The sequence below is a fragment of the Streptomyces sp. NPDC087420 genome, assembly GCF_044744165.1.
Taxonomy (GTDB): Bacteria; Actinomycetota; Actinomycetes; order Streptomycetales; family Streptomycetaceae; genus Streptomyces.
Window position 1 is genome coordinate 283134 of record NZ_JBIUXU010000008.1, and the last position, 57671, is coordinate 340804.

General features: G+C 71.5%; 48 protein-coding genes and 1 pseudogene (1 of these 49 only partly in view). 24 read left to right on the top strand and 25 right to left on the bottom strand.

The genetic code is table 11. The annotated features are described in order from the left end of the window. The 3 genes from ACIO1C_RS18765 to groL all read left to right on the top strand — a co-directional run. A protein-coding gene (locus tag ACIO1C_RS18765) for a polysaccharide deacetylase family protein (RefSeq protein WP_401864705.1) crosses the window boundary here: on the top strand, positions 1 to 154 show its 3' portion. 803 nt of this gene lie to the left of the window's left edge; 154 of the gene's 957 nt are visible here — the last part of the coding sequence; the start codon falls outside the window, past its left edge; it ends in the stop codon at positions 152 to 154. A 324-nt stretch (positions 155 to 478) separates the two neighbouring features. Next, positions 479 to 787, top strand: coding sequence for a co-chaperone GroES (gene groES / locus ACIO1C_RS18770; protein WP_023539274.1), 309 nt, complete (start codon positions 479 to 481; stop codon positions 785 to 787). 98 nt (positions 788 to 885) lie between these two features. Next, on the top strand, positions 886 to 2508 hold the full coding sequence (gene groL / locus ACIO1C_RS18775; protein ID WP_401864708.1) for a chaperonin GroEL: 1623 nt from the start codon (positions 886 to 888) through the stop codon (positions 2506 to 2508). A 72-nt stretch (positions 2509 to 2580) separates the two neighbouring features. Here groL and ACIO1C_RS18780 read toward each other — a convergent pair whose 3' ends face one another. The 8 genes from ACIO1C_RS18780 to ACIO1C_RS18815 form a co-directional block, all read right to left on the bottom strand. Next, on the bottom strand, positions 2581 to 3609 hold the full coding sequence (locus ACIO1C_RS18780) for a hydroxyacid dehydrogenase (protein ID WP_401864711.1): 1029 nt from the start codon (positions 3607 to 3609) through the stop codon (positions 2581 to 2583). Between the two features lie 90 nt (positions 3610 to 3699). After that, positions 3700 to 4653 (bottom strand): carbohydrate ABC transporter permease, encoded by a 954-nt coding sequence (locus tag ACIO1C_RS18785; protein ID WP_401864713.1) that lies wholly within the window; start codon positions 4651 to 4653, stop codon positions 3700 to 3702. Continuing rightward, the gene (locus tag ACIO1C_RS18790; protein ID WP_401864715.1) at positions 4650 to 5606 is read right to left on the bottom strand and encodes a carbohydrate ABC transporter permease; all 957 of its coding nucleotides are present in this window, start codon (positions 5604 to 5606) and stop codon (positions 4650 to 4652) included. The genes ACIO1C_RS18785 and ACIO1C_RS18790 overlap by 4 nt, the downstream gene beginning before the upstream one ends. Continuing rightward, positions 5603 to 6946, bottom strand: coding sequence for an ABC transporter substrate-binding protein (locus ACIO1C_RS18795; RefSeq protein WP_401864718.1), 1344 nt, complete (start codon positions 6944 to 6946; stop codon positions 5603 to 5605). The genes ACIO1C_RS18790 and ACIO1C_RS18795 overlap by 4 nt, the downstream gene beginning before the upstream one ends. Positions 6947 to 7085: 139 nt before the next feature. Continuing rightward, positions 7086 to 8162: a substrate-binding domain-containing protein gene (locus ACIO1C_RS18800; protein WP_401864719.1), complete on the bottom strand. Its 1077-nt coding sequence runs from the start codon at positions 8160 to 8162 to the stop codon at positions 7086 to 7088. Positions 8163 to 8312: 150 nt separating this feature from the next. Then, on the bottom strand, positions 8313 to 9086 hold the full coding sequence (locus ACIO1C_RS18805; protein WP_401864722.1) for an SDR family NAD(P)-dependent oxidoreductase: 774 nt from the start codon (positions 9084 to 9086) through the stop codon (positions 8313 to 8315). Between the two features lie 22 nt (positions 9087 to 9108). Beyond that, entirely contained in the window at positions 9109 to 10623 is a 1515-nt protein-coding gene (locus ACIO1C_RS18810) for a multicopper oxidase family protein (protein WP_401864725.1), read from the bottom strand. A gap of 138 nt (positions 10624 to 10761) precedes the next feature. Further along, on the bottom strand, positions 10762 to 11529 hold the full coding sequence (locus ACIO1C_RS18815) for an MOSC domain-containing protein (RefSeq protein ID WP_401864728.1): 768 nt from the start codon (positions 11527 to 11529) through the stop codon (positions 10762 to 10764). Positions 11530 to 11609: 80 nt separating this feature from the next. On the opposite strand from ACIO1C_RS18815, the gene ACIO1C_RS18820 reads away from it, so the two are divergent. Continuing rightward, positions 11610 to 12500, top strand: coding sequence for a LysR family transcriptional regulator (locus ACIO1C_RS18820; protein ID WP_401864730.1), 891 nt, complete (start codon positions 11610 to 11612; stop codon positions 12498 to 12500). A gap of 95 nt (positions 12501 to 12595) precedes the next feature. Here ACIO1C_RS18820 and ACIO1C_RS18825 read toward each other — a convergent pair whose 3' ends face one another. After that, positions 12596 to 12985 (bottom strand): WhiB family transcriptional regulator, encoded by a 390-nt coding sequence (locus tag ACIO1C_RS18825; protein ID WP_401864733.1) that lies wholly within the window; start codon positions 12983 to 12985, stop codon positions 12596 to 12598. Between the two features lie 395 nt (positions 12986 to 13380). On the opposite strand from ACIO1C_RS18825, the gene ACIO1C_RS18830 reads away from it, so the two are divergent. The 4 genes from ACIO1C_RS18830 to ACIO1C_RS18845 all read left to right on the top strand — a co-directional run bounded on the left by ACIO1C_RS18830 (position 13381) and on the right by ACIO1C_RS18845 (position 17725). Further along, positions 13381 to 13992, top strand: a complete 612-nt coding sequence (locus tag ACIO1C_RS18830; protein ID WP_003948568.1) for a response regulator transcription factor — start codon at positions 13381 to 13383, stop codon at positions 13990 to 13992. Between the two features lie 294 nt (positions 13993 to 14286). Beyond that, the gene (locus tag ACIO1C_RS18835; RefSeq protein ID WP_161307647.1) at positions 14287 to 14862 is read left to right on the top strand and encodes a sigma-70 family RNA polymerase sigma factor; all 576 of its coding nucleotides are present in this window, start codon (positions 14287 to 14289) and stop codon (positions 14860 to 14862) included. A gap of 132 nt (positions 14863 to 14994) precedes the next feature. Further along, the gene (gene guaB, locus ACIO1C_RS18840) at positions 14995 to 16497 is read left to right on the top strand and encodes an IMP dehydrogenase (RefSeq protein ID WP_327234929.1); all 1503 of its coding nucleotides are present in this window, start codon (positions 14995 to 14997) and stop codon (positions 16495 to 16497) included. Positions 16498 to 16600: 103 nt separating this feature from the next. Beyond that, positions 16601 to 17725 (top strand): GuaB3 family IMP dehydrogenase-related protein, encoded by a 1125-nt coding sequence (locus ACIO1C_RS18845; protein ID WP_327234928.1) that lies wholly within the window; start codon positions 16601 to 16603, stop codon positions 17723 to 17725. Positions 17726 to 17820: 95 nt separating this feature from the next. On the opposite strand, the gene ACIO1C_RS18850 is transcribed toward ACIO1C_RS18845, so the two are convergent. The 4 genes from ACIO1C_RS18850 to ACIO1C_RS18865 form a co-directional block, all read right to left on the bottom strand. Further along, entirely contained in the window at positions 17821 to 18306 is a 486-nt protein-coding gene (locus tag ACIO1C_RS18850; RefSeq protein ID WP_401864736.1) for a hypothetical protein, read from the bottom strand. Positions 18307 to 18428: 122 nt separating this feature from the next. Further along, complete coding sequence (locus ACIO1C_RS18855; RefSeq protein WP_401864739.1) at positions 18429 to 18746, bottom strand: type II toxin-antitoxin system PemK/MazF family toxin; 318 nt, start codon at positions 18744 to 18746, stop codon at positions 18429 to 18431. Further along, the gene (locus ACIO1C_RS18860) at positions 18743 to 18940 is read right to left on the bottom strand and encodes a hypothetical protein (protein WP_401864741.1); all 198 of its coding nucleotides are present in this window, start codon (positions 18938 to 18940) and stop codon (positions 18743 to 18745) included. The genes ACIO1C_RS18855 and ACIO1C_RS18860 overlap by 4 nt, the downstream gene beginning before the upstream one ends. Positions 18941 to 19012: 72 nt before the next feature. Beyond that, positions 19013 to 20275 carry a nucleotide sugar dehydrogenase gene (locus tag ACIO1C_RS18865; RefSeq protein WP_401864743.1) on the bottom strand — a complete coding sequence of 421 codons (1263 nt, stop codon included), beginning with the start codon at positions 20273 to 20275 and terminating at the stop codon, positions 19013 to 19015. A gap of 273 nt (positions 20276 to 20548) precedes the next feature. Here ACIO1C_RS18865 and ACIO1C_RS18870 point away from each other — a divergent pair, with 273 nt between their 5' ends. From ACIO1C_RS18870 to ACIO1C_RS18905, 8 genes are all read left to right on the top strand, one after another. After that, positions 20549 to 22255: a glycerol-3-phosphate dehydrogenase/oxidase gene (locus ACIO1C_RS18870; RefSeq protein ID WP_401864746.1), complete on the top strand. Its 1707-nt coding sequence runs from the start codon at positions 20549 to 20551 to the stop codon at positions 22253 to 22255. 272 nt (positions 22256 to 22527) lie between these two features. Continuing rightward, positions 22528 to 24555: a serine/threonine-protein kinase gene (locus ACIO1C_RS18875; RefSeq protein WP_401864747.1), complete on the top strand. Its 2028-nt coding sequence runs from the start codon at positions 22528 to 22530 to the stop codon at positions 24553 to 24555. A 263-nt stretch (positions 24556 to 24818) separates the two neighbouring features. Next, positions 24819 to 28049, top strand: coding sequence for a protein kinase (locus ACIO1C_RS18880; RefSeq protein ID WP_401864750.1), 3231 nt, complete (start codon positions 24819 to 24821; stop codon positions 28047 to 28049). A 243-nt stretch (positions 28050 to 28292) separates the two neighbouring features. Further along, complete coding sequence (locus ACIO1C_RS18885; protein ID WP_401864752.1) at positions 28293 to 30062, top strand: serine/threonine-protein kinase; 1770 nt, start codon at positions 28293 to 28295, stop codon at positions 30060 to 30062. An 80-nt stretch (positions 30063 to 30142) separates the two neighbouring features. Beyond that, complete coding sequence (locus ACIO1C_RS18890) at positions 30143 to 31804, top strand: serine/threonine-protein kinase (protein ID WP_401864755.1); 1662 nt, start codon at positions 30143 to 30145, stop codon at positions 31802 to 31804. Between the two features lie 32 nt (positions 31805 to 31836). Then, positions 31837 to 32451 (top strand): TlpA family protein disulfide reductase, encoded by a 615-nt coding sequence (locus tag ACIO1C_RS18895; protein ID WP_401864757.1) that lies wholly within the window; start codon positions 31837 to 31839, stop codon positions 32449 to 32451. A gap of 97 nt (positions 32452 to 32548) precedes the next feature. Then, on the top strand, positions 32549 to 34162 hold the full coding sequence (locus ACIO1C_RS18900) for a succinic semialdehyde dehydrogenase (RefSeq protein WP_401864759.1): 1614 nt from the start codon (positions 32549 to 32551) through the stop codon (positions 34160 to 34162). Between the two features lie 22 nt (positions 34163 to 34184). Next, the gene (locus tag ACIO1C_RS18905; RefSeq protein WP_401864761.1) at positions 34185 to 35978 is read left to right on the top strand and encodes a GMC oxidoreductase; all 1794 of its coding nucleotides are present in this window, start codon (positions 34185 to 34187) and stop codon (positions 35976 to 35978) included. A gap of 547 nt (positions 35979 to 36525) precedes the next feature. Here ACIO1C_RS18905 and ACIO1C_RS18910 read toward each other — a convergent pair. Further along, on the bottom strand, positions 36526 to 36858 hold the full coding sequence (locus tag ACIO1C_RS18910; RefSeq protein WP_401864764.1) for a chorismate mutase: 333 nt from the start codon (positions 36856 to 36858) through the stop codon (positions 36526 to 36528). 346 nt (positions 36859 to 37204) lie between these two features. On the opposite strand from ACIO1C_RS18910, the gene guaA reads away from it, so the two are divergent. Next, complete coding sequence (gene guaA, locus ACIO1C_RS18915) at positions 37205 to 38791, top strand: glutamine-hydrolyzing GMP synthase (protein WP_401864767.1); 1587 nt, start codon at positions 37205 to 37207, stop codon at positions 38789 to 38791. Between the two features lie 91 nt (positions 38792 to 38882). Continuing rightward, positions 38883 to 39299: a nitroreductase/quinone reductase family protein gene (locus tag ACIO1C_RS18920; RefSeq protein WP_401864768.1), complete on the top strand. Its 417-nt coding sequence runs from the start codon at positions 38883 to 38885 to the stop codon at positions 39297 to 39299. 106 nt (positions 39300 to 39405) lie between these two features. Here the strand turns inward: ACIO1C_RS18920 and ACIO1C_RS18925 are convergent, their stop codons facing one another. Then, positions 39406 to 39864, bottom strand: a complete 459-nt coding sequence (locus tag ACIO1C_RS18925) for a cupin domain-containing protein (protein WP_401864770.1) — start codon at positions 39862 to 39864, stop codon at positions 39406 to 39408. A gap of 173 nt (positions 39865 to 40037) precedes the next feature. On the opposite strand from ACIO1C_RS18925, the gene ACIO1C_RS18930 reads away from it, so the two are divergent. Next, positions 40038 to 41303, top strand: coding sequence for a hypothetical protein (locus ACIO1C_RS18930; protein ID WP_401864773.1), 1266 nt, complete (start codon positions 40038 to 40040; stop codon positions 41301 to 41303). A gap of 124 nt (positions 41304 to 41427) precedes the next feature. After that, the gene (locus tag ACIO1C_RS18935) at positions 41428 to 41970 is read left to right on the top strand and encodes a DoxX family protein (RefSeq protein ID WP_202532199.1); all 543 of its coding nucleotides are present in this window, start codon (positions 41428 to 41430) and stop codon (positions 41968 to 41970) included. On the opposite strand, the gene ACIO1C_RS18940 is transcribed toward ACIO1C_RS18935, so the two are convergent. Further along, positions 41877 to 42164 carry a hypothetical protein gene (locus ACIO1C_RS18940; protein ID WP_401864776.1) on the bottom strand — a complete coding sequence of 96 codons (288 nt, stop codon included), beginning with the start codon at positions 42162 to 42164 and terminating at the stop codon, positions 41877 to 41879. The two genes, ACIO1C_RS18935 and ACIO1C_RS18940, sit on opposite strands and share 94 nt — an antisense overlap. After that, positions 42151 to 43539 (bottom strand): PspC domain-containing protein, encoded by a 1389-nt coding sequence (locus ACIO1C_RS18945; protein ID WP_401864779.1) that lies wholly within the window; start codon positions 43537 to 43539, stop codon positions 42151 to 42153. The genes ACIO1C_RS18940 and ACIO1C_RS18945 overlap by 14 nt, the downstream gene beginning before the upstream one ends. Positions 43540 to 43726: 187 nt before the next feature. Here ACIO1C_RS18945 and ACIO1C_RS18950 point away from each other — a divergent pair, with 187 nt between their 5' ends. Together ACIO1C_RS18950 and ACIO1C_RS18955 are read left to right on the top strand one after the other, a co-directional pair. Beyond that, a complete protein-coding gene (locus tag ACIO1C_RS18950; RefSeq protein WP_401865095.1) occupies positions 43727 to 45025 on the top strand; it encodes a PspC domain-containing protein in 1299 nt (432 codons plus the stop codon). A gap of 80 nt (positions 45026 to 45105) precedes the next feature. Further along, positions 45106 to 45837 (top strand): LuxR C-terminal-related transcriptional regulator, encoded by a 732-nt coding sequence (locus ACIO1C_RS18955; protein ID WP_401864782.1) that lies wholly within the window; start codon positions 45106 to 45108, stop codon positions 45835 to 45837. A gap of 34 nt (positions 45838 to 45871) precedes the next feature. On the opposite strand, the gene ACIO1C_RS18960 is transcribed toward ACIO1C_RS18955, so the two are convergent. The 4 genes and pseudogenes from ACIO1C_RS18960 to ACIO1C_RS18975 all read right to left on the bottom strand — a co-directional run. After that, positions 45872 to 46237, bottom strand: a complete 366-nt coding sequence (locus ACIO1C_RS18960) for a hypothetical protein (RefSeq protein ID WP_401864784.1) — start codon at positions 46235 to 46237, stop codon at positions 45872 to 45874. 214 nt (positions 46238 to 46451) lie between these two features. Further along, positions 46452 to 47567 (bottom strand): NlpC/P60 family protein, encoded by a 1116-nt coding sequence (locus ACIO1C_RS18965; protein ID WP_401864787.1) that lies wholly within the window; start codon positions 47565 to 47567, stop codon positions 46452 to 46454. 320 nt (positions 47568 to 47887) lie between these two features. Then, the gene (locus ACIO1C_RS18970; protein ID WP_401864789.1) at positions 47888 to 48646 is read right to left on the bottom strand and encodes a MerR family transcriptional regulator; all 759 of its coding nucleotides are present in this window, start codon (positions 48644 to 48646) and stop codon (positions 47888 to 47890) included. 91 nt (positions 48647 to 48737) lie between these two features. Next, positions 48738 to 49211: pseudogene (locus ACIO1C_RS18975) on the bottom strand (ABC transporter permease); the annotation flags it as partial. Here ACIO1C_RS18975 and ACIO1C_RS18980 point away from each other — a divergent pair. Continuing rightward, positions 49171 to 49293, top strand: coding sequence for a hypothetical protein (locus ACIO1C_RS18980; RefSeq protein ID WP_401864792.1), 123 nt, complete (start codon positions 49171 to 49173; stop codon positions 49291 to 49293). The pseudogene ACIO1C_RS18975 and the gene ACIO1C_RS18980 sit on opposite strands and share 41 nt — an antisense overlap. Here ACIO1C_RS18980 and ACIO1C_RS18985 read toward each other — a convergent pair. Next, the gene (locus ACIO1C_RS18985; protein WP_401864795.1) at positions 49290 to 50135 is read right to left on the bottom strand and encodes an ABC transporter ATP-binding protein; all 846 of its coding nucleotides are present in this window, start codon (positions 50133 to 50135) and stop codon (positions 49290 to 49292) included. The genes ACIO1C_RS18980 and ACIO1C_RS18985 overlap by 4 nt on opposite strands. Positions 50136 to 50257: 122 nt before the next feature. Continuing rightward, positions 50258 to 51745: an NlpC/P60 family protein gene (locus tag ACIO1C_RS18990; RefSeq protein WP_401864798.1), complete on the bottom strand. Its 1488-nt coding sequence runs from the start codon at positions 51743 to 51745 to the stop codon at positions 50258 to 50260. Between the two features lie 318 nt (positions 51746 to 52063). Here ACIO1C_RS18990 and ACIO1C_RS18995 point away from each other — a divergent pair, with 318 nt between their 5' ends. Then, complete coding sequence (locus ACIO1C_RS18995) at positions 52064 to 54619, top strand: ATP-dependent DNA helicase (RefSeq protein ID WP_401864800.1); 2556 nt, start codon at positions 52064 to 52066, stop codon at positions 54617 to 54619. Positions 54620 to 54742: 123 nt separating this feature from the next. Here the strand turns inward: ACIO1C_RS18995 and ACIO1C_RS19000 are convergent, their stop codons facing one another. Both ACIO1C_RS19000 and ACIO1C_RS19005 read right to left on the bottom strand, forming a co-directional pair. Further along, on the bottom strand, positions 54743 to 56389 hold the full coding sequence (locus ACIO1C_RS19000) for a peptidoglycan DD-metalloendopeptidase family protein (protein ID WP_401864803.1): 1647 nt from the start codon (positions 56387 to 56389) through the stop codon (positions 54743 to 54745). Between the two features lie 298 nt (positions 56390 to 56687). Continuing rightward, complete coding sequence (locus tag ACIO1C_RS19005; protein ID WP_401864805.1) at positions 56688 to 57578, bottom strand: esterase/lipase family protein; 891 nt, start codon at positions 57576 to 57578, stop codon at positions 56688 to 56690. Positions 57579 to 57671 lie beyond the last annotated feature (93 nt).

The window sequence follows — 57671 nt, forward strand, 5'->3', positions numbered from 1 at the left end:
GTGGGACCGGGACCTGCACCCCGGCGACATCGTCCTCACCCACTTCCGGGGGCGTGAGGACTGGAAGGGTTTCATGCCCGACATGATCCGGCGTGTGATGAAGACCATCACGGACAAGGGGTACGCCGTGGCCAGGCTGGAGGACTACGTCTGAGGACCACGCCCGAGGACCACGCCTGAGGACCACGCCTTAAGGGCTGCGTCCGACGGGCCCCCGGCCGCGCGCCCGGCGCTCGCACGCCCGTACGAGACAGCTCCTCGTACGGGCGTTTTCGCGTGCCGGCCGCCCCGCCACGCGCAAGCTCATTGGCACTCCGCTTGACCGAGTGCTAATCGCGGTCATAGTCTCGGGTCTGGCACTCCCCACTGGAGAGTGCCAAAGCGCGACTGGCAGATCCGGCACCCGCGACGACGGATCCACCTGGTCGCCACCCAAGACAGTTCACCCCGTGAGATCTCCGAAGGGGGAGGTCGGATCGTGACGACCGCCAGCACCAAGGTTGCCATCAAGCCGCTCGAGGACCGCATTGTGGTCCAGCCGCTCGACGCCGAGCAGACCACGGCCTCTGGCCTGGTCATCCCGGACACCGCCAAGGAGAAGCCCCAGGAGGGCGTCGTCCTGGCCGTGGGCCCGGGCCGTTTCGAGAACGGCGAGCGGCTCCCGCTCGACGTTTCCGTCGGCGATGTCGTTCTGTACAGCAAGTACGGCGGCACCGAAGTGAAGTACAGCGGCGAGGAATACCTCGTCCTCTCGGCTCGCGACGTACTCGCGATCATCGAGAAGTAATTCACCGAAAGTTTTGCTTTTGAGCTGCGCCCTCGGCCACCCTGCGATTGCCGGGCGGACGGGGGCGCAGTTCGTTCGAGAGGACTAGAGAAGCTCCCATGGCGAAGATCCTGAAGTTCGACGAGGACGCCCGTCGCGCCCTCGAGCGCGGCGTCAACAAGCTGGCCGACACGGTGAAGGTGACGATCGGCCCCAAGGGCCGCAACGTCGTCATCGACAAGAAGTTCGGCGCCCCGACCATCACCAACGACGGCGTCACGATCGCCCGCGAGGTCGAGCTCGACGACCCGTACGAGAACCTCGGTGCCCAGCTGGTGAAGGAGGTGGCGACCAAGACCAACGACATCGCGGGTGACGGCACCACCACCGCCACCGTCCTGGCCCAGGCGCTGGTCCGCGAGGGCCTGCGCAACGTCGCCGCCGGCGCGTCGCCCGCTTCCCTGAAGAAGGGCATCGACGCCGCGGTCAAGGCCGTGTCCGAGGAACTCCTCGCGACCGCCCGCCCCATCGAGGACAAGTCCGACATCGCCGCCGTGGCCGCGCTCTCCGCGCAGGACCAGCAGGTCGGTGACCTCATCGCCGAGGCGATGGACAAGGTCGGCAAGGACGGTGTCATCACCGTCGAGGAGTCCAACACCTTCGGCCTGGAGCTCGACTTCACCGAGGGCATGGCCTTCGACAAGGGCTACCTGTCCCCGTACATGGTGACCGACCAGGAGCGTATGGAGGCCGTCCTCGACGACCCGTACATCCTGATCAACCAGGGCAAGATCGCCTCCATCCAGGACATGCTCCCCCTGCTGGAGAAGGTCATCGCCGCGGGTGGCTCCAAGCCGCTGCTGATCATCGCCGAGGACGTCGAGGGCGAGGCGCTCTCCACGCTCGTCGTCAACAAGATCCGCGGCACCTTCAACGCGGTCGCGGTGAAGGCTCCCGGCTTCGGTGACCGCCGCAAGGCCATGCTCGGCGACATCGCCACCCTCACGGGCGCGACCGTCATCGCCGAGGAGGTCGGCCTCAAGCTCGACCAGGCCGGTCTGGACGTGCTGGGCTCCGCCCGCCGCGTCACCATCACCAAGGACGACACCACGATCGTCGACGGTGGCGGCGACCACAGCGAGGTTGTCGGCCGCATCAACCAGATCAAGGCCGAGATCGAGTCCACGGACTCCGACTGGGACCGCGAGAAGCTCCAGGAGCGCCTCGCGAAGCTGGCCGGCGGCGTGTGCGTGATCAAGGTCGGCGCCGCCACCGAGGTGGAGCTCAAGGAGAAGAAGCACCGTCTGGAGGACGCCATCTCCGCGACCCGCGCCGCGGTCGAGGAGGGCATCGTCTCCGGTGGTGGCTCCGCCCTGGTGCACGCCGCCAAGGTCCTTGAGGGCAACCTCGGCAAGACGGGCGACGAGGCCACCGGTGTCGCGGTCGTCCGCCGCGCCGTGGTCGAGCCGCTGCGCTGGATCGCCGAGAACGCCGGCCTTGAGGGCTACGTCATCACCGCGAAGGTCGCCGACCTCGACAAGGGCCACGGCTTCAACGCCGCGACCGGCGAGTACGTCGACCTGGTGAAGGCCGGCGTCATCGACCCGGTCAAGGTCACGCGTTCCGCGCTGGAGAACGCCGCGTCCATCGCCTCCCTGCTGCTCACGACCGAGACCCTGGTCGTCGAGAAGCCGGCCGAGGAAGAGTCCGAGGCCGGTCACGGCCACGGTCACAGCCACTGAGGTCGTGTGCGACAGCCGAAGGCCCGGCACCCCGGAAGGGGCGCCGGGCCTTCGCGCGTCTTCTTGGAGCCGTTACGCCGAGAGGTGCAGCGTTGTCGGGTGTACGGGGTCGGCGAACGGCACGCCCTTCGTCCAGCGCTCCACCTCGTCCAGCGCCTGGTCCGCCATCCGGTGGATCTCACCGCCGAGGGACCCCGCGACATGCGGGGTGAGCAGGACGTTCGGCAGGTCGTACAGCGGCGAGTCGACGGGCGGCAGTTCGGGCTCCGTCACGTCCAGTACGGCGTGGAGGCGCCCCGCCACCAGCTCCGGCAGCAGCGCGTCCTCGTCGACGAGCGACCCGCGTGAGGTGTTGATCAGCGTCGAACCGTCCGCCATCGCGGCCAGCTGCGCGGCGCCGATCATGTGGTCCGTGGCGGGGAGCTGCGGGGCGTGGACCGACACGACGTGGCTGCGCGCGCACAGTTCGTCCAGCGTGACGAGGACCGCGCCGAGCGCGGCGGCCTCGGAGGACTCGACGTACGGGTCGTACAGCAGGACGTCCAGGTCGAAGGGGCGCAGCAGCTCGATGACGCGGCGGCCGATGCGGGAGGCGCCGACGATGCCGACCGTACGGCGGTAGTTGCCCGCGCTGTCCAGCTCCTCCCGCCAGTCGTGGTGGGTGCGCAGGTTCCGGTAGCGCTGGGCGGAGCCGAGGACGTTCTTGCCCGCGAAGAGGATCGCGGCGAGCGTGTACTCGGCGACCGGGCGGGCGTTCGCGGCGGCGGCCGAGGTGACGGCGATGCCGCGCTCCCAGCAGGCGTCGGTGATGTGGTGCTTGACCGAGCCCGCCGCGTGGACGACGGCCCGCAGGCGCGGCGCGGCGTCGAGGACGCCGGCGGTGAGCGGGGGCGCGCCCCAGCAGGTGACGAGCAGTTCGGCGTCGGCGAGGGCGGTGGCCACGGCGGGCGCCGGGTCGGACAGCTGATGGGCGATCAGGGTGGGATCCGTACGGACGAGGCCGGTCAGCCGGGTCCTGTGGTCGTCGGTGAACAGTCGCTCGGCGATGCCGGGGCCCATGGAGAGCAGGGCCGCGGGGCGATTGTCAGTGGTGGCTGGCATGGTGGAACTCAAGCTCCTCGGGTGTCGCTCGGACTCACTCGGGTCTCGTTCGGTCTCACTCGGGTCTCGTTCGGTCTCACGCGGGGCGGGTCATTTGACGCTGCCGGCGGTGAGGCCGGCCTTCCAGTGCCTTTGGAGGGTGACGAACGCAATGATCAGCGGAGTGACGGCGAGGAGCGAGCCGGTGACGACCATCGGGTAGAAGTCCGGGGTCGCGTTCGCGTTGCTGTGCCAGTTGTAGAGGCCCAGGCTCAGCGGATAGAGGTTTTTGTCCGAGAGCATCACGAGGGGGAGGAAGAAGTTGTTCCACACGGCGGTGAACTGGAAGAGGAACACGGTCACGAAGCCCGGCATGATCATGCGCAGGCCGATCGACCAGAAGGCGCGCAGCTCGCTCGCGCCGTCGATCCTGGCCGCCTCCAGCGCCTCGTTCGGGATATAGCCGGCGCTGAAGATCCGGGACAGGTAGACGCCGAACGGATTGACGAGCACGGGGATCAGCACGGACAGGTAGGTGTTGACGGTGTGGGTCTTCACGGCCAGCAGGTACAGGGGGAGGGACAGGGCCGTGGAGGGCAGCAGCACGCCGAGCAGGACGACGGCGAACAGCTTCTCCTTGCCCCGGAAGCGGTATTTGTCGAAGGCGTAGCCGGCGGCGACGCTCACCAGCGAGCAGCCGAGGGCGCCGACTCCCGCGTAGAGCAGCGAGTTGCCGTACCACCGGAAGTAGATGCCGTCCTGGTAGGTCGTCAGGTCGGAGAGGTTCTGGCCGAGGTTGAAGCCCTGGAAGGAGAAGACGTCGCCGCCGAGCAGGTTGCCGGCGTCCTTGGTGGCCGCCGTGACCAGCCAGATCAGGGGGAAGAGGGTGTACGCGGCGGCCAGGACGAGCACCCCGTTGACGGCGGACCTGGACAGCCACCGGCTGGTGCCCGGCCGGCGGGCGGCGCGGACGGGGGCGCGGCCGGGGGTCCCGCGGCGCGGGGGGGCGAGCGGGGTGGCCGGGTCGGTCGGGTCGGTCGGGGTGGTGACGAGCGGGGACGTCATGCTGCCCGTGCCTCCTTCCGGTTGGAGAATCGGGTGACGCCGAAGGAGAGCGCGGCGGCCACGAGGGCGATGAGGACGGACGCGGCGGCGGCCAGGCCGTAGTCGTTGCGCTGGAAGGCCGCGCTGTAGGCGTACATGTTGGGCGTCCAGGTGCTGGGCACGGACGCGCCCGAGCGGCTGAGGATCAGCGGCTCGGTGAAGAGCTGGAGCGAACCGATGATCGTGAAGAGCAGCACGAGCGCCAGCGAGGAGCGGATCAGGGGGAATTTGATGCTGAACGCGAGCCTCCACTGTCCGGCGCCGTCCACGGTCGCGGCTTCGAGCAGTGAGCGGTCGATGGCCTGGAGGGAGGCGTAGAAGATGACGACGTTGTAGCCGAGCCACTCCCACAGCGCGATGTTGACCACCGAGGGCAGGACGCCGTCGGTGGACAGGAAGTCGAAGCCGAATCCGCCGGCGTCCATGGCGTTGATGACCGGGCTGAGCCCGGGGGTGTAGAGGTAGATCCAGATCAGGGCGGCGATCAGGCCCGGGATGGCGTGCGGCAGGAAGAGCGCCAGCTGGAAGAAGCGGCGGGCGCGGGCCAGGGCCGTGTCCAGCAGCAGGGAGAGGACCAGGGCGCCGCCCACCATCAGGGGGATGTAGAAGGCGCAGTACCCGAGCAGCACCCAGAAGCCGTCGCGGAACGCCTGGTCGCCCAGGGCTTCCGTGTAGTTGCCGAGGCCGTGGAAGACGGTACGGGGTCCGTCGAAGCCGAGGCCCGAGGCCTTCTCGGTGAACAGGCTGAGCCAGAGGGCGTAGCCGACGGGTATCACCATCGCCACGGTGAACAGGACGAAGAAGGGGGTGAGCAGGACGGTGGCGGCGACTCCCGTACGGGTCGAGGCGCCGGGCCTGTTCGAGGTTTTGGCGGTCGTTCGGACAGTCGTCTTGGGGGTCGTTTCGGTGGTCATGAGGCGTCCTCGACGTTCAGACCGCGCTTCTTGAGATCGGCGACGGTGGCGTCCTGGGCTGTTCTGACGGCGCGGGAGAGGGTGGAGCCGCCGCCGACGGCTTCGCGGAGCTGGTCGCCCAGCGCGGAGTTGGTGGCGCCGGTGCTCGGGCCCCAGATCCAGTCCGGTGTGATCGACCTGCCGGCCTGGAGGTAGAGGCCGTAGAGGTCCTGGCCGCCGAAGAAGCTGGTGTCGATGGCCTTCTGGGCGACGGGGACCATCGCGGGGGCGGCGGGCAGGGCGGTGGAGGTGCTCGCGCCGATCCGGGCCTTGATGCCCGCCTCGGAGGTGGCCATCCAGAGGGCGAACTCGACGGCCGCCGCCTTCTTGTGGCTGTTCTCGCTCACGGCGAAGGTGGAGCCCTGGATCATCCCGCTGGCCGGTCGCGCCGCGTCCCAGCTGGGCACCGGCGCCGCCGCCCACTTGCCCTTCTCCTCCGGCACGATGCCGGCGAGCACACCCGCGCTCCAGGACGCGCCGAGGTAGCCGACGAGCGTGCCCTGTTTGAGGCCGCCGGTCCACTCCGGGCTGAACGAGGAAGAGGTGTTGACCAGGTCGTCGTCGATCAGCCCCTGCCAGTACTCCGCCGTCTTGATCGTGGCCGGGTCCGTGGTGTTGACCCGCCAGGCGTTTTTGGCCGTGTCGGTCGTGAACCACCGCGCGCCCGCCTGCCAGGCCATCGCCTGGAAGAAGGTCGGGTCGTCGGGGAAGAAGCTGGCGATCCTGGTGTCCGGGGCCGCCTTCTTGACCTGCGCGGCGGCGGTGCGGAACTCGTCCCAGGTGCGCGGCGGGGTGAGGTGGTGCTTCTCGAAGAAGTCCTTGCGGTAGTAGAAGACCTGCGGGGACGCGTCGAACGGGACGGCCCAGTTCTTGCCGCCCAGGGTGGTCAGCTTGATGGTCTGCGGCAGGAACTTCTTCTTGATGTCGTCGGTCAGATAGCCGCTCAGGTCCTGGAGCGAGCCCTGGCTCACGAACTGCGACAGCATCGGGTACTCGATGGAAAGCAGGTCGGGGGCGATCCCGGCCTTCACGGCGTTGGCGATCTTGGGATAGCCGCCGTTGCCGCCGGAGGGGATCTCCTCGAACTTCACCTTGATCGTGTCGTGCGAGGCGTTGAACGCGTCCACCACTTCCTGCGACCCCTTGGTCCAGGCCCAGAACGTGACGGTGACGGGATGTTCCGCGGTGCCTTCCGCGGGTGCGTCGGCGCCGCCGCCGCACGCCGTGAGGGCGGCGAGAGCGGCCAGCGCGGTGGCGGCGCCGACACAGGCATGGAGAGAACGGGACCAACTGCGACTCACGGCGCGGCTCCTGTACGTGCGGGGGACAGGCGGTGGCCGTGATACTTCGATCCGGCGTGAGCGAAGTCAAGAGCGAAAGATTGATTGATCGAAAAATGATCGAAAGGGGAGGGTGTGGCTGCCTGCGATCAGGGCGTCGTCAGGTGGAGGAGCGCACCCGCAGGCGCGGCAGCAGCTCCACGTGGCGGCGCGGCTCGTCCACGCCGCCGCCGGCCGAGGCCAGCCGTTCCACCAGCAGCTCCGCCGCACACCGCCCCACCTCCCGCTTGGGCGGGGCGACCGCGGTGAGCGGGGTGTCCGCGAGGGCGGCCACCTCGTCGTCGTACGTGATGAGCGCGAGGTCCTCGGGGACCCGTACCCCCAGTTCGGCGAGGCGCCGGACCATACGGATCGCGTCCTCGTCGTTGTGCATCAGCGCGGCCGTCGCCCCGCCGTCGCGCACCGCCGCGCGGACCGCCTGCGCGGCCCGCTCGAAGACCTGCGGCTCGCGTTCCGCCGACGTCGAGTCGATCACGGGCCCGGGCGCGGTCAGCCCGAGGACGTCGAGCGCCTGGACGTATCCGGCCCGTACCGCCGTCGCCGTCGGGCTGTCCCGCCGCGCCACCAGCAGCGGGGTCCGGTGCCCGAGCCCCACCAGGTGCCGTACGGCGATCAGGACGCCGTGCGCGTGGTCGGAGCAGACCCGGTCCAGGGCGGCCAGCGGCCCGCCGGGCGCCCCGCGCCGCTCGACCAGCACGGTCGCCACCGGCAACCGGGCGATCCAGTCGCTGTACGTGTCGGGGTGGCCGGGCTCGGTCCAGCTGGGGGCGAGCAGCAGCCCCTCCGCACCGGCCGCCAGCAGCCCGGCCGCGTGTGCGGCGTCGTCCTCGGGCCGGTAGTCGGAGACCCGCAGGATCAGCCGGGCGCCGAGCCGGGCGGCGGCCTCGTGCGCCCCGCGGATCACCTCGGCGAAGTAGTACGCGGCCGCGGGCGCGAGCAGGCCGATGACCGGACCGCCGCCGCCCGGCGCGATCCCCGCCGGGCCCTGCCGCTCCGGCCAGGAGACGGAACCGTGCACCCGGTCGAGCAGCCCCCGGGCGGCCAGCGCCTCCGCGTCCCGGCGCGCCGTCACGGGGGACACGCCGAGCCGGTCGGCGAGGTCGGACACCCGGACCGTGCCGCGCTCGCGGACCAGATTCAGCAGTCGGTCATGACGTTCAGCGGCACCTTCGCGCACGGTGACGGCCCCCTCGCAAGTACGGCGACCCGGGCACGGGTGCGTCCCGGAGAACCGACCCTAATGCGTACGATCGAACGGCGGGAAATTCGATCATTCGCTCACAGCCATGCTCAGGGTGTGACGGTCACGCGGAGGGGGCGGCGCCCGCTACTGGGGGCCGTACTTGCGTCCCGTCTTCGACGTGAGGCCGCTCAGCAGCCCGCGCGGGGCCAGCTTCACCGCTCCCATCAGGGCCTTGTAGCGCGGGTCAGGGATGGACACGGCCCTGCCGCGGGCCAGGTCGCCCAGCGCGGCCGTCACCAGTTTGTCCGCGTCGAGCCACATCCACTCGGGGATCCGCTGGGTCCCCAGCCCGGCCCGCTCGTGGAACTCGGTCCGTACGAATCCGGGGCACAGCGCCATCACCCGTACCCCCGACCCCACCAGCTCCCGGGCCAGCCCCTGGCTGAACTGCACGACCCAGGCCTTCGACGCGCCGTACGTCCCCCGGGGCACGAACGCCGCCACCGACGCCACGTTGACCACCGCTCCCCGGCCGCGCGCCTTCATGCCGGTGACCGCCACCGACGTGAGCCGCAGCACCGCCTCGATGTGCACTTTCAGCATGACCAGTTCATCGGACATCGGGACCTCCAGGAAGGGTCCCTTGTTGGCGAAGCCCGCGTTGTTCACGAGGAGATCGACCGGCTGCCTGGGGTTCGACAGCCGCTTCTCGACCGCCTCGATCCCGCTGTCGGTGGAGAGGTCCGCGCTCAGGACCTCCGCCTCGATGCCGTGCCGGTCGTGCAGTTCGGTGGCGTGTTCGCGCAGACGCTCCTTGTCGCGCGCCACCAGTACCAGGTTGTGTCCGTCCGCCGCCAGCCGCCGCGCGAAGGCGGCACCGATCCCCGCCGTCGCGCCCGTAATCAAAGCAGTCGTCATAGGCGGCACGTTAGCGCCTGGGTCAGTGGCCCTGATGGGCGTGTTCCAGGGGTGGACGGCCCGCCTTCTGCCCCTTCTCCACGACCACGAACTGGCCCATCATTCCCTGGTCCTCGTGGAGGAGGAGATGGCAGTGGAACATGTACGGGGCCTGGGGATCGGCCGGACCTTCGAAGCGCATCGCCAGCTTCACCGTGGTGCCGTTCGGGACGAACACGGTGTCCTTCGCCCCGCGCAGCGCCGGTTCCGGGGCCCGCCCGTTCACGCTGAGCACCCTGAACTGCACGCCGTGGACGTGGAAGTTGTGCGGCATCCCGTTCGTGTTCCGTACTGTCCAGGTCTCCGTCGTGCCGCGCGTGACCGTCTCGTCGATCCGGCCCATCGACATCCGACGGCCGTTGATCCCGGAGAGCTTGAGGTCGAAGAACCGCCCGCGCACCGCGTCCTTGCCGTCCGGCACCTCCAGCTTCCCCAGCCTGGCGGGCAGGTCGGGCGACGGGCGCAGCGTGGACTTGGCCCGCAGCTCCAGGACGTCGAAGGTGTCGTCGCCGCCGTTGAAGCGCTGGTTGACGAAGTCCATGCCGACATCGAGGGGGAAGCTGCGCAGGACGGTCCGCTCACCCGGCCGCACGCGCACCACGATCTCGGCCCGCTCGCCCGGTGACAACTGGATCCGGTCCATCCGCGCCGGCTGCTCCAGCAGCCCGCCGTCGGTGCCGATGAGCGAGAAGGCGCGGCTGTCGTCGAAGCCGAAGTTGTACGTCCGCGCGGTCGACGCGTTGAGCAGCCGGAGCCGTACCTGCTCGTCCCCCACCACGCGGTACGGGTCGAGCGTGCCGTTCACCATCGTCCGGTCGCCGAGGAACCCGACACTCTGGGCCACTCCGTGCCCGTGGTCGAACCGGGCCCCGTCGAACTTCACGTCCTGCACGATGACCGGCAGATCGTCCACGCCGTATCTCTTGGGCAGCGCGAGGGTGCGGGACTTCTGGTCGTCAAGGATGAACATCCCCGCCAGGCCCCGCTGGACGTGGTCCTCGGTCTCGCCGTGCGGGTGCGGGTGGTACCAGAGCGTCGCGGCCGGCTGGTCGACCGTCCACCGCGGCGACCAGGTCTTCCCCGGCGCGACCATCTGGTGCGGGCCTCCGTCCATCCGGGCGGGCAGGTCCATGCCGTGCCAGTGCACATTGGACGCCTCGTCCAGCGTGTTCGTGACCCGGACCCGTACCTTCTCGCCGCGCTCGGCCCGCAGCGTCGGCCCGAGATAACTCCCGTTGAAGCCCCAGGTGGGAGTCTTCTGCCCGTCCTTGAACTCCGTCGTACCGGCCCGCATCCGCAGGTCGAAGACGCGGGTGCCGTCCGCCGCGACGGTGGATCCGGCGAGCGGGGGGACCGCCAACTCGTTGCGGAAGCCGCCCCGCCCGACCGTGGACACCTTGGCGCTGGAGTAGAACCACGCGGCGCCGCCGCCGAGCGCCAGGGCGAGGACAAACGCGACGGACGTCAGGATGATGAGGACACGCTTGAGACCGGACATGCGACGAGCGTCCCGGCGGGCGCCGCCGCGGGCCATCGGGGGCCACCCCCAGCCACCCCCGAGGGACCCCGCATCCCTCTCAGGGGCATCCCCTACGCATCAGGTATACCGGTGCGAGTGGGTCCAACAAGCCGCAGGTCAGGGCTGGTTGGCAAGAGCGGCGTCGTCCCTCCCGGGAGTCTCCCCGCCCTCCTCCGCGCGCACTTCCGTGCGCTTCTCCCCGACCGCGGGGCGACCGATCCTCCCGTATTTCTCGACGTACTCTTTAGCGATCCTCAACTTCTCCGCGTGCAGGGCCTCGCCGGCGGCGAGGATCCGCGGCAGCAGCTCCCGCTCCAGGGTCACGGCCTGGAAGACCAGCGTGACCGTCACGTCGTGCGCCGGCCGGTGCACGATCTCGATCGGGTCGCCCGCGCGGATCTCGCCCGGGGTGATCACCCGCAGATAGGCGCCCGTGACGGCCTGGTGGGTGAAGCGCTTCATCCACCCGTCCTCGCCGAGCCAGGCCTGGAACGTACGACACGGGATCCGGCCGCTCGTCGCCTCCAGCACCAGATCGGGACCGATCCGCCAGCGCTCGCCGATCAGCGCGTTCCTGACGTCTATCCCGGAGGTGGTCAGATTCTCCCCGAACACCCCGTTGCTCAGCGGGCGCCCCAGCTCCCGCTCCCAGAAATCCAGGTCCTCCCTCGCGAACGCGTACACCGCCTGGTCAGAACCGCCGTGATGACGCAGGTCGCAGACCGCGTCACCCCCCACCCCGCTCGCGCCCACCCCCTTCGGTCCCGGGTCCGCCACCCGCACGGGACCCTCGACCGGCCGCTTGTCGATCCCCGTGACACCGCCCGCCGCGTCGCTGTACTCCACGGATTTCGGCCGGCCCGCATTCACGGTCAGAAGCTTCATGCATGCAAGCTAACCGGACCCGCCTCAAAGGTTCTACCCCTTAACCCGCGAGAACCCCAAGAGTGTCTTATAGTCGCCACATGATCGAAGCCCGCCACCTCCGGGTGCTGCGCACCGTGGCCACCACCGGTTCCTTCTCCGCGGCCGCGCGGGCACTGGGATGCACCCAGCCGGCGGTCAGCCAGCAGATGAAGGCGCTCGAAGCGTCCGCCGGCACTCCGCTGATCGTCCGCACCGGCCGTGAGATGCGCCTCACCCAGGCCGGTGACGTGCTCGTACGGCACGCGACGGGCATCCTCGCCGGGCTCACCGCCGCCGAGGACGAGATCGCGGCCATCGTGGGGCTGCGGGCCGGCCGGGTCAGGCTCGCCTCGTTCCCCAGTGGCAGCTCCACCCTGGTCCCCACCGCGCTGGCCGCGCTGCGCGCCGCCCACCCCGGCACCCGGGTCTCCCTCGTGGAGGCCGAGCCGCCGCGCTCGGCGGGCATGCTCAGGGACGGCGACTGCGAGGTGGCGCTGGCGTTCCGGTACGGCGGCTCCGCCGCGGAGTGGGACGGCCTGGTCGTGAAGCCCCTGCTGGTGGACCGGCTCGTCGGCGTGGTCCCCGAGGGCCATCCGCTGGCGGGCGCCGCGTCCGTCGCACTCGGCGATCTGGCCGGCGAGTCGTGGATCGCGGGCTGCCCGCGCTGCCGGGAGCAGCTCGTCGACGCCTGCGCGAGGGCCGGGTTCACACCCAGGATCGACTTCGCCACCGACGACTACCCGGCCGTGATCGGCCTGGTCGCGGCGGGTCTTGGCGTGGCCGTGCTGCCGGAGCTGGCGCTGCGGTCCGTCCGTACGGAAGGTGTCAGGACGCTCGCGCTGGAGCCGTCCGTCGAGCGGGAGGTCGTCGCGCTCACCCTGCCGGACCTCGCGCACGTGCCGACCGTCGCCGCCACGCTGGACCAGTTGGTCCTGGCGGCGGCACGCTGAGGCGCGGCGCGGGCGCCGCGCGCCTCGGGGCCGCGGTTCGCCGGGTCGGCCCCGGCCGCATGCAGGAACGTTTCTTCGGTGTCGGGGTGCGACGGTCAGTCGGCGTGGTGGTCGTGGCGGTCGTGCTGGTCGTGGTGATCGTGCTGGCCGGCGTTGCCGTGGTGGTTGTTCGCGCTGTGGGGTGAGGGCGACGCCGAGACGAGCCGGGTCCGCGCCCGCCCCATCAGTTCCTCGCGCTCGTCCTCCGTCAGCCCGCCCCACACGCCGTACGGCTCCCGCACCGCCAGTGCGTGCGCCGCGCACTCCGCGCGGACCGGGCACCTCATGCACACCTCTTTCGCCGAGTTCTCACGCGCGCTTCGCGCCGCGCCCCTTTCCCCCTCCGGATGGAAGAAGAGCGAGCTGTCGACGCCGCGACAGGCCGCGAGGAGCTGCCAGTCCCACAGATCTGCGTTCGGTCCGGGAAGGCGGGAGAAATCTGCCATTGCTCATGTCCCCTTGAAACCGTACTGAAGCGGATACGGGCCGATCTTCCGATCTCACAACGACCGTACATCTACTATCTAAGTAGATGTAAATATGACTCATGGTGAATCTAGCGTCAGACACCATCAAAAGTGAAGAAAAGCCGCTAAATGGGGCATGGCTAGGGGTGAACGCCAGGCGGTCGGGGCCGCTCTGTTGCGTGCGCGAGTCCTCACAGGGAGTGTCGAAGTCGGTCGTCCGACCCGTAACTCTTTCGAGTGACCATCGTTGAATGTGCGAGGCGGTTGAGAGAACGAGCGATCGGGCACATGTCCGAGAGCGTCAATCGCACAGGTGACGATATGTACTCAGCCTGGAGGCCCAAGGTGACGCGCATCAGCTGCGGAGGACGGTCATGACATCCGTCCTCGTCTGCGACGACTCCCCGCTTGCCCGAGAGGCGCTCCGCCGCGCGGTCGCGACCGTGCCCGGCGTCGAGCGCGTGACGACCGCGGCCAACGGCGAGGAAGTCCTCCGCCGCTGGGGCGCCGATCGGTCGGACCTGATCCTGATGGATGTCCGGATGCCCGGCCTCGGGGGTGTCGAGACGGTCCGCCGGCTCCTGTCCGCCGACCCGGGCGCCCGGATCATCATGCTCACGGTCGCGGAAGACCTGGACGGGGTCGCGCTCGCGGTCGCCGCGGGTGCCCGGGGGTACCTGCACAAGGACGCCTCACGCGCCGAGTTGCGCGCGACGGTCACCCAGGCGCTCGCGGACCCGACCTGGCGCCTCGCGCCGCGCCGGCTCCGCTCGGCCGAGATGGGCGCCGCGCCCACGCTCACCGCGCGCGAGATCCAGGTGCTCGAAGGCATGAGCCACGGCCGGTCCAACGCGGAGATCGGGCGTGAGCTGTTCCTCTCCGAGGACACGGTCAAGACGCACGCGCGCCGGCTCTTCAAGAAGCTCGGAGCCTCGGACCGCGCCCACGCGGTCGCCCTCGGCTTCCGCTGGGGCCTGGTGCGCTAGAACGCCTCCTCCTAGGACGTGTCCTCCAAGACGTGTCCTAGGAGGCGCCGCCGCCTCGTGGACAGGGCCCTTACGGGCGACAAGCCCGGTGCGAGCGGGGCAACGTACGGCCGTACGCCACCGTTTCCCGCGCCATGCCGCATCCTTGAAGATGTGGAGTTCCTCGGGGACGAGTCGGACGAGCGCGAGGGGAGGGCGCAGGGGATGAGTTCTGCCGCACCTGCTCATAACGCTTCGGTGCACAACTACGGACGCGGTGCCACTGATCAGGAGCCGTCAAGGCACCATGGACCGATGCGCGATGACGAGACCACGGTGATCGGTGCGCTCGTTCATCGTGCTGTCGACGGCGACGAGCAGGCCACGCATGATCTCCTGGCCCGCGTCCACCCGCTCGCACTGCGCTACTGCCGTACGCGGCTGAGCCGGCTGCCGGGCGACGCGCGTCATTTCACCGAAGACCTCGCGCAGGAAGTCTGCGTCGCGGTCCTGATGGCCCTGCCGCGCTATCGCGACACCGGCCGCCCCTTCGAGGCGTTCGTCTTCGCGATCGCCGGGCACAAGGTCGCCGATCTCCAGCGGGCCGCCATGCGGCACCCGGGATCCACGGCCGTCCCGTCCGACGAGATGCCCGAGCGTCCCGACGACTCGCTCGGGCCCGAGGAGCGGGCACTGCTCAGCAGTGACGCCGAATGGGCCAAGAAACTCCTGGCCAACCTCCCGGAGAACCAGCGCGAACTGCTCGTCCTGCGGGTGGCGGTCGGACTGACCGCCGAGGAGACCGGCCAGATGCTCGGGATGTCCCCGGGCGCGGTACGGGTCGCCCAGCACCGCGCCCTGAGCAGACTGCGCGCGCTGGCGGAACAGTGAGCGTGACGGCGACCGCGCGCGCAGGCGGAACAGTGAGCGTGACAGCGAGCACGCGGTGGCCGTGGAATGAGACGTCCGCGCGGCCCGTTAGCATGGACATCCGCACCGATCAAGCCATCTGGGGAAGGTGTCATGACTGCATACGTCGACGGAGTGCCTGAGAAATTCGCGACGCTCGGGCTGACATACGACGACGTGCTGCTGCTGCCGGGCGCCTCGGAGGTCCTGCCGAACCAGGTGGACACCTCGTCCCTGGTCTCCCGCAACGTCCGTGTGAACATCCCGCTGCTCTCCGCCGCCATGGACAAGGTCACCGAGGCCCGCATGGCGATCGCCATGGCGCGGCAGGGCGGCGTCGGCGTGCTGCACCGCAACCTGTCCATCGCCGACCAGGCCAACCAGGTCGACCTGGTCAAGCGCTCCGAGTCCGGCATGGTCACCGACCCCATCACGGTGCACCCCGACGCGACGCTGGCCGAGGCCGACCAGCTCTGCGCCAAGTTCCGGATCAGCGGCGTCCCGGTCACCGACCGCGCGGGCAAGCTGCTCGGCATCGTCACCAACCGCGACATGGCCTTCGAGTCAGACCGCGGCCGCCAGGTGCGCGAAGTCATGACCCCCATGCCGCTCGTCACCGGCAAGGTCGGCATCTCCGGCGTAGATGCCATGCATCTGCTGCGGCGCCACAAGATCGAAAAGCTGCCGCTGGTCGACGACGCGGGCATCCTCAAGGGCCTCATCACGGTCAAGGACTTCGTCAAGGCGGAGAAGTACCCGAACGCGGCGAAGGACGGCGAGGGCCGGCTGCTCGTCGGCGCCGCCGTCGGTGCCAGCCCCGAGGCGCTGGAGCGCTCGCAGGCGCTGGTCGCGGCCGGGGTCGACTTCCTGGTCGTGGACACCTCGCACGGCCACAACAGCAACGCGCTCAGCTGGATGTCCAAGATCAAGTCGAGCGTCCCGGTGGACGTCATCGGCGGGAACGTCGCCACGCGCGACGGCGCGCAGGCGCTGATCGACGCGGGGGTGGACGGCGTCAAGGTAGGCGTGGGCCCCGGTTCGATCTGTACGACACGCGTGGTCGCCGGTATCGGCGTCCCGCAGGTCACGGCGATCTACGAGGCCGCGGTGGTCTGCCGCGCGGCGGGCATCCCGGTCATCGGCGACGGCGGCCTCCAGTACTCGGGCGACATCGGCAAGGCGCTGGCCGCCGGTGCCTCCACCGTCATGCTGGGCAGCCTCCTCGCGGGCTGCGAGGAGTCCCCGGGCGAGCTCCAGTTCATCAACGGCAAGCAGTTCAAGTCGTACCGCGGCATGGGTTCGCTCGGTGCGATGCAGTCGCGCGGCCAGGGCCGTTCGTACTCGAAGGACCGCTACTTCCAGGGCGACGTGTCGGCGGACGACAAGCTGGTGCCCGAGGGCATCGAGGGCCAGGTGCCGTTCCGCGGCCCGCTCGGCGCGGTGCTGCACCAGCTGATCGGCGGGCTGCGGCAGACCATGGGGTACGTCGGCGCGGCCTCCATCGACGAGATGGAGCACAAGGGCCGGTTCGTACGGATCACCGCGGCGGGCCTCAAGGAGAGCCACCCGCACGACATCCAGATGACCGTCGAGGCGCCGAACTACAACCAGCACTGATCATTGAGCGTGTCCCTGAGGGGCGGGTCCGGTTCCGGACCCGCCCCTCACGGGTGCGTCGGGGATACTGGACCGGCAGACGTAGAGGGAAAGGCCACACATCGTGACTGAGATCGAGATCGGGCGCGGCAAGCGCGGCCGCAGGGCGTACGCGTTCGACGACATCGCCGTCGTCCCGAGCCGGCGCACCCGGGACCCGAAGGAGGTCTCGATCGCCTGGCAGATCGACGCCTACCGGTTCGAGCTGCCGTTCCTGGCCGCTCCGATGGACTCCATCGTCTCCCCGGCGACGGCGATCCGGATCGGTGAGATGGGCGGCCTGGGGGTGCTCAACCTGGAAGGCCTGTGGACCCGTTACGAGGACCCGCAGCCGCTGCTCGACGAGATCGCGGAGCTGGAGGAGGCGACCGCGAACCGCCGGCTCCAGGAGATCTACGCCGAGCCGATCAAGGAAGAGCTGATCGGCCGGCGCATCAAGGAGGTGCGGGACTCCGGGGTGGTCACGGCCGCCGCGCTCTCGCCGCAGCGCACCGCGCAGTTCTCCAAGGCCGTGGTGGACGCCGGGGTCGACATCTTCGTCATCCGCGGTACGACGGTCTCCGCCGAGCACGTCTCGGGCGCGGCCGAGCCGCTGAACCTCAAGCAGTTCATCTACGAGCTGGACGTCCCCGTCATCGTGGGGGGCTGCGCCACGTACACGGCGGCGCTGCACCTGATGCGTACGGGCGCGGCGGGGGTGCTGGTCGGCTTCGGCGGCGGCGCCGCGCACACCACCCGTAACGTGCTGGGCATCCAGGTTCCGATGGCGACGGCCGTGGCGGACGTCGCGGCGGCGCGGCGGGACTACATGGACGAGTCCGGCGGCCGGTACGTGCACGTCATCGCGGACGGCGGGGTCGGCTGGTCCGGCGACCTGCCCAAGGCGATCGCGTGCGGCGCGGACTCGGTGATGATCGGCTCCCCGCTGGCGCGCGCGTCGGACGCGCCGGGCAAGGGCCACCACTGGGGCATGGAGGCCGTCCACGAGGACGTGCCGCGCGGCAAGCTGGTGGACCTGGGGATCGTCGGGAGTACGGAGGAGGTCCTGACGGGCCCCTCGCACAGCCCGGACGGGTCGATGAACTTCTTCGGCGCGCTGAAGCGGGCGATGGCGACGACGGGGTACAGCGAACTCAAGGAGTTCCAGCGCGTCGAGGTGGCGGTGGGGGACTCGCAGCACCGCCGTTGAGGCGTCCGCCGGGGCCGTACGACCAGACGACCGGATGAAGGGGCTTGCCCGGACCGATCTCTCGGTCCGGGCAAGCCCCTTTTCGTCGTACGTCCTTAGGAGGCGGCCTTCTTGGCGCCCGAGAACGCCGCGAAGGCGGCGATCGCGAAGAAGAGGAAACTCACGGGGTCCGCGTCTTCCTTCCACGCCTCGGTCAGCAGACCGAAGTGGTCCAGGAGGACCTCCGTCGTGCCGAGGTTGACCTCCTTGGCGAGGAGGATCGCGAGACCGAAGATCTGGCCGAGGTAGACGGCGCCCAGGGACAGGGCGGCGGCGGCGACAGGCAGGACCGGGTTGGGGCCGCCGACCTTGCCGGCGGCGAGGCCCACGAGGTAGCCGACGCCGATGGCGAGGAAGCCGATCTCGCGCTCGATGGCCCCGACGATCCCCCCGTAGACACCGGCGGCGACCAGAGCGGCGCCCAGGGCGGCCGCGAGGCCGAGGCCCACGTTGTTCCGCACGGGCGGCGGCGGGGCGAACGGCGCCTGCGGGACGGCGCCTTCGGCGAACGGATTGCCGGGTGGCGGAACGGACTGGCTCATGGTGAGAATCCCCCCAGGGAAGTGTCGTGCGCATGACGTGCACACAATGGCCCTGGACAGTAGCAGTCAGGTCCGACACTCCCCCGGCCTTTTGAGAGCCGGTACGCGGCCTCCGCTCGGGTTCAGATACCGAGGTAGTGGCTCACCGCGTGCTCCACCTGGGCCAGTTCGTACCTGTCCAGGTAATGCACGGGGTCGCCGTGGATGAAGCTGACGTCGATCGTACGGATCTGGTCGACGAGGAAGCGGGTCGACGTGCCCGCGATGTCCAGCTCCGGGCGGAAGATCGCGGGTTGGGCACTGGTCGAGGTCGGGACGATGGTGGCCACGCTCCAGGGCATGGCGCTGGGGCTGAGGACCAGGCCGTACCGCCTGCCGCGCTGCTCGTGGCCGCGCTTGGCGTTGCCCAGGTCCACCCGGTACACGGCGCCCCGGATCACCAGGCGTTCTCGTCAGAGACGTCCTCGTCGGACAGCCGCTCGGCGTCGGCCTGCGCCTGGGTGAGCCACGCTTCCCGCTCCAGGAGGCGCAGCGCGCGGCGGATGACGTCACTGGTGCGCTCGCCTTCGCGCATCGCGGTACGGATGATGCGTTCGTCCTCGGCTGTGGGCCGGAACCCAATGGTCGCTGCCATGGTGTCGACTCTACGGCCCGGCCAAGCGCCTGTGCAACAATTGTTTTACGCCGTGGAAGTCGTTGCTGAGGGTCACAGCCGGTATGCCGCCCCCGCCGGGCTCGCCCCCCGGGTGTCCAGGAGCAATTGCGCCTTCACCGCGAGGCCCTGGAGGTCGTACGTGCGGTGGTGCTGGAGCAGGACCGTCAGGTCCGCGTTGGCCGCCGCCTCGTAGAGCGAGTCCGCGCGCGGGACCGGGACGTCCCGTACGCGCCAGTCGGGGACGTACGGGTCGTGGTAGCTGACCGCCGCGCCCAGGTCCATCAGGCGGCAGGCGATCTCGGTGGCCGGTGAGCTCTCCTGGTCGGCCAGGTCCGGCTTGTAGGTGACGCCCAGGAGCAGCACGCGCGCGCCGCGCGCGGACTTGCCGTGTTCGTTCAGGAGGGTGGCGGAGCGCTGGATGACGTACTGCGGCATCCGCGTGTTGATCTCCTGGGCCAGGCCCACCATCCGCAAGGGGTGGCCGGGGGTACGGCCCGCGTGCGGGAGGTAGCTGGGGTCCATCGGCACGCCGTGGCCGCCGACGCCGGGTCCCGGGCGGAACGCCTGGAAGCCGAAGGGCTTGGTCTCGGCGCAGCGGATGACGTCCCAGAGGTCGACGCCGAGGTCGTGGCAGAGCACGGCCATCTCGTTGACCAGGGCGATGTTGACGTGCCGGAAGTTCGTTTCGAGGAGTTTGACGGTCTCGGCCTCGCGCGGACCTCGGGCCCGGACGACCTTGTCGGTGAGGCGTCCGTAGAAGGCGGCGGCCGATTCGGTGCAGGCGGGGGTGAGGCCGCCGATGACCTTGGGTGTGTTGGCGTAGCCGTGGGTGCGGTTGCCCGGGTCGATCCGGCCGGGGGAGTACGCGAGGTGGAAGTCGCGTCCGGCGCGGAGCCCCGAGCCCTCTTCCAGGACGGAGCGCAGGAAGCCCTCGGTCGTGCCGGGCGCGGCGGGGGACTCCAGCAGCACGGTGGTGTTGGGGCGCAGCCGGGGCGCCAGGGCGCGGGCCGCGTCGCCGATGGCGGTGAGGTCCGGGGTGCGGTCCGCCCCGAGGGGGGTGGGCGCGCAGATGACGGCGGTACGGACCCGGCCCAGCTCGGTCGGGTTCGTGGTCGGCCGGAAGCCCCCCGAGAGCATCCGGCGGATGTCGGAGGCGCTCAGCGAGCCCTCGACCGGGGGGTGGCCCGCCGCGAGCCGCGCGACGGGCGTGGGGTCGGTGTCGTAGCCGATGGTGTCGATCCCGGCGGCTACGGCGGCCTGGGCGAGGGGCAGGCCGAGATGGCCGAGTCCGATGACGGCGAGATCTGCGGGCATGGCGGTGGCCGCCCTTCCCTTAACCGGAGTGGACAGTGAACGCAACCCGTGTGGACAGAACGGGCAGGCGCACTGTCAGACTAGGCGTAAATATGACCGATATGCGGCATTGCGGGGCCCGGGAGTGCCGGGTTTTCCGGGGAGCCGTGTGGCCGTCGGCCGGCGTTGTCCACAGGCGGTGGCTGAAGTCCTGGTCTGCGGACAGAATCGATCTGTGGGCCCGGTACCGCCGGGCGCGCGGTCCGACCACGCGGGGGACGACGGGAGGCAGCGGTGAAAACAGCGACACTGGGACCTGCGGAGCGCGCCCAGGCGCTCGCGACGATGGCCGAACGCGAGCTGGACGTGCTGGTGGTGGGCGCGGGGGTGGTCGGAGCGGGGACCGCGCTGGACGCGGCGACCCGCGGTCTGTCGACCGGCCTCGTCGAGGCCCGGGACTGGGCGTCCGGCACCTCCAGCCGGTCGAGCAAGCTGATCCACGGCGGCCTGCGCTATCTGGAGATGCTCGACTTCGGCCTGGTACGGGAAGCGCTCAAGGAGCGCGGGCTGCTGCTGGAGAAGCTGGCGCCCCACCTGGTCAAGCCGGTGGCCTTCCTCTACCCGTTGCAGCACAAGGGCTGGGAGCGGCTGTACGCGGGCTCGGGCGTCGCGCTGTACGACGCGATGTCCGTGTCGTCCGGGCACGGCAGGGGCCTGCCGACCCACCGTCACCTCTCCCGCCGGCACGCGCTGCGGGTGGCGCCCTGTCTCAAGAAGGACGCGCTGGTGGGGGCGTTGCAGTACTACGACGCGCAGATGGACGACGCGCGGTACGTGGCGACCCTGGTCCGTACGGCGGCGACGTACGGCGCGCAGGTCGCCAGCCGGGCCCGCGTCGTCGGCTTCCTGCGCGAGGGCGAGCGGGTCGTCGGCGCGCGGGTGCGGGACGTGGAGGGCGGCGGGGAGTACGAGATCCGCGCCAAGCAGGTGGTGAACGCGACCGGGGTGTGGACGGACGACACCCAGGCGCTGATCGCCGAGCGCGGGCAGTTCCACGTCCGCGCGTCCAAGGGCATCCACCTGGTCGTGCCCAAGGACCGCATCCACTCCTCGACGGGCCTGATCCTGCGCACGGAGAAGTCGGTGCTGTTCGTCATCCCGTGGGGGCGCCACTGGATCGTGGGCACCACCGACACCGACTGGGACCTGGACAAGGCCCATCCGGCGGCCTCCAGCGCCGACATCGACTATGTGCTCGAACACGTGAACGCGGTGCTGCGGACCCCGCTCACCAGGGACGACGTCCAGGGCGTGTACGCGGGCCTGCGCCCGCTGCTCGCCGGTGAGTCGGACGCGACGAGCAAGCTCTCGCGCGAGCACACGGTCGCGCACCCGGTGCCGGGCATGGTCGTCGTGGCCGGCGGCAAGTACACGACGTACCGGGTGATGGCGAAGGACGCCGTGGACGAGGCGGTGCACGGTCTCGACCAGCGGGTGGCGGAGTGCGTCACGGAGGACGTGCCGCTGCTCGGGGCGGAGGGATACCACGCGCTGTGGAACGCGCGCGCGAGGATCGCCGCGCGCAGCGGCCTCCACGTCGTCCGGGTCGAGCACCTCCTGAACCGGTACGGCACGCTCACCGAGGAGTTGTTGGAGCTGATCGCCGCGGACCCCGGTCTGGGCGAGCCGCTGACCGGCGCCGAGGACTATCTGCGGGCCGAGGTCGTCTACGCCGCCTCCCACGAGGGGGCGCGCCATCTCGACGACGTCCTGACCCGGCGGACCCGGATCTCCATCGAGACGTTCGACCGGGGCACGCGCAGCGCGCGGGAGTGCGCCGAGCTGATGGCGCCGGTCCTCGGCTGGGACAAGGACCGGGTGGAGCGGGAGGTCGAGCACTACGAGAAGCGGGTGGAGGCGGAGCGGGAGTCGCAGCGGCAGCCTGACGACCTGACGGCGGACGCGGCGCGGCTGGGCGCTCCGGACATCGTGCCGATCTAGACGGTGTCCTGGGGAGTCCGGTGGAGCGGACGGAACTGAGGGAACGTCCGTTCCGCCCTCGAACAAGGCTCTGACCTGCCGGGTGATCAATGCAGCCGGGGGTAGTGGCATGGTGTGGGTCCCTCACCGTGTCCTTCCCCCGGTGGACGGCGGACCCGGGATCAGTGGTGGTCCCGGAGTGAGGGACAATGAAGGCTCTGCCAGGGCGCGTTACGGCATCGCGTGTGCGGGTGGCAGCCGCGGGCCGGGATCAGGGATCGCAGAGGGGACGCATGTCGGAGGCGGAGCAGTCGCGGGACACGGCGCAGGAGCCCCAGCGGGACGAGACCGAGCGGGACGAGGCTGGTCGGGACGAGGCTGGTCGGGACGCGGAGAAGAGCGCCGACGGGGCCCCCGAGGGGCGCCTGCTCGCGGGCAGGTACCGGCTCGGCGCCGTCCTCGGGCGCGGCGGCATGGGCACGGTCTGGCGCGCGCTCGACGAGATGCTCGGCCGTACGGTCGCGGTGAAGGAGCTGCGTTTCCCCACCAGCATCGACGACGACGAGAAGCGGCGGCTCATCACGCGCACCCTGCGTGAGGCCAAGGCGATCGCCCGGATCCGCAACAGCGGCGCGGTCACCGTGTTCGACGTCGTGGACGAGGACGACCGCCCCTGGATCGTCATGGAGCTGGTCGAGGGCAAGTCCCTCGCCGAGGCCGTCCGCGAGGACGGTCTGCTGCCGCCCCGGCGCGCCGCCGAGGTGGGACTCGCCATCCTCGACGTGCTGCGCTCCGCCCACCGCGAGGGCATCCTGCACCGCGACGTGAAGCCGTCGAACGTGCTGATCGCCGAGGACGGGCGGGTGGTCCTCACCGACTTCGGCATCGCGCAGGTCGAGGGAGACCCCTCGGTCACCTCGACGGGCATGCTCGTCGGCGCCCCCTCGTACATCTCGCCCGAGCGCGCCCGTGGCCACAAGCCGGGGCCCGCCGCCGACCTCTGGTCGCTCGGCGGTCTGCTGTACGCGTCGGTCGAGGGCAGCCCGCCGTACGACAAGGGCTCGGCGATCGCCACCCTCACCGCGGTGATGACCGAGCCGCTGGATCCGCCCAAGCACGCCGGTCCGCTGACGGACGTCATCTACGGCCTGCTCGACAAGGACCCCGAGCGGCGGCTGGACGACAGCGGCGCGCGGGCGCTGCTCCAGGCCATCGTGGACGCGCCCGAGCGCCCCGTGGAGCCCGAACCGGGCGCCGAGGCCACCCGGGTGGTCCCGCTGCCGCCCGTGCCGGGCCGGGAGAAGCAGTCCAAGCAGTCCAAGCAGGCCGGACTGGCCGGCGCCGCGGGAGAGGCGTCGGGCGCACGCGGCGGGCTGCGCTCCACCGTACGAAGCGCGTCGGCGGGTCTCGGACCCGCCCCCGTGCCCGCCGCCGCGCCGCTCGCCCCGTCGCGGCCCGCCCCGCCGCGTGCCTCGCTCACCGACGTGGTGCCCCGGCGCACGCTGATCATCATCGGGATCGTCGCCGTGCTCGCCGTCCTGGGCACGATCCTGGCCGTCTCCCTGGGCGGCGGCCCCGACGGCGGTACGGACCAGGGCAAGGACGGCGCCGCCTCCTCCGCCGGGGCCGCGTCCGGCGACGGCGCCACCGGCGACGACGGCAAGGACACCGGCCAGGACCAGAGCGCGGAGCCGAACGGCGGGAACACGGCCGACACGAAGCCCTCCGGGGACACGGCCGACTCCGCCGGTTCCTCGGACGGCAAGGGCGGCGAGGGCGACAACGGCGGCTCGGAGGACAACTCCGGCTCGTCGGACGGCGGCAAGGACAGCAACAAGGGCAAGGGCGGCGGCGGGGAGATACCGGGCGGATACGTGACGGTCACGGACACCCAGTTCCACTTCACGATGGCGATGCCCAAGGGGTTCAAGAAGCAGTCCATCGCGGGGGAGAACTCCGGCGGGAAGTACAGCCTCGTCAGGGACGGCCTCCCGCGCGTCCAGGTCGACTACACCAGCAGCCCCGGCGCCGACGCCAAGGCCGCGTGGGTCCAGCAGCGCCAGGCGATCCGGGGCGGGATCTCGGGCTACCAGGACCTCGGCATCGAGAACGTCTCGTACAACGGCTATCCGACGGTCGCCGACTGGCAGTGGCGCGAGACGGTGAACGGCCAGCGGATACGGGTCCTCAACCGGGGCTTCAAGGTCGACGGCGGCCACGGGTACGCGATCCTGATCCGCTGCAAGGACAGCGAATGGGACGGCGCGGAGTGCAGGACGCTCCGTGAGACGGCTTTCAAGACCTTCAAGCCGAAGGACTGACGGGCCGCCAGGCGGGCAATCTCTCTTGGAGCAGCACGTTCGTGGTGTCAAGGCGGCCTGTTCGGCCTGCGGGATCAAAACGTTCCCGTACGGGTTGCCGCGACCCTGCGGCGCGTTTGCCCGCGGCCACGTATCGTGAGAGGTCGCGAACCGTACGCATCCACAATGAGCCGGTAAACGACCGGAATTGGCGGTTTCGTGGGTCTCCGAGACCGTTCGCGGGTCTCCGGGACCGGGAGACGGCACGTGTGTGGGGAGGCGCTGTGGACGACTACGCGGGACGGGTGCTGGCCGACCGCTATCGCCTTCCCCTGCCACCGTCGGACGAGTACGAACTCGCCGAGACCCGCGCCTTCGACACGTACAGCGGCCAGGAAGTCCTGGTGCGGCAGGTGCCGTTGCCGGAGGTCGTGGAGGCGGAGGTCATCGACGCGGACGGCGGCGCGGCGCCCCGGCGCGCCTCGGGGCGGGAGCCGCGCAGGCCGACCGACCCGGCGGTGCGGCGGGCCATCGAGGCCGCGCAGAGCGCCGCGCAGATCCCCGACCACCCCCGTCTCGACCAGGTCTTCGACGTGTTCGCCGAGTCCGGGTCGCTCTGGATCGTCAGTGAACTGATCGCCGCGCGCCCGCTGGCCGCGCTGCTCGCCGAAAGGCCCCTCAACCCGTACCGGGCGGCGGAGATCGCCGCCGACGTGCTCACGGCGGTACGGGTGCTCCACGGCCACGGCTGGACCCACCGCAACATCACCGCGCGCACGGTGCTCGTCTGCGACGACGGGCGGGTGGTGCTGACCGGGCTCGCGGCGGGCGCGGCGGAAGAGGCCCTCTGCGGGTACGCGCCGGTGCCGACGGCGCCCGGCGTGCCGGGCATGCCGGTCCCGCCGGAGCCCGCCGGGGAACAGCCAGGCGCGCCCTGGGAGGCCGGGCACGACACGCGGACCGAGGATCCCCCGGCGCACGAGGTGCCCGGTCCCGATCCCCAGGATCCCGAGCCGGCGGATCCCGGGCCCGTGGGTCCCGGATTGCCGGGGCTCCCGCGCTCGGAGCAGGAACAGTCCGGTTACGGGTACGGCGCGGTGGCCCCCGAGCTGCCGGGGCAGACGGCCGGGGTGCCGTACGGCGGGTCCTCCGGGACGTCCGGTGCGATGCCACGGCCCCAGCACGGCACGCCGGGGATACCGGCGCCCTACGGAGGCCAGCCGGCGCTTCCCGGCGGCAGCGCGTCCGGAGACATCCGCGCGGCGCGGGCGGGCGCGATCGCCGCGTACCGCGCGGGAGCGCGGGCGGCGGCCCGCGTCACGGAGGAGCAGCAGCGCGCGGCCGACACGGGCCCCGTGCCCGTCGCCGTGCCGAGGCAGCCGGGCGGCGACGGCCCCGGCCAGGACTGGTGGGCGCAGCCGCCGCGCACGGACGAGCGCTACCGCGCGGACGCGGGCGCCGCCGTCGCCGACAGCGACGACTACGCCTCCGACGACGAGGACGACAACGACGACCCGCCCCCGCCGTACCGCGCGGAGCTGGCGGGCACCTGGCGCGACGGCCCGTCTCCCTGGAACGATTCCTCGGGCTCGATCCCGGCGGGCGGCGGCAGCCCGTACGGCCCCCACTCGACGGGCCCCTTCGGCCCGGGCACACCGAGCGGCCGCGCGGGCGGCCCTGGCGCGGACCCGGCGTCCGGGGACGGACGCGACGGGCGCGACGGATCGTACGGGTCCGGTGGCGACGGAGCCCGGCAGTTGCCCGGCGGCAGCCGGCCCGCGCTGCCCGCCGGTGGCAGTGGTACGCCGGGTGTGGCCATGGCGCGCGGCGGGGACTCGCCGTACACCGGTCCCGGCAGCGGGAGCTGGCAGCCCAGCGGGGCCCGCGACGCGCTGCGGGCCGACGCCCAGCGGCACTCCCCGCACCTCCCCGCCGTCACCGGCCAGGCCGCCGCCGGGCGGTGGGACGACGTCGTGGCGAGCGGTTCCGTACCGGCGTACCGAGGCCCCGCCACCCCCCTCGCCGCCGAGCGGGCCCGTCAGGCGCGGATCGCCATCGTCGGCGCCGTCACCGAGCGCTGGGCCCCCGAGCAGGCCGGGCCCGTACACGAGAACTGGCAACTCGCCCCGCCCATCGGCCCCTCCACCGACCTCTGGGCGCTCGGCGCGCTCCTGTACCGCGCGGTGCAGGGCCACGCCCCGTACCCGGAGGAGAGCGCCGTCGAGCTGGTCCAGCTCGTCGTCGCCGAGCCGCCCGCCTTCGCCGAGGAGTGCGGCCCGCTGCGCCCCGTCGTCGAGTCGCTGCTCCGTCAGGACCCCACGGAGCGGCCGGACTTCGAGGAGCTGCGCGGCTGGCTGCGCTCGCTCGTACGGTCCGCGCCGGAGCCGGAAGCGGGTCTGGACGTCGTACAGGTGCCGTCCGTGGACGCCAAACTGCCCATCAAGCGCCGCCGGGGCGAGCTGGTGCGCAGGCGCCGCGGCGGGCTGACCGGCGGGCGTCACCGGCACAAGAAGGGCAAGGAGCGCGCGGCGAAGGACGGCGGCAGGTCCGCCGTCGCGCCCGAGCAGCGTGACGAGTCCCGGCAGGAGCAGCCGGAGAGCCGGTACGAGAGCGACGGCTACCAGAACGAGCGCCACAGCGAGCGGCAGAACGAGCGCCAGAGCGGCCGGCTCCAGAACGACCCGTACCGCAACGAACGCCCGCAGTTCGTCCGGCAGCAGTTCGACCGCGAGGAGTACGAGACAGAGGAGCTGTACGACCGGTCGTCGCGCTCCTCGCGCGGGCCCGGGAACCGCACGCCCCGTTCCCTCGGCCGCACCCTGCTCCTCCTGATACTGCTCCTGCTCGTCGGCGCCGTCGTCTTCGCCGTGATGTTCATGCCCAAGGCCGACCCGCAGCAGGGACAGCGGGGACAGAGCGTCGGCGAGGCGAGCACCACCCCCTCCGCCGGGGCGCCCTCGCTGGACCCGCGGCCGTCCGGCACGGACAACTCCGGTACGGAGAAGGCGGATCCGCCCCCGAAGAAGACGACGCCCCCCGCCTCGGGCCCCGCCGTCGATCTCGCCAAGGGTTACGCCCTGCGCAAGGACCCCGAGGGCTTCCAGATCGCCGTCGGGGAGAACTGGCAGCGCCGCCCCATCAACGACAGCGGCCAGGTCCGTTACGTCGGCGGCGACTTCACGCTGATCGTCGTCCCCGGCCGGGACTCCGTCGCGGACAACGGCGCCGACCCGATGGTCTACCAGCGCGAGAAGGAACGGGAACTCCAGCCCTTCCGCGACTCCTCCTGGTCCAGCGCCTCCGGGCTGCGGCGGATCGACGTCGGCCGGCAGGCCATGGCGGAGGGTCAGTTCACGTGGACGGACAACAACGGCCGTGAGGTGTACGTACGCAACCTCGCGGTGGTCATAGCGGGCCGCTACCACGTCATCCAGGTCATCGGCCCGGACAGCCAGCGGGACCGCGTCAGCGAGATGTACCAGCAGGCCACGTCCGCGTACCAGGTGACCGACTGAGCCCCACGGGTGCCGTGAAGAGGAGGCCGGACCGGCCGGCACGGCGCCCCTCGGGGCCTCCGGACCGGCCGACACGGCACCCCTCGGGGTCTCCGGACCGGCCGACACGGCACCCCTCAGGGCCTGTTGTCCACACCCGGCGCGCGGGCCCCCGGCGTCACAGTGTCGTCTCCGTCGGCCACCCGAGGTTCCCCGCGCGCACCTCCCCTCCGTAACCTGGGGGCAAGGAACAGGGCGGGGGACGTGGAACACTCACAGGGAACGGGCGCGGAGACCGGCGCCGGACTGATGCTCGCCGGGCGGTACCGACTGGGCGAGTGCATCGGCAGCGGCGGTATGGGCAAGGTGTGGCGCGCGCACGACGAGGTGCTCCACCGCACGGTCGCGGTCAAGGAACTGACCGCCGGACGGTACGTCAACGAGGCCGACCGGGCCGTACTGCACCAGCGCACCCAGAAGGAGGCCCGGGCCGCGGCCCGGATCACCCACCCCGGCGTGGTGACCGTGCACGACGTCCTCGACCACGACGGCCGGCCCTGGATCGTCATGCAGTACGTGGACGGCCCCTCGCTCGCCGACGCCGCCAAGGACGCCGGGCGCATCGACTGGCGCGAGGCGGCCAGGATCGGCCTCCAGGTGCTGAGCGCGCTGCGCGCCGCGCACGGCGCGGGAGTGCTGCACCGCGACGTGAAGCCCGGCAACGTACTGCTCGCGCGGGACGGCCGGGTCCTGCTCACCGACTTCGGCATCGCGGCGATCGAGGGCGACGCCACGATCACCAGGACCGGTGAACTGGTCGGCTCCATCGACTACTTGGCCCCCGAGCGGGTCCGGGGCGCCGACCCGGGACCGGCGTCCGACCTCTGGTCGCTGGGGGTGACGCTCTACACCGCCGTGCAGGGCGTCTCGCCGTTCCGCCGCACCTCACCGCTGGCGACCATGCAGGCCGTGGTCACGGAGGAGCCGCCGCGCGCCGACCGGGCCGGAGAGCTGGGGCCGGTGATCGCCGCGCTGCTGGCCAAGGACCCGGCGGTACGGCCCGGAGCGGCCGAGACCGAGATGATGCTGCGGGAGGTGGCGGCGGGGCGGACGTCCGCGGGCGAGCAGGTGTACGTACCGACGCAGACGACCGCCCAAGTGCCGCGCCCCGCACCGGAATCGGGCGGGCCTGCGCCTGCCGCCGCGCCGGACGGGCCGACCGGTCCCACCGCGTACTCCTTCGGGCCGCCGCTCCCCGCCGAGGCCACCCCACCGACCGGATCCGGGATGCCTCCCGGGTCGCACCCTCCGTACAGCACGCCCACCCCCGCCCGGCGGCCGGGCCGGAGCCGTACTGTGGTTGTCGCGCTTGTGGTCGCCGCCGTCCTCGGCATCGGCGGCGGATTCGCCGCGCTCAAGTTCGGTGGCTCCACGGACGGTTCGGCGGATCCGGGGCCCAGCGCCTCCAGCGGTTCCGGGGGGACCACCTCCGGCCAGACGCTCAACGGCGGTGACACGGACGGGAACGCGCAGGAGACGCGGGACCCGAAGAAGCCACAGAAGGACCCGACCGTCCCGGCCGGCTGGCACCGCGTCGAGGACCCCGAGGGGTTCAGCCTCAACGTCCCCGACGGCTGGGAACGCCGGATGGACGGCAATCAGATCGACTACACGCCCGACGGCGGCGACCACTTCATCCGGATCAGCGTCGACACCCCGCAGTTCCGGGATCCGTACGCGCATCTGCTCGACCTGGAGGACCAGTTCAAGAAGCGCGCCACGTACGAGAAGGTCAGGCTGGAGCCGAACACGTTCCGGGACCAGACGCTCTCCGCGGTCTGGGAGTTCACCTGGAACGAGGAGCAGGGGCATCCGGGGCCCCGGCACGCCATCGACCAGATGTACTACTCGGACAGCGGCGAGACGGAGTACGCGATCTACATGTCGGGTCCCGAGGAGGACTGGGAAACCACCCGACGTCAGTTCGACGCTGTGCTGCGCAGCTGGGAACCCCCGGCCGAGGAGACTCCGTAACCACCCCTTGACTGTCACGGCTCTGCATCCGCTCCGTCGTTACGATGGCAACGGCCCGCGCCGTTCGCCAGGATGGGCGCATGGGCAACGACGGGGGACGGGCGAACGAGCCCACCAGTTACGGACTTCAGCCGCCAGGTGCGCCGAACGCGGCACGTGTCGGTCAGGCGCGACACGTACCGCCGCGGGCCGGCGGGGTGCCAGCCCCCGTACGAGCAGGGGGTGATCCGGCCGTGGGCCGGGTGCTCGGCGGCCGGTACCGGCTCGTCTCCCGCCTCGGACACGGCGGCATGGGTACGGTCTGGCTCGCGCACGACGAGGTCGTGGACCGCGATGTGGCCGTCAAGGAGCCGCGCGTTCCCGACCACTTGGGGGAACGTGCGCGCGACCTCGTGTATCTGCGGATGCAACGGGAGGCGCGGTCCGCCGCCCGGATCGACCACCCCTCCGTCGTCACGATGCACGACGTGGTGATCGAGGACGCCAAGCCGTGGATCGTGATGGAGCTGGTGCGCGGCCACTCCCTCGCCGACCGGTTGCAGGAGGGCACCCTCGACCCGCGCGAGGCGGCCAGGATCGGACTCGCCGTCCTGGACGCCCTGACCGCCGCTCACGAACAGGGCGTCCTGCACCGCGACGTCAAGCCCGACAACGTCCTGCTGGGGCGCGGCGACCGGGTCGTGCTCAGCGACTTCGGCATCGCGCAGGTCGAGGGCGAGCAGGGGCTGACGGAGACGGGATCCTTTGTCGGCTCGCCCGAATTCATAGCTCCTGAGCGGGTGTTGGGGCAGCGCCCGGGCCCGGAGTCGGACCTGTGGTCGCTGGGGGTCGTGCTGTACGCGGCCGTCGAGGGCATGTCCCCGTACCGCCGCTCCAACACACCGGCGACCCTCCAGGCCGTGCTCTCCGCCGAACCGCAGACACCCGCGCGCGGCTCGGGACCGCTGGGCACGCTGGTGATGCGGCTGCTGCGCAAGGACCCGGCGTCGCGCCCGGACACCGCCGAGATCCGGCAGATCCTCGCCGAGGTGTCCCGGCCGCCGGTGGCCGCCGCCCCGACCCGGGTCGTGGACGGCCCCGCGCCCCCCGCCGTGACGGGTCTCGCGGCCTGGGTGCCCCCCGTCCTGCACCGCAACCGCCCCGCGCGGTACGGCCTGGGCGCCGTCGCCGTCGCCGTGGCCGCCGCGCTCGTCCTGCTCCTCGCCGACCCCTTCGGCGGCGGCGAGCTGCCCGCGGGGTGGGGTCTCCGCGCGGAGAACGAGATCCTGCGCGCGAAGATCGCCGTACCCGAGGAGTACCAACGCGCGGAGGACGGCGCCGGGAGCGCGCTCACGAACGTGACGTACTACGACCCCAGCAACGTCTTCCAGGTCTTCGCGGAACGCGTGCGCCCCGACGCGGACAACGAGGCCCTGAAGCCGGAGGCCGCTGCCTGGAAGGCGTACTACGCGCGGGGCGGCGACAGTGGTACGGAGATCAAGGACGCGGACGTCACCACCAAGAACACCGCACACCAGGGCAGGAAGGGCTTCGAGACCGTCGTCGACTACACCGAGTACAGCGCGTCGGGCGACGACCCGTACCGCTACCGCTGGCACGAACTCGTCCTGCCCGGCAAGGACGGCTTCTACCTGCGGCTGCGGGTGTCGATGCCGGCGGAGGGCGCGGCGGTGAAGGACGGCGAGGAGCTGTACGCGCGTGTCCTGGACCACTTCGACATCCAGGGCCAGAAGTCCACCTGAGGACAGGGGAGATGCCATGGGAAAGTTTTCACATGAGCATCGGCCGCACCTCCCGCGCCCCCCGTATCGCCGCACCGGCCGCACTGGCCATCGCTGCCGCCCTCTCCCTGTCGGCCTTGTCGGCCTGCGAAGCCGACGGGCCGGGGGGTGGCGCCGGGACGGACGGCGCGGTGGGCGCCGACGGCGTCTCGGTCGTCCCGAAGGGGAAGCGAGTCCTTCCCCACGCGCTCAAGGGCGAGACACTCGACGGGAGACAACTCGACATCGCCGGCAGCAAGGGGCAGGTCGTCGTGATCAATGTCTGGGGCTCCTGGTGCCCGCCCTGCATCGCCGAGGCCCCCCATTTTGTGGAGGTCGCGAAGGAGACCGAGGGCAAGGGCGTCGCGTTCATCGGGATCGACACCCGCGACCCCAGCCGGATCCCCGCCCTCGCCTTCCAGAAGGACCTCGGGATCCCGTACCCGAGCCTGTACGACCCGACGGGCAAGCTGATATTGAACGGGTTTCCCAAGGGCACCCTCAACCCTCAGACGCTCCCCTCCACGATCTTCCTCGACCGCGACGGGAAGATCGCGGCACGCGCACTGCGGGCGATCAGCGCCGACACCCTGCGCGAGGTGATCGACCCGCTGATCGCGGAGAAGTGATCAGGGAGAAGTGGTCCCGTGGGGCCCCGGCGGGTGTGGCGGAAATTAGTTACCGTCGGGTATCCAAAGGGTGGGGGTGCGGCATACTCTCGCCCCCATGACCGACTCGCAGGCCTCCGCCGCCCTCGGGACCAACCCCGTCGCCCCCGCCCCGGCCGGTGCGCGTACCGCCGTCGACGTGGTGACGCCCGAGGTGATCGCCCAGTTGACGCACGGCGTCGTCGGGGCCGGGTGGACGGCGGGGCACTGCCCCTTCACCGGGGAGAAGCTGGCCGATCTGCCCGAGTCCACGCCCGAGGACGTCGCGACCGCCTTCGCGCGTGCCCGCGCGGCGCAGCCGCTCTGGGCCGCGCTTCCCGTGCGGCAGCGGGCCGCCGTGCTGCTCCGCTTCCACGATCTGGTGCTGGAGCGGCAGGCCGAGGTGCTCGACCTCATCCAGCTGGAGACCGGCAAGGCGCGGCTGCACGCGCACGAAGAGGTGCAGGGGCTGGCTGTGGAGGCCCGGCACTACGGGCGCAACGCCGTGTCGTATCTGCGGCCCCGGCGCCACACCGGGGTCGTACCGACCCTGACGAAGGTCACCGAACTGCGCCGGCCCCGGGGGGTCGTGGGGCAGATCGCGCCCTGGAACTACCCGCTGGAGCTGTCGGCCGGGGACGCGCTGCCCGCGTTCGCCGCCGGGAACGCCGTGGTGATGAAGCCCGACACCGAGACCGCGCTCACCGCCCTGTGGGCCCGGGACCTGCTGATCGAGGCCGGGTTGCCGGCCGGTGTTTTTCAGGTTGTCCTCGGTGAGGGTCCGGTCATCGGCCCCGAGATCGTCAAGCACGCGGACTACGTCTCCTTCACCGGCTCTACCCGTACCGGCCGCGAGGTCGCCAGGGGCGCCGCCGACCGGCTCATCGGCGCCTCGCTGGAGCTGGGCGGCAAGAACGCCATGCTGGTCCTGCGGGACGCGGACGTCGAGAAGGCCGCGGCGGGAGCGATCCGGGCCTGTTTCTCCTCCGCCGGCCAACTCTGCGTCTCCATCGAGCGGTTGTACGTGCACGAGTCGATCGCCGACGAGTTCGTGGAGCGGTTCGCCGCCCGGACGAAGGCCATGCGGCTCGGCAACTCCCTCGCGTACGGCGCCGACATGGGCTCGCTCGCCGGGGAGAGCCAGCTCAAGACGGTCACCCGCCATGTCGAGGAGGCCGTCGCCAAGGGCGCCAGGCTCGTCGCGGGCGGGGTGGCCAGACCCGACGTCGGACCGTACTTCTACGAGCCCACCATCCTCGACGGGGTCGAGGCGCCGATGACGGTGTGCGCGGAGGAGACCTTCGGACCGGTGGTCTCCGTCTACCGCTTCGGTGACGAGGACGAGGTGATCGGACTCGCCAACTCCACGGTGTACGGCCTCAACGCGAGCGTGTGGACGAAGGACGCCCGCCGGGGGCACGAGGTCGCGGCGCGGCTGCGGACGGGCACGGTCAACATCAACGAGGGCTACGCGTCGGCGTACGGGAGCGTACGGGCGCCGATGGGCGGCATGAAGGACTCGGGGCTCGGCCGGCGGCACGGCTCTGAGGGCATCCTCAAGTTCACCGAGGCGCAGACGGTCGCGCAGCAGCGACTCCTGCCGCTGGGACCGTCGTTCGGGATGGACGACGAGAAGTACGCGGCGCTCATGACCCGGAGCCTGCGGCTGATGAAGGCGTTCCGCCTGCGTTGAGTTGAGTTGAGAGGACCATGCGGTGGATGACGGTGTGGACGAGAGTTTTGACTACGACGTGATCGTCGTCGGGTCCGGCTTCGGCGGCGCCGTCTCCGCCCTGCGGCTCACGGAGAAGGGCTACCGCGTCGGTGTCCTGGAGGCCGGCCGCCGCTTCACCCGCGCGACCCTCCCCAAGAACTCCTGGGACGTCAGGAACTACCTCTGGGCCCCCGCCCTCGGCCTCTACGGCATCCAGCGCGTCCACCTCCTCGGCCATGTGATGGTCCTGGCCGGCGCGGGGGTCGGCGGCGGCTCGCTCAACTACGCCAACACCCTGTACGTGCCTCCCGCCGCGTTCTTCGAGGACCCGCAGTGGGCCTCGATCACCGACTGGGAGGGCGAGTTGAGGCCGTACTACGACCAGGCGCGGCGCATGCTCGGCGTCCGGCTCAACCCGACCGTGACCCCCTCCGACGTCCACCTGAAGGCGGCGGCGGAGGCGATGGGAGTCGGCGACACCTTCCATCTCGCCCCGGTCGGCGTCTACTTCGGGGACGGCGAGGACGCGGACGGTACGGTCACGGCGCGGCCGGGAGCGACCGTGGACGACCCGTACTTCGGCGGCGCGGGCCCCTCGCGCCGCGCCTGTGTCGAGTGCGGCGAGTGCATGACGGGCTGCCGCCACGGCGCGAAGAACACCCTCAACGAGAACTACCTGTACCTGGCCGAGCGGGCCGGGGCCGTCATCCACCCCATGACCTCGGTCGTCGCCGTCACGGAGGACCCGGCCGGCGGCCACCACGTCACCACCGTCCCGACCGGCGCCCGGGGCAGGCGGGCGCGGCGCGCGCGTACCGTCCTGCGCGCCCGGCAGGTGGTGGTCGCGGCGGGCACGTACGGCACACAGACTCTCCTCCACACGATGCGGGACGAAGGCCTGCTGCCCCGGATCCCGGCGCGGCTCGGCGAGCTGACCCGCACCAACTCCGAGGCCCTGGTGGGCGCGCAGACCGACAACCGGCGCTACCGCGCGCGACACGGCGCGCCCCGGGCCGACTTCACCCGGGGGGTCGCCATCACCTCCTCGATCCACCCGGACGCCGACACCCATGTGGAGCCGGTCCGTTACGGCCGGGGCTCCAACGCGATGGGCGTGCTGTCCGTCCTCCAAGTCCCTCACAGCGAGCGGCGGGTGCGCGCGTGGCTCGGCAACGCGGCCGCCCACCCGGTCCAGTTGCTCCGCTCCCTCTCCAATCGCCGCTGGTCGGAGCGGACGATCATCGGGCTCGTCATGCAGTCGCTGGACAACTCCCTGACCACGTACCGCAGGCCGGGCGGCGTCGGCAAGGGATTGCTGACGGCCCGTCAGGGGCATGGCACGCCCAACCCGAAGCAGATACCGGCGGCGGCGCGGGCCGCCCGCCTCCTCGCCGTGGAGATCAACGGCTTCGCGGGCAGCAACGTCGGCGAGCTGATGGGCACCCCGCTCACCGCGCACTTCCTGGGCGGCTGCGCGATCGGCGCCTCGCCGGACGCGGGGGTCATCGACCCGTACCACCGGCTGTACGGACACCCGGGCATCTCGGTGGTCGACGGCTCGGCGGTCTCGGCGAACCTGGGCGTCAACCCGTCGCTGACGATCACGGCCCAGGCGGAGCGGGCGATGGCGCTCTGGCCCAACAAGGGCGAGCCCGACCCGCGTCCGGAGCAGGGCGCGGCGTACGTGCGGCAGACGGCGGTCGCGCCCCGGTCACCGGCGGTCCCGGCGGAGGCGTTCGGCGCGCTGAGACTGCCGTTCCTGGAGGTGCCGAAGGTGCCGCCGAAGAAGGCCTGAGGCGGGCGTGGGTACGCCCAAAAGGCGCTGCACCCCCCTCCGAGTGCAGCGCCTCTTTTGGCAACGCATGCATGACCTGTGACACGACGGAATGGTTGTCGTCCCGTTCACAGAAACTTTAAGTGTCGTACGTCACATCGCTGGGCCCCGGCGAGGACCCGCCCCAGAGGGTGAGGGGGGCGGAACGTACAAGGCGCGAATCCGAACGTACAAGGCGCGAATCCGAACGTACAAGGCGCGAATCCGGGAGGCCGGCCGGCGCCGGGCGTCCCCGGGCCGGCCGGCCTTCGGTGACCGGGCTGCTGTCCCCTGCCTACCGGTCACGTACGCCGGGGCGCGGTCCCACGGCGTGCCGCACGGCACGCCACACGCCCCAGCAGAGCCACGCGTGGAGTCAACTCTTTCCTGCTCGGCCCGCCCCTGGGTGGCACGGACGCACGGTCCAACGAAGTCCCGTACGGCCCGGTCACGCGCCGTACGGGTGAGGGTGTGCCCGAACGCGTATACGACGGGCGGATGCGGCCGGTACGGCCCTCGGACGCGGCCCTCAGATGCGGCCCCGGCTCAGCTCCAGCAAGGTCATCGCCAGCGCCGTACCCGGCCTGCCCAGCGCGTCCCTGTAGCGGCCGAGGATCTCGTTCTCGCGGGACAGGTGGATCCGCCGGCCGCCCGAGGACATCCGGGCCCGCTGGACGGCGGCGGAGACCGCCATCCGCTCCTGGACGAGGCCGATGATCCGGTCGTCCAGCGCGTCGATGCGTTCCCGCGCATCCCCGATGAGATCCGCCGCCTCGGGGGTCCGGGCGCCGGTGGTGTCCGTGCTGCCTGTGCTCTCCACGGAGGGAGCGGCGGAAGGGGTGGTGGGGTTCGTGATCGTCATGGGGTCCTCGTTCGGGTCCTGCCCCCGCCCGCACGGCCCCGAACGCGACAGACGCCCCGGAGCCTGCCGGCCCGGGGCGCCTGGGAAGTCGCTTGTCAGTTCAAGCAGCACGACCATGGCAGCCGGACGGGCCGGTGCCATAGGTAAAGAAGGTCGAGTGCTCGCGCATCCGCACAGTATGGACCGGGGGCGCCCCGGTCACCACGAGCGGGCCGGATCGTGAGACGGACGCGGGGCGGCGGCGGAGCCGGGCGGACGGGCGGAACGGGGTCCCGGGGCCCCGTTAGAATCGAGGGGAAATCGAGGGGAACCAGACCCCGCGCTCGTCACCGCCGGAAGGCCGCCCGTGCCCGCAGCACCCCCCGCCGCCGCCCCCGACGTCGTTCTCGTCGTCGACTTCGGCGCGCAGTACGCCCAGCTCATCGCCCGCCGTGTCCGCGAGGCCCGGGTGTACAGCGAGATCGTCCCGTCCACCATGCCGGTGGCCGAGATGCTGGCCAAGAAGCCCAAGGCGATCATCCTCTCCGGCGGCCCGTCCTCCGTGTACGCGGAGGGGGCGCCGCGTCTCGACCGCGAGATCTTCGACGCGGGCGTGCCCGTCTTCGGCATGTGCTACGGCTTCCAGCTGATGGCGACGGTCCTCGGCGGGACCGTCGACAACACGGGGGCGCGCGAGTACGGCCGTACCCCGCTGCACGTCTCCAAGACCGGCTCCACGCTCTTCGAGGGCACCCCGGCCGAGCAGCCGGTCTGGATGTCGCACGGCGACGCCTGCTCCGCCGCCCCCGAGGGCTTCACCGTCACCGCGTCCACGGACGTCGTGCCGGTCGCGGCCTTCGAGAACGACGAGAAGAAGCTCTACGGCGTCCAGCACCACCCCGAGGTGATGCACTCGACGTACGGCCAGCAGGTCCTGGAGCACTTCCTCTACCGGGGCGCCGGCATCGAGCCGACCTGGACCACCACCAACGTCGTGGACGAGCAGGTCGCCCTCATCCGTGAGCAGGTCGGCACCAAGCGCGCCATCTGCGGGCTGTCCGGCGGCGTGGACTCCGCCGTCGCCGCCGCCCTCGTACAGAAGGCCATCGGTTCCCAGCTGACCTGCGTGTACGTCGACCACGGCCTGATGCGCCAGGGCGAGACGGAGCAGGTCGAGAAGGACTTCGTCGCCGCGACCGGCGTCCAGCTCAAGGTGGTCGACGCCCAGGAGCGCTTCCTCGGCGCGCTCGCCGGGATCTCGGACCCCGAGCAGAAGCGGAAGATCATCGGCCGGGAGTTCATCCGGGTCTTCGAGCAGGCCCAGGCGGAGATCGTCGCGGAGGCGGGCGCCGAGGGTGAGGACGTCGCGTTCCTCGTCCAGGGCACGCTCTACCCGGACGTCGTGGAGTCCGGCGGCGGCAGCGGCACCGCCAACATCAAGTCGCACCACAACGTCGGCGGGCTGCCCGACGACATCGAGTTCCAGCTGATCGAGCCGCTGCGCAAGCTGTTCAAGGACGAGGTACGGATGGTCGGCCAGGAGCTGGGCCTGCCGGACGAGATCGTCCAGCGCCAGCCGTTCCCCGGCCCCGGGCTCGGCATCCGGATCGTCGGCGAGGTCACCAGGGAGCGGCTCGACCTGCTGCGCGCGGCGGACGCCATCGCGCGCGAGGAGCTGACCCTGGCCGGTCTCGACCGGGAGATCTGGCAGTGCCCGGTGGTCCTGCTCGCGGACGTGCGCTCGGTGGGTGTGCAGGGCGACGGCCGGACGTACGGACACCCGATCGTGCTGCGGCCCGTCTCGTCCGAGGACGCGATGACCGCCGACTGGACGCGGATGCCGTACGACGTACTGGCGAAGATCTCCACCCGCATCACCAACGAGGTCGCCGACGTCAACCGCGTGGTCCTCGACGTGACGAGCAAGCCGCCGGGCACCATCGAGTGGGAGTGAGCGGGGAGTGAGCGGGGCGGGAGCGGTGCCGCCCGGCCCCGCTCCCGTACGGTCCGCTTGCGCCCTTCCGCCCCGGTGGGACGATGAGGACATGAGTGATCCCAACGCACCGGTCATCGACGAGTTCCGCGCGCACCACGGAGTGCTGGGCGGTCACTTCGAGGGCAAGCACCTGCTCCTGCTGCACACGGTCGGCAGGAAGAGCGGCAACGAGCGGGTGACGCCCCTGGTGTACGCCACCCACCACGGCAGCCTTCTGATCTGCGGCACCCTGGGCGGGGCACCGAAGGACCCGCAGTGGGTGGCCAACACCGCCGCCGCGGACGAGGTGACGATCGAGATCGGCGAGCGGACGCTCCGGGCGAGGCGCACGGTCGTACGGCCCTCGGATCCGGAGTGGCCCGAGCTGTACGGCGTATGGGCGGACTACTGGCCGGACGCGCACGAGTACCAGAAGAAGACCTCGCGCCGGTTCCCGATCGTGTCCCTGGATCCCATCCACGACTGATCAGCGCGCGGACAGCGATGGGAGCAGCTCGCGGACAACAGTCAGCGGACAGTCATGGGAGCAGCTCGCGAAAAGTCATGTGATCAGCCCGGGTACAGCAGTGTGATCAGCCCCCGGACGGCGGCAGGTCCTCCGGGTCCATCGTGAAGTCCGCGAAGTCGAAGCCCGGCGCGACCACACACGTCACCAGCACGGGCTCGTCCCCGGCCGGCTCCGCCGACTGCCACGCCCCGGCCGGCACCAGCAGCTGCGGCCGCTCGCCCTTCTCCACGGCCGGCCCGAGCAGGTGCTCCTCGGCGCCCGACGGATCGTCCTGTGTCCCGCCGATGTACAGCCGCAGCGGCCCGCCCCGGTGCCACAGCCACACCTCGTCCGAGCGCACCCGGTGGCGGCGCGACCGCTCGCCGGGGTGCAGCAGGAAGTAGATGCCGGTCGCGTGGGCGCGCGGTCCCGGATAGCCGTCGGGGGTGGCCGACCCGGTGGTCCGCCAGGTCTCCTTGAACCAGCCGCCCTCCACGTGCTTCTCCAGACCGAGCAGGGCGACCAGCGGTGAGTTGTCAGTCATGACGCCCATTGTGTCCCGCGGCCACGGCCGCACCGTGAACAACGTGACCGTCTCGTCACCCGTACCGACCGGCCCGAGGGCGCACCCGCGCCCCTTTGTGCGGGACAATTCCCAGGCGTTGCAGGGAAGTTCATTGCAGGGAAGTTCACCCCCGGGGAAGGGCGGCGTTCGGCGTGGCGGTGCAAGAGGCGAGACAGGGCGCGCACGGCGGAGGCTGTACGTGCGGTGATTGCCCGCACGGAGCACGCGAGGGCCACCGGCGGGCCGTGGCCGCGTTCCTGGCCAAGCGCGACGAACTGGCCGCCGGGCAGGGGCTGCCCGCCGCCGTCGCGCACTCCGCCGGGGCCTCCAGGCAGTGGGTCTCCGACGAACTCACCCAGTCCGCCCGCGCGGTGGCCGACCGCAGCCGCGAGGCGGGCGACGCCTGGCTGCACTCGGTCTGGCTGCGCACGCTCCAGGTGGTCTGGGGTGCCGTGGTGGTCCTCGTCCTGGCGCAGACCGCGACCGCGATAGGCGCCGGCTGGACCGGTGCCCGTACGGCCGGGCTGCTCGCGGCCCTCGTGGTCGCCGGGCTCCTGACGGCCGCCGCCCGGCTGCACCGCGCCCGGGGCGGCCTGCTCGCGCCGCTGATCGGCGAGGACAACCGGCTCTCCACGTCCCGTACGGTTGCCTCCGCCTGGGTGCTGTTCGTCGTCTTCGCCGTCCTCGTCCTCGCGCTCCAACTCGCGGGCGCGTCCGGGACGTCCCGGCGCGACGGCCTGATCGCCGGACTCGACCTGGCCCGGGGCGCGGGCCTGGTGACCGTGCTGGCCGTCGTGTGCGCCGTCGCCGTCGTCGTACGGCACGTCGTGTCGTCGCGGGTCCTCGGCCGGCGGCTCCAGAAGGTACGGGCCGAACGGCCGCGCCTGGCCGACCTGCTCTGCGACGACGCGGGGCGCGCCAGTTTCACCGACGTCCAGTACGCGCTGCTCAACGCGGTCGCCGTGGTCTTCTCCGCCGTCCTGCTGGCCCGGCGGCCGGGCCAACTCCCCGACCTGCCCTGGGCGCTCGCCCTGCTCGCCGCCGTCTCCGCCGCCACCTACTTCGCGGGCAAGTACGCGGAGGGCGGCCGGCCCGTCATCCTGTCGGTCGTCCGGGCCCGGGAGGCCGGGGATCTGGACGCCCCCATCCGTACCGGCGACGACATCGAGATCCGCGGCGCCGGATTCGTACCCCCGGGCGCGGGCACCCCGGACCGGCTGGCCGGCATGGTCGTCAGGATCGGCGCGGTCCACGTACACGTGCCGCTGGTGCCGGTGCCGGGCGGCTTCGCCAACCCGTCGGACACGACGCTGACCGTGCCTGTTCCGGTGGAGGTGGAGCCCGGTACGGTCGACGTGCAGGTCGTGACAGCGGCCGGGGTGGAGACCAACCGGGTGAGCGTCGAGGTCATGGACTGAGCCGTCTCGCGGGGGTTTGTTCCCTGACCGCTGAGTGCCGGGCGCGTCCTGTGCGTATGCATGTGCGAGGCGCGCACGGACATTCGTCCCTGCGGCGGCGGGACAGGGAGAGGCGGGACCGGCGATGGCACACAACTACCGGACAGAGAGCTACGGACGGATCGGCGGCATCGGCACGGGAGGCGGCGGTGACCGGCCCGGCGGCCTGAAGGAGCTGGCGACGCGGCACGCGCTGCTGCCCCTCCGGCTCTTCCTCGGCATCACGTTCATCTACGCGGGCATCGACAAGCTCACCACCAGCGGCTTCTTCGCGGCGTCCGGGGCCGGTTCGGTCGGCGAGATGATGCACGGCGTACGGGACAGCGCGGCCATACCCGCGCTGGTCGACCTCGCCCTCAAGAGCCCCTCGGGATTCGGCTACGCGATCGCCCTCGGTGAACTCGCCGTGGGCCTGGGCACGCTGTTCGGCCTGTTCGGGCGGGTGGCCGCGCTCGGCGGTGCCTTCATCTCGCTGAGCCTGTGGCTGACCGTCAGCTGGCAGAGCACCCCGTACTACTACGGCAACGACCTCGCCTACCTCATGGCCTGGCTGCCGCTCGTACTCGCCGGCACGCCCACGTTCTCGCTGGACGCCGTCCTCGCCGACCGCCGGCGCCGCATGAGGTAGTCGACCAGGGCCACCACCCCGGCCACGAAGAAGCCGCAGAAGAGGACGGGGAAGACCGCGAACCACGGGACCGGCCAGGCGCCCGCCGCGTCGCCCGCGTAGGCGACGGCCGCGCCGAGCACCGTCACGCCCGCGACCAGCCGTCCCGGCCTGAACTCATGACGCCGTCCCGGCCTCGGCTCATGACGCGGCACGGGTCACCTCCACCTGTCCGAAACCGACATAGACGTCCAGCACGATCGTGCCGGCCGGGTCCGCGCCGGCGCGCGGCGCGAGCGTGCTGCTCTGTTTGTTGCCGAGGGAGATGTCCACGTCGTTCGGCGGCTGCCCCGGCAGCCTGAGGTCCCCGAGCCCGGCCTCGGCCCGCACCACCACGGTCGCCCCGCCCGGGACGAGCACCTTCAACTGCCCGGCGCCGACCTCCGCGTGCGTACGGACCGTCCGCCCGGCCGGGACGGCGAGGCGGCCCAGATCGAGTGTGCCGACCCCGGACCCGAGCTGGTAGCGGGGCTGTACGACGCCGTACGAGGCCGGTGTCCACGTCTCGCGGCCCCACTCCGTGCTGATGTCCTTGGGGATCGAGGCGGACGCGGCGAGCAGTCCGCCCGTGACGACCGCGAGGAACAGCGTGCCCAGGCCGGTGCGGCCCAGGAACGCGCTCACCGCGAGCCCCGTCCCGAAGACCGCGAGGGCCGCCGACAGGCCGATCTGGAGGCTCGTACCGAGGGGCTGGATGTTCCAGGACAGGCCTGTGCCGAGCCCGCCCGCGATCAGCGCCAGCAGGAAGACCGCGCCGCCGATGCCGCGCGGACCCGGGGGGCCGACGGGGCGGGACGGGGCCGGGGCGTCCTGGCCTGGCCTCCCCGGTGGCCAGGGGGCCTCGGCCGCGCCCTCCGGGCCCCACAGATAATCGCCGCCGCCCGGACCGGTGGTGCCGTCCTTCACGATCGGGTCCCGCCACCAGGAGGGACCGCCGGGCGACGGCGGAGCCTTGGTCTCGGGCGGCGCCTCCGCCACCGCGTGTACCGTCGCCGGGTCGAGCGGGCCGCCGGCGGGCGCGGCCCCCCGGCGGTGCCGGGACCAGACCGCCGAACCGGCGACCGCGATCGAGAGCATCGCCGCGAAGCCGAGCGTCCCGCCGTTGCCCAGCATCGACAGGAACAGCCCGCAGCCGATCAGCGCGAGCAGCACCGCGATGAGCGAGGCGCCGTCGACCCGTCCTGACAGCAGCCTGCGGCCCTCGTTCTCCTCCTCGCCCTCCTGCGGGATCAGCAGCCAGGCGAAGCCGTAGAAGATCAGACCGATACCGCCGGTCACCGACAGCACCCCCACGACGATCCGGAAGATCACCGGATCGACGTCGCAGTACCGCCCGAGGCCCCCGCACACCCCGGCGAACACCTTCTGGCGGGGGCTGCGGGTCAGGTGCGGGCCGGCCGCCGTGGCGGAGGACTCCGGGGCCTCCGGGGATCCGGGGGACTCCTGGGCGCCCGGAGAGCCCGTAGAGCCCGGAGAGCCCGGGGGGGACTCGGGGGGCGCGGGAGGCGGCTGGGGCGGCGGCGGGGTCATAGCTCCATGGTGACCGCGCGCGCCCCGTGCCTCCACCCGCCCCGACCCTGGCCTCTCCCTGATATTCGCGGCGGGTCTCTCCGCCGGGTACGGCTCGGGCCGCTTCCGGGCTCAGGGTCGGCTCAGGGTCCTGTCAGGGACCCGACCCTGATGCCAGGAGCCGCGCCGCCGTGTGACCATCAAAGGCATGCCGGCCGCCCCGCCCCGCTCCGCCCCGCCCTCGTACTCCCGCGCCCCCGCGCCGGAGGACCAGCCGACGCGCAAGCTCTACCGCAGCGCCGACGGCCGGCTCCTCGGCGGGGTGGCCCGCGGGCTCGCCGGGCACATGGGGCTGCCGGTCGTGTGGGTACGGCTCGTCTTCCTCGGCCTCTTCTTCGCCCAGGGACTCGGCGCGCTGCTGTACGCGGTCTTCTGGATCGTCGTCCCGCTCGGCGTCGGCGGTACGGCGACCGAACCGCGCTCGCTCTTCGAGACCAGCCCCGACGGCCGGCGGCGGCTGCGCAAGCCCGACAAGGGGCAGGTCTTCGCGCTGATCGCGTTGCTCATAGGCGCCGGAGTGTTCATCGGCAACGTCAACCTGGGCCGCAACCACGCCGACCGCTACATCTGGCCCACCCTGCTGATCGGCGCGGGTGTTGTCCTGGTCTGGCGCCAGGCCGACAACGCGCGCCGGGCGCGCTGGACCGAGGTCGGCCGCCGCCGCAGGCTCCTGCAACTGGCGCGCGGCTTCGCGGGCGTGGCCCTGGTCGGCCTCGGACTGGCCGTCTTCATGGTGGTCAGGGGCGCGGCGGCCCAGCTCGGCAACGTCCTGACCGGCGCGATCGCCGTCGTGGCCGGGGTCGCGCTGCTCCTCGGGCCCTGGCTCGTCCGGATGACCCAGGACCTGTCCGAGGAACGGCTGATGCGGATCCGCGCCCAGGAGCGCGCCGAGGTCGCCGCGCACGTCCACGACTCCGTCCTGCACACCCTCACGCTGATCCAGCGCAACGCGGAGGAGCCCGGCGAGGTCCGCAGGCTCGCCCGCGCCCAGGAGCGCGAGCTGCGCGCCTGGCTCTACAACCCGGAGGGCACGGGCAAGGAGGAGGCGGACGAGCCGGTCACCCTCGCCGACGCGGTGAAGCGGACGGCGGCGGAGGTGGAGGACTACCACGGGGTCCCGATCGAGGTGGTTGTGGTCGGCGACTGCCCGCTCGACGACCGGCTGGCCGCGCAGATGCAGGCCGCGCGCGAGGCCATGGTCAACGCCGCCAAGTACGGGGGCGACGGCGGGGCGGTGCAGGTCTTCGCGGAGGTGGACGGGCGTACGGTCTTCCTCTCCGTACGGGACCGGGGACCCGGATTCGACCTGGACGCGGTGCCGGACGACCGGATGGGCGTGCGGGAGTCGATCATCGGGCGGATGCAGCGGCACGGGGGGACGGCGCGGCTGAGGGCGGTGCCGGACGGGGGCACGGAGGTCGAGCTGGAGATGGAGCGGGCGGACTGACGGGGGGACAGGGCGCGGCGGCGGGACCGTACCGTACGGATGAGGACACGAAGCAGGGCGACGGCGAGGGGACAGGGACGATGAGCAGCGAAGGCGTACAGGCCGAAGGCACCGCGGGGACGCCGGGGGGTCCGGCGGAGGGCGGCGGCGGGCGGCACGCGCGCGTGGTGCTCGTCGACGACCACCGGATGTTCCGTACCGGAGTGCAGGCCGAGATCGGCCGCACCGAACAGACCGGTGTCGAGGTGGTCGGCGAGGCCGCCGACGTCGACCAGGCGGTCACCGTGATCACGGCGACCCGCCCCGAGGTCGTCCTGCTCGACGTCCACCTGCCGGGCGGCGGCGGTGTCGAGGTGCTGCGCCGCTGCGCGCCGCTGATGGCGGCGGCCGAGAACCCGGTGCGGTTCCTGGCGCTGTCGGTGTCGGACGCGGCGGAGGACGTCATCGGGGTGATCAGGGGCGGCGCCCGCGGCTACGTCACGAAGACGATCACCGGTGCCGACCTGGTCGACTCGATCTTCCGGGTGCAGGACGGCGACGCGGTCTTCTCGCCCCGGCTGGCCGGGTTCGTCCTGGACGCCTTCGCGTCCTCGGACGCGCCGCCGGTGGACGAGGACATGGACCGGCTGACGCAGCGGGAGCGGGAGGTGCTGCGGCTGATCGCGCGGGGGTACGCGTACAAGGAGATCGCGAAGCAGCTCTTCATCTCGGTGAAGACGGTGGAGTCGCACGTCTCGGCGGTGCTGCGCAAGCTCCAGCTGTCGAACCGGCACGAGCTGACGCGGTGGGCGACGGCCCGCCGGCTGGTCTGAGGACCGGCCGCGCGTCCTGAGGTTTTGTGTTCGATCAGTCCGAGCACTGCCACTGGGTGACGTATGCCCGCCCTCCCGCGTCCAGCAGGACCCCGCGGATGCATTCGCCGGGCTCGGTGTCGAGGTGGCCGCCCAGCGCGGCGACCCCGTCGCGCGTGCGCCGCGTACCGAACCAGTCCGCGAACGCGGTGAGGCGGTGGTCCTTGCGCTGGTAGCCGAGGCGTACGGCGAGTTCGGGGCCGCCGTTGTGCTGGACGTACCGGGTGGTGAACCCGCCCTCGCCCCCGATGGGCCCCTCGATGCACAGGCGGCCCCCCGAGAGATCGCCACAGCCCCGGGGGGTGACGCCCACGGGGGCGAGGACGAAGAGCGCGCCGACGCCGAGGACCGTGGCCCGCACGGCGGCTTTCCGTCCTCGGCGTGTCACACGTATCACGGCTTCCCCTTCACGGGCTCACGGACCGGTTCACGGGCTCATGGGCTCACAGACCGGTGGGCATCCGCGCTCATCGTGACCCGCGGACGGGGGAGCGGCATCCCGGCGGGGGCCAGTCCGGCGACGGCGGGGCGTCCGGGGGTGCGGCGGGAGGTGCCGGGGGGCCTGGCGGGCCGCGCTACACGGGGCGGGTGGCGCCGGCGAACGGCATCTGGTCGATCGGGGCGATCCGGACGTTCGTGCCGGTCCGGGGGGCGTGGATCATCTTCCCGTCGCCGATGTAGAGCCCGACGTGGCTGATGCCCGAGTAGAAGAACACCAGGTCACCGGGGGCGAGCTGGGAGCGGGGGACACGCTGTCCCGCGTTGATCTGGGTGTACGTGGTCCGGGGGAGGGAGACGCCTGCCGCACGCCAGGCGGCCTGGGTGAGCCCGGAGCAGTCGAAGGAGCCGGGGCCGGTCGCGCCCCAGACGTACGGCTTGCCGATCGCCGCGTACGCGAAGGCGACGGCCGCGGCGGCGCGGCTGCTCGGCGCCTTCGTGGCGGGGCGGGACGCCGAACGGTCGGCACGGGCGGGGGCGCCGTCCCCCCGCGCGGACCCGTCCGTGCCGTACAGCACCGGCTGTCCCTGTCCCTGTCCCTGTCCCGCCGTCTCCTGCTCGGCGTACCGGGCGCGCTCCTGGGCGGTGAGCGTCTCCAGGAGGTCCTCGGCGGCGGTGAGGCGCTTCTGGACGGTGGTCTTCTGCGCGGCCACCTCGTTCTGACGGGCCTTGAGGTCCACCAGCCGGTCATCGGCCCGGGTCCGTAACTCCGCGATCGCCGCCAGCTCCTTGCGGATCCGCGTGACCGTCGAGGCCTGGTGCGCGGCGGTCCGTTCGGCGAGGGCGGCGGCCTGGAGGAACGTGTCCGGGTCCGAGCTGAGCGCGAGCTGCACGGTGGGGGTGAGGCCGCCGGCCCGGTACTGGGCGGTGGCGATCGAACCGAGCGCCTCGCGCGAGGTGTTGAGCCGCTCCGTCCGCCGGCTCGCCTCGTCACGCAGCTCGTTCAGCGCGTCGCGGGCGTCGTCGGCCTTCTCCTTCGCCCCGTTGTACTTCTCGGTGGCGGCCTCGGCCTGCTCGTAGAGCCTGTCGACCTTCGACTTGACCTGAGCGGCCGTCAGGCGCGGTTCCGCGTGGGCGGATCCGGCCGAGGCGCCGGCCGTCGCGGTCGCGGCGCCGGCCAGGGCGAGGGTGGCGGCGGTACGACCGGCGGGGCCGGTGAGCGGGCGCTGTTTGTGTTTCCGGTGCGCTGCCACGAGGGCGTCCACTTCCTTACTGGTCCAACATCGCACGTTTGGGGCCGTGCGGGCCGGGTGGCGGGGGTCGGCCACCTGGAGAAGGACGCTAGGTGAAGGTCACGGCGCGGTGTCGGCAAGGCGGGAATTGGCAGCGGGTGAACGTTTTGAAGCGTTTTATGTCCGTACGATCTGCTGCACGCGCCCCTCTTTCGATCAGGACCGGACGGACCGGGAGGACCGGACGGCTCGGGAGGAGCGGACGGCCCGGGAGGAGCGGGTAGAGCGGAAGGAGCGGGTGTCGCGGCCGGACCCGGTGGCGCGGTCCCGTGTCGCGGCCTTCACGGTGGCGGCAGCTGAGTGTTGAGCCGGTCGGCAGGCACGTGCTCGATGCGAGTCCAGCCCCGCCAGCCCCGCTCCTCCAGGATCGCCAACAGCCGCGCGGCGCTCGGCGAGGACTCGACCACGGTCGTGTCCAGCAGGTCGACGAACTGGTCGTCGATGGTGTCGTCGCCACCCACCTCGCCGGCCTCCACAGCGCGAATCATCAGGCGCTCCATGATGTCGGCGACCTCGACGATCCGGGGGTCGTCGGCGGACCAGTCGAGTGCCCCGCTGAGAAGGCTGTAGAGCTTCACCATGTCGGGGTCGTCCAGCTCCTCGTGCTTCTTGGCGATCACGGAGTCGATCAGTTCCGGCACCTGGGCGGCGATCATGATCCAGGCGTCCCGCTCCCTCTCGATGTACCGCTCCTCGACGCCGAGCCCGCGCACCCGGTCGAGGTAGTCCACGACGCTCCGCGGGAGCGCCAGGTGCTCTCCGGCGGCGAGCCGGGTGAGCCGGCCGCGGGTGTCCTTCAGCCGCCGGATCTCGGCGCGCAGATCCTTGTCGATCTCCCGCACGCCGTCGGCGAACTTCTCCGGGCCGGCGTCGAGGAGTTCCTGCACCCTGGCCAGCGGCACGCCGGCATCGGCCAGGGTGCGGATCCGGATCAGCCGCACGACGGCGCCGGCGTCGTAGGTCCGGTAACCGGACCGGTCGCGTTCGGGCTCCGGCAGCAGACCGATCCGGTGGTAGTGGCGTACCGCCCGCACCGTCACCCCGGCGTACGCCGCGAGCCCGCTGATGCTCGGCGAACCAGCGCACCGGGCCTGGCATGGTCTCCGTGGGCACGAAGGCCGAGCTGATGAACGGCAGGAAGATGAGCGGGTAGGCGAACGCGCCCGCGCCTTCGACCGACGCCGCTGAGAGCCCGGGAATCACGGCGATCCAGGTCAGCGCCAGGGTGAACAGAAACAGGATGCCGGCGACCGCGAGCCATTCGAGCACTCCGGCCCCCGTGCGGAAGCCCATGAGCAGCGCGACGCCCACGACGATCACGAGCGAGATCAGGTTGGCGACCAGAGAGGTGAGGACGTGTGCCCACAGCACACCCGACCGTGCGATCGGCATGGACTGGAACCGCTCGAAGATTCCGCTCTTCATGTCGGTGAAGAGCCGGTAGGCGGTGTAGGAGATGCCTGACGCGATGGTGATCAGCAGGATGCCGGGCAGCAGGTACGTCACGTACGAAACCGACCCGGTGTCGATCGCGCCGCCGAACACGTAGACGAACATCAGCATCATGGCGACCGGCGTGATGACGGTCGTGATGACGGTGTCCATGCTGCGTGTGACATGGCGCAGGGTCCGCCCCGTGAGAACAGCGGTGTCGACGAAGAAGTACGCGGTCATGTCGGCCCCCTAGCCGTTCGTGCCGACGGCGTCGCTCTTGCTGTCGGTCTTGTTGCCGCTCTTGTTGTTGTCCTTGCTGTCGTCCTTGTTGTCGCCGCCGATGAGCGCGAGGAAGATCTCCTCCAGGGTCGGCTGCTTCTCGACGTACTCGACGGTGGCGGGCGGGAAGAGCCGCTTGAGCTCGGCGAGGGTGCCGTTCACGATGATCCGCCCCTGGTGGAGGATCGCGATCCGATCGGCCAACTGCTCGGCCTCCTCCAGATACTGCGTGGTGAGCAGCACGGTCGTGCCCTGGCCGGCGAGTTCCTTGACGGCGCCCCACACCTCGATGCGCGCCTCGGGATCGAGCCCAGCCGTCGGCTCGTCCAGGAAGATCACCGACGGCTCCCCGATGAGGCTCATCGCGATGTCCAGCCGGCGGCGCATCCCACCTGAGTACGTGGACACCTTCCGCGGGCCGGCGTCGGTCAGCGAGAAACGCCTCAGCAGGTCGTCCGCGATCGTGCCCGGGTCCTTGAGGTGGCGCAGCCGGGCGACGAGCACGAGGTTCTCCCGGCCACTCAGGATCTCGTCGACGGCCGCGAACTGCCCGGTGAGACTGATGGATTCCCGCACCCGCGCCGGTTGTACGGCCACGTCGAAGCCATGGACGTCGGCCGTCCCCGCGTCGGCCTTCAGGAGCGTGGCGAGGATCCTCACGGTCGTGGTCTTGCCCGCCCCGTTGGAGCCGAGCAGGGCGAAGATGATGCCCCGCGCCACGTCGAAGTCCACGCCGCGCAGCACGTCGAGTTCCCCGTACGACTTCTCCAGACCCCGCACGCGAATCGCCGGAGCGGCGATCGATTGGGTCGCCATGGTCATCTGCCTCCTTCGCGGAGCTTCCGCCCGACTGTGCGGAAGCTCCTGCGGGAAGGATGGAGGGTTGACCCTGCGTCAAGGTCAAGCCGGCGCCGGCCACGGCAGCCCGGCGGGCTCCGTCAGGCGGGGCGGACGCTGCCGTGGATGGGCAGGTAGTAGATCGATTCCTCGCGGACGTTGGCGCCCGGCTCGGGGGCGTGGATCATCATGCCGTCGCCGGTGTAGATCCCGACGTGGCTGATGTCGTCGTAGAAGAAGACCAGGTCGCCGGGGAGCAGGTCCTGGGTGGTGATGTTCGTGCCCGCGCCCACCTGTTCCCAGGTGGTACGGGGCAGGTCCACGCCCGCGACCCGCCAGGCGGTCTGGGTGAGGCCGGTGCTGTCGTACGAGCTGGGGCCGGTGGCGCCGGACACGTACGGCTTCCCGATCTGTGCGCGCGCGAACGCCAGGACCTTGGCGGCCTTGGTGGCGTACGTGCTGTCGGGGGCGGGCGCGGGGGTGGCGACGAAGGGGGTGGTGAGGGTGACGGGGCCGGGCTGGGCGGGGACGGCCGGCAGGAGGGGGGCGAGCGGGGCGAGGGGCGGCTGGAGGGGGGTCTGCGCCTGCGCCTGAGCTTCCAGGAGCTGCTGCGCCTGCACCTGCTGGGCCAGCACCTGGTCCTGGGCCTCCTGCGCCTCTGCGCGGGCCTGGGCGTCCAGCTGGGCCTGTGCCGCGCGGGCCTGGGCCTGGGCCTCCGCCTGTGCCCGGGCTTCCGCCTGTGCGTGGGCCTGGGCCTGTTGGGCTTGCGCCTCCAGCTGCTGGGCCAGCTGTGCCTGTGCCTGCTGTTCCTCGCGGAGGCGTGCCGCCTCTTCCTGGGCCTGTACGTCCGCCAGGCGGCGCGCCTCCTCGTCCTGCGCGCGTTCCAGCGCGGCCAGCCGTGCCGTCTCCTCCAGGACCAGCCGCGACAGCAGTGTCCGGGCCCTGACCAGCTTCTCCTGGACGGTCAGCTTGCTGAGGCGCAGCGCCGCCTGGGGCTCGGCGCCCTGCGCGCGGGCCGGCGTCCGGTCCGGGGCTGCCTGGGCCGGTACGGCCCGCGGTGCCCGCGTCGGCTGCGGGGGAACGAGCCGCTGCGGCGCGGACTGCGGGGGGACGAGCTGCGGTGGGACCGGCTGCTGGGGCACGAGCTGGGTCGGTGCCGGCTGGACCGGGGCGGGCCGGGGGACCTGGGGGCCGTCGGCGTACGTCATCGCCGCGGCCGGCCGTATCGCGTCCCCCTGGCGGGGCGCCGCGCGGCGCGGCTGCTGACGCGGCGCCTCCCGCGCGGCCCGCGTCTCCCCGGTGGTCTCGGCCGCCGCCTCCTTGGACCGGGCGGACTTGGCCGTCTTCGCGGTCTTCGCGGGCTCCTTGGCCTGCGTGTACTGCCGCGTCGTGCTGCCGGCCTGGCGGTAGAGCGCGTCGACCTTCTTCTGCACGTCCTCCACGGACGGCTGCGACACGGCGGAGGGCGCGGCATCGGCGCTCTGGGCCGAGAGGAGCGTGACAGAGGCCAGCGCTGCCGTGGTGAGCCCGACGGCGGGGGAGGTGGAACGGACTCCGCCGGTGCCGCGGGACTTGCGATGCGATGCCAAGATCGGCATTCCTTCCGGTGGACCGCAGAGGGACATGCGGAGTGCCTGGTCAAACACGCTAGCCAAAGTGTGGCGCTCATGTGAAGGACGATGGCCGATATGCCCGATACATTTTCGTGACCTTTGCGACGGCGACCGCATGAAGTGGGCGCGAGTCGCTTTTCGAGAAGTGTACGATTACTTTCGGTGACTGTTCGACCGCCGGACGCGGCGGAGTTCCCCCGGGCGGACGCGCGCTGTCCGTGCGGCGCCAGGGCCTGGAGGCCGCCCTTCGGGCGACGACGCGAGTGGTCGGACAGGCCCTAGACTCGAAGGGCGATGAGCAGCCTCTTTGACGACAGCTTCCTGGCGGACCTCCAGCCCTCCGGGGACGAGCATCCGCCGCCGCCCGAGGACCAGGACCGGCAGCAGCCGGAGCCGATCCCCGACGACCTCTTCGGAGGTGTGTTCGACGTGCCACCGCCCCGCGACCCGTACCACCGTGACGGTGCCCCGCGCACGGTCGTGGACCCGGCCACGCTGCTCGAAGGGCTCAACGAGGAACAGCGCGCGGCCGTCGTGCACACCGGTTCCCCGCTGCTCATCGTGGCCGGGGCCGGATCGGGCAAGACCCGCGTCCTGACCCACCGGATCGCGCACCTGCTGGGCACCCGCAGCGTGCACCCCGGCGAGATACTGGCCATCACGTTCACGAACAAGGCCGCGGGCGAGATGAAGGAGCGGGTCGAGCAGCTCGTCGGCCCGCGCGCGCGGGCCATGTGGGTGCTGACCTTCCACAGCGCGTGTGTACGGATCCTGCGGCGCGAGTCCAAGAAGCTCGGGTTCACCTCGTCCTTCTCGATCTACGACGCCGCCGACTCCAAGCGCCTGATGGCCCTGGTCTGCCGTGATCTGGATCTGGACCCGAAGCGGCATCCCCCGAAGGCCTTCAGCGCCCAGGTCTCGAATCTCAAGAACGAGCTGATCGACGAGGAGACCTACGCCGACCGGGCCGCCGGCGGCTTCGAGAAGACGCTCGCCGAGGCCTACCGGATGTACCAGTCGCGCCTGCGCGAGGCCAACGCGCTGGACTTCGACGACATCATCATGACCACGGTCCACCTGCTCCAGGCGTTCCCGGACGTCGCCGAGCACTACCGGCGGCGCTTCCGGCACGTCCTGGTGGACGAGTACCAGGACACGAACCACGCGCAGTACACCCTTGTACGGGAGCTGGTGGGCCCCTCCGGCGAGGGCGACGACCCCGCCGAGCTGTGTGTGGTCGGTGACGCCGACCAGTCCATCTACGCCTTCCGGGGCGCCACGATCCGTAACATCCTCCAGTTCGAGGAGGACTACCCCGACGCGAAGACGATCCTGCTGGAGCAGAACTACCGCTCGACGCAGACGATCCTCAGCGCGGCCAACGCGGTCATCGAGCGCAACGAGAGCCGCCGGCCCAAGAACCTGTGGACCAACGCGGGCGCGGGCGCCCTGATCACCGGCTATGTCGCCGACACCGAGCACGACGAGGCTCAGTTCGTCGCGGAGGAGATCGACAGGCTGACGGACGCCGGCGACGCCAAGGCGGGCGACGTCGCGATCTTCTACCGTACGAACGCGCAGTCGCGTGTCTTCGAGGAGATCTTCATCCGGGTCGGCCTGCCGTACAAGGTCGTCGGCGGTGTGCGGTTCTACGAGCGCAAGGAGGTCCGCGACGTGCTGGCCTATCTGCGCGTGCTGGCCAACCCCGAGGACACGGTGCCACTGCGCCGGATCCTCAACGTGCCCAAGCGCGGCATCGGGGACCGCGCGGAGGCGATGATCGACGCGCTCTCGCTGCGGGAGAAGATCACCTTCCCGCAGGCGCTGCGGCGCGTGGACGAGGCGTACGGCATGGCGGCCCGCTCGTCGAACGCGGTCAAGCGCTTCAACACCCTGATGGAGGAGCTGCGTACGGTCGTGGAGTCCGGCGCGGGACCCGCGACGGTCCTGGAGGCCGTGCTCGAACGGACCGGCTACCTGGCGGAGTTGCAGGCCTCGACCGACCCCCAGGACGAGACCCGGATCGAGAACTTGCAGGAACTGGCCGCGGTGGCCCTGGAGTTCGAACAGGAGCGGGCGCAGGCCGAGGGGGCCGCGGCGGCGGACGCGGCGGCCGGTGACGGGGCGGCGGGTGACGGAGCGGGCGGTGACGGAGCGGGCGGTGACGCGCCCGGCGGTGTGCCGGCGGCCGCCACGACCGGCACGCTCGCGGAGTTCCTGGAGCGGGTGGCCCTGGTCGCGGACTCCGACCAGATCCCCGACGAGGATGTGGACGGCTCCGGTGTCATCACGCTGATGACGCTGCACACGGCCAAGGGCCTCGAATTCCCCGTGGTGTTCCTGACGGGCCTGGAGGACGGCGTCTTCCCGCACATGCGGGCCCTCGGCCAGGTGAAGGAGCTGGAGGAGGAGCGCCGCCTCGCGTACGTGGGCATCACGCGCGCCCGCGAGCGCCTCTACCTGACCCGGTCCGCCATGCGGAGCGCCTGGGGGCAGCCCGCGTACAACCCGCCGTCGCGGTTCCTGGAGGAGATCCCGGGACACCACCTGGAGTGGAAGCGGACGGGCGCGCAGATCCCGGCGGGCCCGACGTCCGGGATCACGTCCTCGCTGTCGTCGGGCGCCGCGCGCTCCCGGTCCGGCGGCGCGTCCGGCTTCGCCACGCGGCGTACGGCCGACAAGCCGGTGATCGCACTGGTGGTGGGGGACCGGGTGACCCACGACCAGTTCGGGCTCGGCACGGTCATGGCGGTGACGGGGACGGGCGCGGACGCGCAGGCGACGGTCGACTTCGGGGACGAGAAGCCCAAGAGGCTGCTGCTGAGGTACGCACCGGTCGAGAAGCTGTAGGGGGCGGTAGCGGGCTGTAGGGGCGAGGAGAGCCCCGCGCCTGACCCCGTCGGGGTTGGGCGCGGGGCTCATGACCTACTGCTTGTCCGCTCTGACTCTCTGACGCTCTCGTGCTCTACCGCTCTACTGCGGGTTGAGGCCGTGGCTCTGGAGCCAGGGCAGCGGGTTGATCGCCGCGCCGCCACCGGGCCGTACCTCGAAGTGCAGGTGGGGGCCGGTGGAGTTGCCCGAGTTCCCCGAGTAGGCGATGACGTCGCCCGCCTTGACGGTGCCGGAGCGGAACTTCGTACTGCTGAGGTGGCAGTACCACGTCTCCGTACCGTCGGGGGAGGTCACGATGGCCATGTTCCCGTAGGCCGAGTTGTACTGCGTGCGGACCGTGCCGTCCGTCGCGGCCATCACCGGCGTGCCGTACGCGACGGGGAAGTCGATCCCGGTGTGCACGGACATCCAGTTGACGCCGGCCTGGCCGAAGTAGGCGCTCAGTCCGTGCTGCGACACGGGGAGGGCGAACTTGGGCCGCGCCGCTTCCTTGCGCGCCGCATCCTCCAGGCGTTTCTGCTTCTCCGCCTCCTGCCGGGCCGCGAGGTCGATGCGCTCCTGCGTACGGCTGGCGCGGTCGCCGAAGTCGCGGGCGTCGGCGCTCATGGCCGTGACCTGGCTGTCGACCTGCGCGTTGGCGGCGGCGATCTTCTTCGCGGAGCTGACGTCGGCGGCCTGGGTGGAGACCGTGGTGTCCTGCTTCTCCTCGCCGGCGAGGTCGCCGACGGAGGCGGCGGCGATGCCCGCGACGCCCATGACGCAGACGGAGGGGACCGCGACGGTGAGGAGGGCGGAGCGCTTGGCGGGGGTACGGCGGCGGCCCCGGCTGCCGTTGCCGCCGCTCGCCGGGCGGCCGACGGGGCGCGGGGTGAGGACGATCGCGGGCGCGGTCATGGTCTCTTCCATGTGCACGCCGTGCGGGGCGGACGCGGACTCCGCGAGCGGATCGCTGTCGTCCCCGGCGCCGTCCTGGAAATCCTGGCTGTCGGGGCTGGGGCTGTACGGCGTGTCGTGGCCGTACGCGGCGTCCGCCTCGTACGCGGTCCCGGGCTGGTACTGCTCCTCGGGCTGCTGGTACGGCGTCCCGTCCTGGTACGCGGCCTCCGGCCGGTAGTGCTCGTCGGCCTGGAAGGGTGTCTCTGCCTGCTGGAGCGGTGCTTCAGGCTGCTGGAACGGCGTCTCAGGCTGCTGGTACTGGGTTTCGGTCTGCTGGTACGGGACTTCGGTCTGCTGGTACGGGGCTTCCTGCCCGTTCCACGCCGTGGCGTCGTACGCGCCGGTCTCGTACACGGGTGCCACCCACTGGGCGGTCGCGTCGTACCCGTAGGGCTGACCGGCCTGCAAGGCGCTGACGTCGAACTGCGCCGTCGCGGGGTGGCCCTGGGGGTCGTAACCGAAGTTCCCGGTCGCGAACTGCCCCGAGGTGTCGCCCCCGTTCAGGGGGTCCTGCTGGGCCGGCGGATTCGCCTGGTTCCAGGCGTCCGCGTCCCACTGTCCCGTGGTGTCGTACTGCGGCGCCGCGTAGGCGTCGTACGTGACCGTGCCGACTCCGGCCGTACCGACCGTCTGGTGGGCACCCGAGTCCCACTGGGTGCCGTCGTACTCGCCGGTGGCCTGGGGGGTTTCGTAACCGCCCGGCAGGTTGCCGAAGAGAGGGTCGGTCTGGAAGCTGCCGTTCTGGTACCCGTCGTGCGTGGTGTACCCGGCGTTGGTGTGCTGGTCGTTCACCAACTTCTCTCTCGCCTCGGCAGCAGAACCTTCCGGGGGCCGGCCCTGATGGTGCGTCGGAATCCCGGAGCAAAGCAATGGCCGCGACTGTACCCGGCGGTATGCGACGCCGACAATCTTCGGCAAGTTTTAGGTTTCGCGGAAACGGGCATTCGGCCGTGTTTCGGGGGAGGGCGGGCACAGCTTTGGCCCTACGTTCGAGGGGTGTTCGAGAAAAACGGGGAACGCGGCGGCTTCCTGACCGCGTTCGCTCGCCGCTCGCCGCTCGCCGCTTCCCGCTTCCCGCCCACGCCTCGCCTCAGGCGACGGACGAGTCGCCGTCCTGACCGCCCGACGCCCGGTTGGCTTTCGCCCCCGCTTCGAACTCGTCCGACTCCAGGGCGTGTCGGATGCCGGACACGACCGCCGGGTGGACGGGCAGGGCGAGATGGCCGACGCCGGTGACGCGGACGTTCCGGCTGAGGAGGTCGGGATGGGCGAGGCGGGCCGCGCCGATCGGTGTCATCAGCTGGTCGAGGTCGCTCCAGAAGCTGACGAACCGGGTACGGCAGCCCGGGGCCGGCCGCCGCAGCTCCTCGATCAGGGGCGAGCCCGGCCGCATCTGCCGTACGACGGGGTGGGCGCTCATGAGGGGCGCCACGGCCGTGCCCTCGTGCGGGGTGCCCAGGGTGACCAGCGTCCGTATCCGTGTGTCGCCGCCCAGGCACTGCGCGTAGTAGCGGGCGATCAGGCCGCCGAGGCTGTGTCCGATGACGTCGACCTGGGCGTGCCCCGTGCGGGCGCAGATCTCCTCGACGTGCCGGCCGAGCAGCTCGGCGGCGGCCCGGACGTCGCAGGTCAGCGGCGAGTAGTTGAGCGAGACGAGGTGGCGCCAGCCGTGCCGCGAGAGGGAACGGCGCAGGAGGAGGAAGACCGAGCGGTTGTCGATGAAGCCGTGCAGCATCACGACGGGGGGCCGCGAGCGGCCCTCGGTGGGGAGCTGTGTGGTCCCGGGCGTCAGGTCGGCGGCGCGGCGCTCCTGGGCGATTCCGGTCGGGTACAGGATCAGATGCCCGGTGAGGATGGCCAGGTCGAGGGTGAGGGCCCGCAGCAAGGGCTGGAAGGGGATCTGCGGCAGTGACCGGAGCGATCCGAGTGGTCCGAGCGGCCCCAGCGGCCCGAGCGGCAAGGAGAAAGGCAACACCCTCATGGCCGACCTCCCGAACGACGCGCGGGGCCCCACCTGTGATTTCCCCCTCGCGGGCCTTCGCGAAACGGCCGGGTGCGGGATGCTGGGGATAAC

Coding starts and splice junctions, on each gene's coding strand:
- groL (WP_401864708.1), top strand. CDS start 886: ATGGCGAAGATCCTGAAGTTCGACGAGGACGCCCGTCGCGCCCTCGAG.
- ACIO1C_RS18780 (WP_401864711.1), bottom strand. CDS start 3,609: ATGCCAGCCACCACTGACAATCGCCCCGCGGCCCTGCTCTCCATGGGC.
- ACIO1C_RS18785 (WP_401864713.1), bottom strand. CDS start 4,653: ATGACGTCCCCGCTCGTCACCACCCCGACCGACCCGACCGACCCGGCC.
- ACIO1C_RS18790 (WP_401864715.1), bottom strand. CDS start 5,606: ATGACCACCGAAACGACCCCCAAGACGACTGTCCGAACGACCGCCAAA.
- ACIO1C_RS18805 (WP_401864722.1), bottom strand. CDS start 9,086: ATGACGACTGCTTTGATTACGGGCGCGACGGCGGGGATCGGTGCCGCC.
- ACIO1C_RS18810 (WP_401864725.1), bottom strand. CDS start 10,623: ATGTCCGGTCTCAAGCGTGTCCTCATCATCCTGACGTCCGTCGCGTTT.
- ACIO1C_RS18815 (WP_401864728.1), bottom strand. CDS start 11,529: ATGAAGCTTCTGACCGTGAATGCGGGCCGGCCGAAATCCGTGGAGTAC.
- ACIO1C_RS18820 (WP_401864730.1), top strand. CDS start 11,610: ATGATCGAAGCCCGCCACCTCCGGGTGCTGCGCACCGTGGCCACCACC.
- ACIO1C_RS18825 (WP_401864733.1), bottom strand. CDS start 12,985: ATGGCAGATTTCTCCCGCCTTCCCGGACCGAACGCAGATCTGTGGGAC.
- ACIO1C_RS18830 (WP_003948568.1), top strand. CDS start 13,381: ATGACATCCGTCCTCGTCTGCGACGACTCCCCGCTTGCCCGAGAGGCG.
- ACIO1C_RS18835 (WP_161307647.1), top strand. CDS start 14,287: ATGCGCGATGACGAGACCACGGTGATCGGTGCGCTCGTTCATCGTGCT.
- guaB (WP_327234929.1), top strand. CDS start 14,995: ATGACTGCATACGTCGACGGAGTGCCTGAGAAATTCGCGACGCTCGGG.
- ACIO1C_RS18850 (WP_401864736.1), bottom strand. CDS start 18,306: ATGAGCCAGTCCGTTCCGCCACCCGGCAATCCGTTCGCCGAAGGCGCC.
- ACIO1C_RS18860 (WP_401864741.1), bottom strand. CDS start 18,940: ATGGCAGCGACCATTGGGTTCCGGCCCACAGCCGAGGACGAACGCATC.
- ACIO1C_RS18865 (WP_401864743.1), bottom strand. CDS start 20,275: ATGCCCGCAGATCTCGCCGTCATCGGACTCGGCCATCTCGGCCTGCCC.
- ACIO1C_RS18875 (WP_401864747.1), top strand. CDS start 22,528: ATGTCGGAGGCGGAGCAGTCGCGGGACACGGCGCAGGAGCCCCAGCGG.
- ACIO1C_RS18890 (WP_401864755.1), top strand. CDS start 30,143: ATGGGCAACGACGGGGGACGGGCGAACGAGCCCACCAGTTACGGACTT.
- ACIO1C_RS18895 (WP_401864757.1), top strand. CDS start 31,837: ATGAGCATCGGCCGCACCTCCCGCGCCCCCCGTATCGCCGCACCGGCC.
- ACIO1C_RS18900 (WP_401864759.1), top strand. CDS start 32,549: ATGACCGACTCGCAGGCCTCCGCCGCCCTCGGGACCAACCCCGTCGCC.
- ACIO1C_RS18910 (WP_401864764.1), bottom strand. CDS start 36,858: ATGACGATCACGAACCCCACCACCCCTTCCGCCGCTCCCTCCGTGGAG.
- ACIO1C_RS18920 (WP_401864768.1), top strand. CDS start 38,883: ATGAGTGATCCCAACGCACCGGTCATCGACGAGTTCCGCGCGCACCAC.
- ACIO1C_RS18925 (WP_401864770.1), bottom strand. CDS start 39,864: ATGACTGACAACTCACCGCTGGTCGCCCTGCTCGGTCTGGAGAAGCAC.
- ACIO1C_RS18935 (WP_202532199.1), top strand. CDS start 41,428: ATGGCACACAACTACCGGACAGAGAGCTACGGACGGATCGGCGGCATC.
- ACIO1C_RS18945 (WP_401864779.1), bottom strand. CDS start 43,539: ATGACCCCGCCGCCGCCCCAGCCGCCTCCCGCGCCCCCCGAGTCCCCC.
- ACIO1C_RS18950 (WP_401865095.1), top strand. CDS start 43,727: ATGCCGGCCGCCCCGCCCCGCTCCGCCCCGCCCTCGTACTCCCGCGCC.
- ACIO1C_RS18955 (WP_401864782.1), top strand. CDS start 45,106: ATGAGCAGCGAAGGCGTACAGGCCGAAGGCACCGCGGGGACGCCGGGG.
- ACIO1C_RS18980 (WP_401864792.1), top strand. CDS start 49,171: ATGGCGACCGGCGTGATGACGGTCGTGATGACGGTGTCCATGCTGCGT.
- ACIO1C_RS18985 (WP_401864795.1), bottom strand. CDS start 50,135: ATGGCGACCCAATCGATCGCCGCTCCGGCGATTCGCGTGCGGGGTCTG.
- ACIO1C_RS18995 (WP_401864800.1), top strand. CDS start 52,064: ATGAGCAGCCTCTTTGACGACAGCTTCCTGGCGGACCTCCAGCCCTCC.
- ACIO1C_RS19005 (WP_401864805.1), bottom strand. CDS start 57,578: ATGAGGGTGTTGCCTTTCTCCTTGCCGCTCGGGCCGCTGGGGCCGCTC.